The 50,058-nt window shown below is 50.6% G+C and carries 49 protein-coding genes and 4 riboswitches; of the genes, 41 read left to right on the top strand and 8 right to left on the bottom strand.

The features are described 5' to 3' along the window. The first annotated feature begins 164 nt into the window (after positions 1 to 164). Positions 165 to 692: a hypothetical protein gene (locus BLR65_RS31050; protein ID WP_245692989.1), complete on the top strand. Its 528-nt coding sequence runs from the start codon at positions 165 to 167 to the stop codon at positions 690 to 692. Here the strand turns inward: BLR65_RS31050 and BLR65_RS22570 are convergent. The 3 genes from BLR65_RS22570 to BLR65_RS22560 are packed head-to-tail and all read right to left on the bottom strand — an operon-like array spanning position 619 to position 3,090. Then, a complete protein-coding gene (locus BLR65_RS22570; RefSeq protein WP_093796429.1) occupies positions 619 to 2,025 on the bottom strand; it encodes a nucleoside recognition domain-containing protein in 1,407 nt (468 codons plus the stop codon). The two genes, BLR65_RS31050 and BLR65_RS22570, sit on opposite strands and share 74 nt — an antisense overlap. After that, complete coding sequence (locus BLR65_RS22565; RefSeq protein ID WP_093796428.1) at positions 2,022 to 2,816, bottom strand: FeoB small GTPase domain-containing protein; 795 nt, start codon at positions 2,814 to 2,816, stop codon at positions 2,022 to 2,024. The genes BLR65_RS22570 and BLR65_RS22565 overlap by 4 nt, the downstream gene beginning before the upstream one ends. Before the next feature lie 28 nt (positions 2,817 to 2,844). After that, positions 2,845 to 3,090, bottom strand: a complete 246-nt coding sequence (locus tag BLR65_RS22560) for a FeoA family protein (RefSeq protein ID WP_093796427.1) — start codon at positions 3,088 to 3,090, stop codon at positions 2,845 to 2,847. Between the two features lie 296 nt (positions 3,091 to 3,386). On the opposite strand from BLR65_RS22560, the gene BLR65_RS22555 reads away from it, so the two are divergent. The 4 genes from BLR65_RS22555 (at position 3,387) to BLR65_RS22540 (ending at position 4,680) form a co-directional block, all read left to right on the top strand. After that, complete coding sequence (locus BLR65_RS22555) at positions 3,387 to 3,554, top strand: hypothetical protein (RefSeq protein WP_245692988.1); 168 nt, start codon at positions 3,387 to 3,389, stop codon at positions 3,552 to 3,554. A gap of 14 nt (positions 3,555 to 3,568) precedes the next feature. Further along, a complete protein-coding gene (locus BLR65_RS22550) occupies positions 3,569 to 3,823 on the top strand; it encodes a spore coat protein (RefSeq protein ID WP_093796425.1) in 255 nt (84 codons plus the stop codon). 420 nt (positions 3,824 to 4,243) lie between these two features. Then, positions 4,244 to 4,438, top strand: coding sequence for a LexA family protein (locus BLR65_RS31870; protein WP_093796424.1), 195 nt, complete (start codon positions 4,244 to 4,246; stop codon positions 4,436 to 4,438). A gap of 2 nt (positions 4,439 to 4,440) precedes the next feature. Beyond that, a complete protein-coding gene (locus BLR65_RS22540) occupies positions 4,441 to 4,680 on the top strand; it encodes a hypothetical protein (protein WP_176772791.1) in 240 nt (79 codons plus the stop codon). Positions 4,681 to 4,990: 310 nt separating this feature from the next. On the opposite strand, the gene BLR65_RS22535 is transcribed toward BLR65_RS22540, so the two are convergent. Continuing rightward, entirely contained in the window at positions 4,991 to 5,485 is a 495-nt protein-coding gene (locus BLR65_RS22535; RefSeq protein ID WP_093796423.1) for a hypothetical protein, read from the bottom strand. A gap of 469 nt (positions 5,486 to 5,954) precedes the next feature. Between BLR65_RS22535 and BLR65_RS22530 the strand changes: the two genes are divergently transcribed. The 25 genes from BLR65_RS22530 (at position 5,955) to BLR65_RS22415 (ending at position 38,133) form a co-directional block, all read left to right on the top strand. Further along, positions 5,955 to 6,722, top strand: coding sequence for a hypothetical protein (locus tag BLR65_RS22530; RefSeq protein WP_093796422.1), 768 nt, complete (start codon positions 5,955 to 5,957; stop codon positions 6,720 to 6,722). A 211-nt stretch (positions 6,723 to 6,933) separates the two neighbouring features. Then, positions 6,934 to 8,901, top strand: a complete 1,968-nt coding sequence (locus BLR65_RS22525) for a methyl-accepting chemotaxis protein (protein WP_093796421.1) — start codon at positions 6,934 to 6,936, stop codon at positions 8,899 to 8,901. A 136-nt stretch (positions 8,902 to 9,037) separates the two neighbouring features. Continuing rightward, positions 9,038 to 9,219: riboswitch (cobalamin riboswitch) on the top strand. Between the two features lie 253 nt (positions 9,220 to 9,472). Next, a complete protein-coding gene (locus tag BLR65_RS22520) occupies positions 9,473 to 9,745 on the top strand; it encodes a hypothetical protein (protein WP_093796420.1) in 273 nt (90 codons plus the stop codon). Continuing rightward, positions 9,733 to 11,709 (top strand): TonB-dependent receptor, encoded by a 1,977-nt coding sequence (locus tag BLR65_RS22515; protein WP_093796419.1) that lies wholly within the window; start codon positions 9,733 to 9,735, stop codon positions 11,707 to 11,709. Before BLR65_RS22520 ends, BLR65_RS22515 begins: the two co-directional genes overlap by 13 nt. 13 nt (positions 11,710 to 11,722) lie before the next feature. Next, the gene (locus tag BLR65_RS30045; protein WP_169716702.1) at positions 11,723 to 13,966 is read left to right on the top strand and encodes an ABC transporter substrate-binding protein; all 2,244 of its coding nucleotides are present in this window, start codon (positions 11,723 to 11,725) and stop codon (positions 13,964 to 13,966) included. Next, a complete protein-coding gene (locus BLR65_RS22505) occupies positions 13,966 to 14,802 on the top strand; it encodes an ABC transporter permease (protein ID WP_093796418.1) in 837 nt (278 codons plus the stop codon). Before BLR65_RS30045 ends, BLR65_RS22505 begins: the two co-directional genes overlap by 1 nt. Positions 14,803 to 14,818: 16 nt before the next feature. After that, positions 14,819 to 15,763, top strand: coding sequence for an ABC transporter ATP-binding protein (locus BLR65_RS22500; protein ID WP_169716701.1), 945 nt, complete (start codon positions 14,819 to 14,821; stop codon positions 15,761 to 15,763). Then, positions 15,756 to 16,520: an ABC transporter ATP-binding protein gene (locus tag BLR65_RS22495; RefSeq protein WP_093796416.1), complete on the top strand. Its 765-nt coding sequence runs from the start codon at positions 15,756 to 15,758 to the stop codon at positions 16,518 to 16,520. Before BLR65_RS22500 ends, BLR65_RS22495 begins: the two co-directional genes overlap by 8 nt. Positions 16,521 to 16,698: 178 nt before the next feature. Beyond that, entirely contained in the window at positions 16,699 to 17,094 is a 396-nt protein-coding gene (locus BLR65_RS22490) for a sirohydrochlorin cobaltochelatase (protein ID WP_169716700.1), read from the top strand. 75 nt (positions 17,095 to 17,169) lie between these two features. Next, a complete protein-coding gene (locus tag BLR65_RS22485; protein ID WP_093796414.1) occupies positions 17,170 to 17,697 on the top strand; it encodes a hypothetical protein in 528 nt (175 codons plus the stop codon). Positions 17,698 to 17,979: 282 nt separating this feature from the next. Continuing rightward, positions 17,980 to 18,161: riboswitch (cobalamin riboswitch) on the top strand. 236 nt (positions 18,162 to 18,397) lie between these two features. Continuing rightward, the gene (locus tag BLR65_RS22480; RefSeq protein ID WP_169716699.1) at positions 18,398 to 23,542 is read left to right on the top strand and encodes a TonB-dependent receptor domain-containing protein; all 5,145 of its coding nucleotides are present in this window, start codon (positions 18,398 to 18,400) and stop codon (positions 23,540 to 23,542) included. 163 nt (positions 23,543 to 23,705) lie between these two features. After that, the gene (locus BLR65_RS22475) at positions 23,706 to 25,064 is read left to right on the top strand and encodes a hypothetical protein (RefSeq protein WP_093796412.1); all 1,359 of its coding nucleotides are present in this window, start codon (positions 23,706 to 23,708) and stop codon (positions 25,062 to 25,064) included. A gap of 126 nt (positions 25,065 to 25,190) precedes the next feature. Then, positions 25,191 to 26,030 carry a hypothetical protein gene (locus BLR65_RS22470; RefSeq protein ID WP_093796411.1) on the top strand — a complete coding sequence of 280 codons (840 nt, stop codon included), beginning with the start codon at positions 25,191 to 25,193 and terminating at the stop codon, positions 26,028 to 26,030. Between the two features lie 44 nt (positions 26,031 to 26,074). Continuing rightward, positions 26,075 to 27,040 carry a CHAT domain-containing protein gene (locus BLR65_RS22465; protein ID WP_093796410.1) on the top strand — a complete coding sequence of 322 codons (966 nt, stop codon included), beginning with the start codon at positions 26,075 to 26,077 and terminating at the stop codon, positions 27,038 to 27,040. Between the two features lie 29 nt (positions 27,041 to 27,069). Beyond that, a complete protein-coding gene (locus BLR65_RS22460) occupies positions 27,070 to 28,659 on the top strand; it encodes a hypothetical protein (protein WP_093796409.1) in 1,590 nt (529 codons plus the stop codon). A 288-nt stretch (positions 28,660 to 28,947) separates the two neighbouring features. After that, positions 28,948 to 29,129: riboswitch (cobalamin riboswitch) on the top strand. A gap of 240 nt (positions 29,130 to 29,369) precedes the next feature. Then, positions 29,370 to 29,834 (top strand): type III secretion system chaperone family protein, encoded by a 465-nt coding sequence (locus tag BLR65_RS22455; RefSeq protein WP_143122634.1) that lies wholly within the window; start codon positions 29,370 to 29,372, stop codon positions 29,832 to 29,834. 13 nt (positions 29,835 to 29,847) lie between these two features. Continuing rightward, positions 29,848 to 30,219 (top strand): hypothetical protein, encoded by a 372-nt coding sequence (locus BLR65_RS22450; protein WP_093796407.1) that lies wholly within the window; start codon positions 29,848 to 29,850, stop codon positions 30,217 to 30,219. A 42-nt stretch (positions 30,220 to 30,261) separates the two neighbouring features. Further along, positions 30,262 to 31,383, top strand: a complete 1,122-nt coding sequence (locus BLR65_RS22445; protein ID WP_093796406.1) for a hypothetical protein — start codon at positions 30,262 to 30,264, stop codon at positions 31,381 to 31,383. Between the two features lie 41 nt (positions 31,384 to 31,424). Next, on the top strand, positions 31,425 to 31,586 hold the full coding sequence (locus tag BLR65_RS30040) for a hypothetical protein (RefSeq protein WP_169716698.1): 162 nt from the start codon (positions 31,425 to 31,427) through the stop codon (positions 31,584 to 31,586). 171 nt (positions 31,587 to 31,757) lie between these two features. Then, positions 31,758 to 32,816: an HD domain-containing protein gene (locus BLR65_RS22440; protein ID WP_093796405.1), complete on the top strand. Its 1,059-nt coding sequence runs from the start codon at positions 31,758 to 31,760 to the stop codon at positions 32,814 to 32,816. Between the two features lie 254 nt (positions 32,817 to 33,070). Beyond that, positions 33,071 to 34,789 carry a glutamine--tRNA ligase/YqeY domain fusion protein gene (locus tag BLR65_RS22435; RefSeq protein WP_093796404.1) on the top strand — a complete coding sequence of 573 codons (1,719 nt, stop codon included), beginning with the start codon at positions 33,071 to 33,073 and terminating at the stop codon, positions 34,787 to 34,789. A gap of 96 nt (positions 34,790 to 34,885) precedes the next feature. Continuing rightward, positions 34,886 to 35,641 (top strand): YdcF family protein, encoded by a 756-nt coding sequence (locus BLR65_RS22430; protein WP_093796403.1) that lies wholly within the window; start codon positions 34,886 to 34,888, stop codon positions 35,639 to 35,641. Positions 35,642 to 35,670: 29 nt separating this feature from the next. Further along, positions 35,671 to 36,945, top strand: a complete 1,275-nt coding sequence (gene purD / locus BLR65_RS22425; protein WP_093796402.1) for a phosphoribosylamine--glycine ligase — start codon at positions 35,671 to 35,673, stop codon at positions 36,943 to 36,945. 55 nt (positions 36,946 to 37,000) lie between these two features. Beyond that, positions 37,001 to 37,519 carry a DUF456 domain-containing protein gene (locus BLR65_RS22420; protein ID WP_169716697.1) on the top strand — a complete coding sequence of 173 codons (519 nt, stop codon included), beginning with the start codon at positions 37,001 to 37,003 and terminating at the stop codon, positions 37,517 to 37,519. Between the two features lie 14 nt (positions 37,520 to 37,533). After that, positions 37,534 to 38,133: a TetR/AcrR family transcriptional regulator gene (locus BLR65_RS22415; protein WP_093796400.1), complete on the top strand. Its 600-nt coding sequence runs from the start codon at positions 37,534 to 37,536 to the stop codon at positions 38,131 to 38,133. Between the two features lie 85 nt (positions 38,134 to 38,218). Here BLR65_RS22415 and BLR65_RS22410 read toward each other — a convergent pair whose 3' ends face one another. Then, positions 38,219 to 39,040 (bottom strand): MetQ/NlpA family ABC transporter substrate-binding protein, encoded by an 822-nt coding sequence (locus BLR65_RS22410; protein WP_093796399.1) that lies wholly within the window; start codon positions 39,038 to 39,040, stop codon positions 38,219 to 38,221. Between the two features lie 126 nt (positions 39,041 to 39,166). After that, positions 39,167 to 39,269: riboswitch (SAM riboswitch) on the bottom strand. Between the two features lie 198 nt (positions 39,270 to 39,467). Here BLR65_RS22410 and BLR65_RS22405 point away from each other — a divergent pair. Genes BLR65_RS22405 through BLR65_RS22395 form a run of 3 tightly spaced genes read left to right on the top strand, consistent with a single transcriptional unit; the run spans position 39,468 to position 41,490 of the window. Beyond that, positions 39,468 to 39,776, top strand: coding sequence for a YerC/YecD family TrpR-related protein (locus BLR65_RS22405; protein WP_093796398.1), 309 nt, complete (start codon positions 39,468 to 39,470; stop codon positions 39,774 to 39,776). Positions 39,777 to 39,785: 9 nt separating this feature from the next. Then, positions 39,786 to 40,970, top strand: a complete 1,185-nt coding sequence (hisZ, locus tag BLR65_RS22400) for an ATP phosphoribosyltransferase regulatory subunit (protein ID WP_093796397.1) — start codon at positions 39,786 to 39,788, stop codon at positions 40,968 to 40,970. Continuing rightward, positions 40,963 to 41,490, top strand: coding sequence for an HDOD domain-containing protein (locus BLR65_RS22395; protein WP_093796396.1), 528 nt, complete (start codon positions 40,963 to 40,965; stop codon positions 41,488 to 41,490). Before hisZ ends, BLR65_RS22395 begins: the two co-directional genes overlap by 8 nt. Here the strand turns inward: BLR65_RS22395 and BLR65_RS22390 are convergent. Continuing rightward, positions 41,487 to 42,443 (bottom strand): D-2-hydroxyacid dehydrogenase, encoded by a 957-nt coding sequence (locus BLR65_RS22390; protein WP_093796395.1) that lies wholly within the window; start codon positions 42,441 to 42,443, stop codon positions 41,487 to 41,489. The genes BLR65_RS22395 and BLR65_RS22390 overlap by 4 nt on opposite strands. A 216-nt stretch (positions 42,444 to 42,659) precedes the next feature. On the opposite strand from BLR65_RS22390, the gene hisG reads away from it, so the two are divergent. The 8 genes from hisG to hisIE are packed head-to-tail and all read left to right on the top strand — an operon-like array spanning position 42,660 to position 49,099. After that, positions 42,660 to 43,319, top strand: coding sequence for an ATP phosphoribosyltransferase (gene hisG, locus BLR65_RS22385; RefSeq protein WP_093796394.1), 660 nt, complete (start codon positions 42,660 to 42,662; stop codon positions 43,317 to 43,319). Positions 43,320 to 43,321: 2 nt separating this feature from the next. After that, positions 43,322 to 44,662 (top strand): histidinol dehydrogenase, encoded by a 1,341-nt coding sequence (hisD, locus tag BLR65_RS22380; RefSeq protein WP_093796393.1) that lies wholly within the window; start codon positions 43,322 to 43,324, stop codon positions 44,660 to 44,662. 1 nt (position 44,663) lies between these two features. After that, positions 44,664 to 45,707 (top strand): histidinol-phosphate transaminase, encoded by a 1,044-nt coding sequence (gene hisC / locus BLR65_RS22375; protein WP_093796392.1) that lies wholly within the window; start codon positions 44,664 to 44,666, stop codon positions 45,705 to 45,707. Further along, positions 45,704 to 46,291: an imidazoleglycerol-phosphate dehydratase HisB gene (gene hisB / locus BLR65_RS22370; RefSeq protein WP_093796391.1), complete on the top strand. Its 588-nt coding sequence runs from the start codon at positions 45,704 to 45,706 to the stop codon at positions 46,289 to 46,291. The genes hisC and hisB overlap by 4 nt, the downstream gene beginning before the upstream one ends. A 25-nt stretch (positions 46,292 to 46,316) precedes the next feature. Next, entirely contained in the window at positions 46,317 to 46,949 is a 633-nt protein-coding gene (gene hisH / locus BLR65_RS22365; protein ID WP_093796390.1) for an imidazole glycerol phosphate synthase subunit HisH, read from the top strand. A gap of 4 nt (positions 46,950 to 46,953) precedes the next feature. Further along, on the top strand, positions 46,954 to 47,688 hold the full coding sequence (gene hisA / locus BLR65_RS22360) for a 1-(5-phosphoribosyl)-5-[(5-phosphoribosylamino)methylideneamino]imidazole-4-carboxamide isomerase (protein ID WP_093796389.1): 735 nt from the start codon (positions 46,954 to 46,956) through the stop codon (positions 47,686 to 47,688). A gap of 2 nt (positions 47,689 to 47,690) precedes the next feature. Continuing rightward, on the top strand, positions 47,691 to 48,449 hold the full coding sequence (gene hisF / locus BLR65_RS22355; RefSeq protein WP_093796388.1) for an imidazole glycerol phosphate synthase subunit HisF: 759 nt from the start codon (positions 47,691 to 47,693) through the stop codon (positions 48,447 to 48,449). Next, the gene (gene hisIE, locus BLR65_RS22350) at positions 48,446 to 49,099 is read left to right on the top strand and encodes a bifunctional phosphoribosyl-AMP cyclohydrolase/phosphoribosyl-ATP diphosphatase HisIE (RefSeq protein WP_176772790.1); all 654 of its coding nucleotides are present in this window, start codon (positions 48,446 to 48,448) and stop codon (positions 49,097 to 49,099) included. Before hisF ends, hisIE begins: the two co-directional genes overlap by 4 nt. 118 nt (positions 49,100 to 49,217) lie before the next feature. Here the strand turns inward: hisIE and BLR65_RS22345 are convergent, their stop codons facing one another. Both BLR65_RS22345 and BLR65_RS22340 read right to left on the bottom strand, forming a co-directional pair. Further along, on the bottom strand, positions 49,218 to 49,469 hold the full coding sequence (locus BLR65_RS22345) for a hypothetical protein (RefSeq protein WP_093796386.1): 252 nt from the start codon (positions 49,467 to 49,469) through the stop codon (positions 49,218 to 49,220). A 173-nt stretch (positions 49,470 to 49,642) separates the two neighbouring features. Then, positions 49,643 to 50,050 carry a F0F1 ATP synthase subunit epsilon gene (locus BLR65_RS22340; protein WP_245692990.1) on the bottom strand — a complete coding sequence of 136 codons (408 nt, stop codon included), beginning with the start codon at positions 50,048 to 50,050 and terminating at the stop codon, positions 49,643 to 49,645. Between the last annotated feature and the right edge of the window lie 8 nt (positions 50,051 to 50,058).

Raw genomic sequence — 50,058 nt, 5'->3', positions numbered from 1 at the left:
AACAATGCTTTTTCGGCATCAGAAAAGGTTTTTCGTTTATCAGGTTTCATTTTTTGCATCCCTCCTGAGACTATTATCTCAGGCTGGGGGCGCGTTCACTATGTGGCGATTGTTTGACGCTTACGTTCCTAATAAGAGACTAGGTATGTCATACACTTGGGAGAATGTGCGAATGGCCGGCCGGGATACTTCCCGGCCGGCCATTCGCATGTTTATTTGCCGGTTATTTTTTCAAAACATCAGCCGTAATATCCATGCCGCCGCAAACAACTTCATTTTTGCCGATGACAATGGACAGTCCTTTCGTTAACCGCCTTGGCGGCGATGAGCATCGCTTCGTTCGTAGCAGTGATATGGCCCTGATTGATCACGCTGCCGTCTTTCGCAAAGACGGTATTGCCGCTGAGAAAGTCGCTGTCAGAGAGGTTGAGGGTGGAGGCCACCTGGCCGCCGCCCACGTTCACCTGCGACCCGGGGGCGAAGAGGATGCCGTTGGGGTTGATGAGGTAGACCTTGCCGTTTTACAACCACCCAGACAGCGGAGACTGTCCGGTTTGATAAATAGAGTTAGCGGAATAGAGAACTATGTGGAATGTGTCCGGCAACTGCATAGTAACATTAGGCAAGCCCCAGGAGTCTTGCCGATTGCGCTACGACGAAACAAACGGCGAAAGCGATACCAGTCGGGATAAGGAAGGACAGGAAGGTCCATTTGACACTACCGGATTCTTTGTAGGCGGAGAGCAGGGTTGTAGTACAAGGCCAGTGCAGCAGGCAAAACAGCATGGTACAGACGGCGGTCAGCCAGGTCCAGTCATTATCAAGCAGTATCTGGCGGAGTTCATCGAAACTTTCAAACTCCATCATTTGGCCTGTGGCCAGATAGCTCATGAGGAGAATGGGCACGACGATTTCATTGGCCGGCAGGCCGAGAATGAACGCCAGGAGAATGAACCCGTCAATACCGATGGCGTAACCAAGCGGCTGCAGCCAACCGGCAAGATGGCCGATGATGCTCAATTCTCCTATGTAGATGTTCGCTAGTATCCAGGTAATCGCGCCGGCGGGAGCGGCCATGATGACGGCACGCTTCAGCACAAAGAGAGTACGGTCAATGATTGAGCGGTAAATGATCGCACCGACTTGCGGCGGGCGGTAGGGCGGCAGTTCTAATACCAGGGAGGAGGGCTCCCCTTTGAGAATGGTATGCGATAGTATCCAGGATACGGCAAATGTGGTCGCGATGCCGAGAAGTACTAAGCCGGTTATTGTTAACGCGGCGATTGCTGTTTCGTATTCCGAGGAGAACGCGCCGCCGAAAAAGATGGTAGCTACCGCAATGAGGGTGGGAAAACGTCCGTTACACGGCACGAAATTATTGGTCAGAATCGCAATGAGCCGTTCACGCGGCGAGTCAATGATCCGGCAGGATACAATGCCGGCGGCGTTACAACCAAAGCCCATGCACATGGTTAACGCTTGTTTGCCGCAAGCCTTGCATTTTTTAAAGAAATTATCCATATTAAAAGCAACTCTCGGCAGATAGCCTAGGTCTTCTAAGAGGGTAAACAAGGGAAAGAAAATGGCCATCGGCGGCAACATAACGGATACGACCCAGGCTAGACCCCGATAAAGCCCTAGGACGAGGACACCGTGGAGCCAATCTGGAGCTCCGGCAAGTTCAAACCATTCGGTAAGCTGATCCTGAAAGGCGAAGAAAGTGTCTGCAAGCATGCCGGAAGGCACATTCGCGCCTTCGATGGTAATCCAGAAAACAAGCCCTAACAGCGCCAGCATGATCGGGTAGCCGAAAAGACGGGATGTGAGGATGTCATCGAGTTTAGCATCCCAGGAGGACTTGTTTTCCTGTTTATGGGTGACTACTTTACGCGTTATCTGTTCGGCATTGGCGTAAATGTCGGATACAATCGTATCGCCAAGCGCGTTGCCGGTACGGAGGCGAAGTTTATCCGCTTCTGTGCAGATTTCCGCTAGCGTTGTCATGGGTTTGATATTTCCGTTCACAATGCTGCTGCCTCCTCCTGAAGCTTCCAATTTGGCTGAAAGTCTAAATACCGGTTGATGCTCTCAATGAATGCTTTATCTCCGTCCAGTAACCGGAGAGCAACCCAGCGGGGATTTAGTTTGTGATCAACAAGGCGCTGAATATTGGGTAAAAGCCCTTGCACTGCCTCTTCTATGGAGGGCGAATAAACAAGCTGCCGGGGATTACTCTTGCGTGCGCCGATGCTAACCTGATACAGGGTTTCCCGAAGGGTATTGAGGCCTTCCCCTTTTCGGGCAGCGGTAGCCACGACAGGTACGCCGAGTTCTTTTTCCAACACAGAAAAATTAATGGTAATATCTTTCTTTCTCGCTTCGTCCATAAGGTTTATACAAACAATAACGTTCGGGGTGATCTCCATCACCTGCAGGGCGAGGTTCAAATTACGTTCCAGACAGGTGGCATCTAAAACAACAATGGTAGCATTTGGCTCACCAAAGCAGATAAAATCGCGGGCGATCTGTTCTTCCACGGTGTGGGCTAGTATCGAATACGTTCCCGGCAAGTCGACCAATAGGAAGGGCTTTTGGCGATAGGTAAAAGTACCTTGGGCATTGTCTACTGTCTTGCCCGGCCAGTTGCCTGTGTGCTGGTGAAGACCTGTTAGCGCGTTAAAAACTGTACTTTTGCCAACATTGGGATTACCGGCCAAAGCAATGACGCATTGCTCAGACTCAGGGGCTATGCCGAAATGCTCGCGCAGCACCCGTCCGTGAGTTTCGCGGCGATGGGTTTCTTGACAACAGTCCATAATATATGAATCCTCCCACTATTTAAATTTATACGGGGTCGACTTTAATCAGACTCGCGTCATCGCTGCGTAGCGCGATGGTAGTGTCACGCACGCGAAACGCGATGGGGTCGCCTGCCGGACTTTTCCTAACGCATTGTACCTGAGTTTTCGGAAGAATGCCCAGGTACAGAATCCGTCTTCGGAGCAAGCCGGCAAGTTCTATGGTCGATATTCTGCAGGCTGTGCCTACAGTGATATCTGCCAAAGTTGATGCTTTTGCAGGGCTATACATACTGCTAACCTCCTTGTATTTGCCTTAGCTAAGTTTTTTCTTAAAAAAGGTTAGCGATAGCTAACACCGTGGATAAAGAAAGGTTAGCTATCGCTAACACACGGTCCGGTAAAAACGGTTAGCGTAAGCTAACACCAAATTTTCAATCGTCTGCTATAGGATATGGGAAAAAGAGAAAAGTGCTACTAGAAAAATTTAAAATTACCTCATTTTACCTGAATAATAAAGAATGTTTCAATCAATAATAATTATGTAATACATGGAAGGGAGTGTTATCTTTGGCGCAATTAAATCAAATGGAGCTTCAACATTTACGACACATGATTGGCGGTCATGAAACGGTGGCCAATAAACTGGAAGCGTACGCTCAGCAGTGTAATGATGCACAGCTCAAGCAAATGTTTCAAGAAGATGCAGCGGCAGCCAGAAGCTCAAAGCAGAAACTCATGTCATTTTTACAATAGGAGGAAAGCCAATCATGAATGAGAAAGATATGCTTAATGATTATTTAGCGATGATAAAAGGCAGTTTAGCGACCTATGCTAATGTAATTGCCGAAACAGGCAATTCTCAATTGCGTTCAACCTTTCAGCAAATGAGGAACCAGGATGAGCAGCGGCAGTATCAGATTGCCCAAACTGCACAGCAGAAGGGGTATTACAAGCCGGCTGCTCCTGCTACGCCAAACGATATTCAGCAAGTAAAATCTGAATTAATGAGTCCGTCAATGTAAGAATCATAAACAAGCAATTAACCCGTATCATGTGAGGTGCGGGTTAATTACTTTATAGTTCTTCTAAGATACGTCTATTTTCAATCACAATCGTTGAGGAACCCTCAGCATGAGAAAAAATAGGTATAATTTGTATTAAAAAATATAAATTGAATAATAAATAGGAAAAATATGCCAAAATAATGCATTTAACAAGGTCAGCCAAACAAATAATTAAGCCTCTTCTCAATCATAATAGAGGTATATTGCCGGGGATTTCCGGGCGGGTGGGAGGCGCCAAAGTGCCCAGTGACTGTGTTGCTGGGTGTTTTTTTATTTTCTGGTGTTCAGATAAGCTGTTTTTCCATTCATTTCCGCTTGTTAACTGCAAACATTTGTTCTATACTAAACACAAACAAATGTTCTGTAAGGGATGGTGTTATGACCAGTAAGGTACAGCTTCAAGTATACGAATATCTAACACGATGCGGAACTCAACCTACTATCAAAGAGATTTCTTTCGCTGCCGGTCGCAGTCAATCAACTATTCATCAAACGTTGGAACAGCTTAGGAAAAAAGGATTTGTAATTTGGGATACTGCTAGATCGCGAACTATTCAACTGGTGAGGCTATAGGTATGGAAAATAAATATAAAATATTCGTTACGATCACTGCCCAACACGATACTAAGGGCAGGATCAGGCCTTTGATTCTTCATTGGGAAGATGGCCGGAAGTTTGAAGTCGACAAAGTCCTGGATGTTCGCCAAGCAGCATCACAAAAAGCTGGCGGTCAAGGTGTGCGATACACATGCCGGATTGCAGGGAAGCAGGTTTATTTGTTTCATGACGATGGTAAGTGGTTTATTGAGAAGTAACTGTGACAGGCTTGGAAAATTGTGACTGATAGAGTGATAGCAGATGATCGCTGCTATAATAATGCTAATTCCAAGAATAAGTGGAGCAACTCGGTATAAAATCTGTAACGTAGCTAATGATTTTCCAATGGTGTTGAGGAAAGAAGGCCTCATATGAATTCCCCCTCAATATATATTTGAATTATTTTAACAAGTATTTATTTGAAAAATATTTCCTGTTATCTCATCTTTTCAAACATTTGTTTTGTAAGGAAGGTTAAGCGGTTTATAGAGAATAGTATTTCCTAAGAACAAAGAATTATTGTGACATTTAATTATATTTTATTAACTTATGTGATAGAGTATATTGGTAAGCTGTGATAATTATATCTCTGTTTAAAATTGCTTCAGATTCATTTCCGTAGTAGGCTCCGCCGGGCATATTACCACTGGTTTTATATAAGCATTTTTTTGGAGAATTTCCCCAAATCTCATCACTTTTAACCCAAATTGAGCCGTCTTTATTCCAATTATTACTATTTGGGTTAAAAAAATATTTAAAAATAAAAGTTTGTTTTTTAAAGGAAATTTTATTATTTAAAGTTTGGCTTCTTAATTTGTCTAAAGTAATCTCGTCTGGTATACAAATCAAGCTATATGTCATTTCAAAGAGAGAGTTTTTCACAGTTTTAGTTGTCACTTTTGCTTCTAGTGATTCTGTGCGAAGATATTTAGCAAAGCCATTTTCAGTAACAATATATATATCTTCCGCAAAACACACGTTGGTTAACATAGCAAAAATAATTGTAAGTAGAAACTTTTTCATATAACTGCCCTCCTTAATGTAACCTATTCATCATTAAAATGTAAAATCATTCCATTCCAAAAACTATCAAGCAGGAAATACTAGGTTTAGAAAAAATATGCCTTTTCGTATTCCAATATTTCCTTATTTCTATTACAACCTGGAACGAAACATACTGTGTATAAATATTATAAATTATGCGCATACTTAACATTACCCGACCTTGTCCATCAACGAAGAGTTATGGATATAAATAGGAAGTTGGAACTACTCACCCGGTAAAAACTTGAGTCATATGATATTATGAAATTAAATAATGTGGGTCGGAATTTAGTCAACCAACATTTTCCATGGTTCAAAAAGAGGTGTGGTATATGGGCAATGACTAAATTAATTCAAGAAAAGGCAGTTAGATATAGTCTAATTGCTTTTTCTTTTTTGTATACTTTAGTAATAACATAATGAGAGTATGTTCCAGGGAGATGATGAATTGTCTACACTTTTTAAAATACTCACTGGATCGTCTGCAATTATTGGAGTTTATACGTTCTTTAAAAATGAGATATTTTCGTTTTTACAACTAATAGCAGCTTTTATTCCGTATATCGTAGGTGGGTTTATAGGCTGTAGTATTACCATCTTATTAGTTGTTATCCTGATAAAAAACAAGGGGGAAAAAACGTATAGTCGAATGGGTTACAAAATACTCAAGGCCGAATATGTTTACACATTTGACGATAATGATTACAGGAGACAGTACCAAAAGATCAGCATAAAAATTAAAGCACTTAAATATGGAGTTTCAAAGTATTATGCGAGGTATTCCTGGACAGGAAAAGGGACTCAATTTACCCCAAAATTATTATCGTCAGGACAAACAATTGAAAATGTTCAAATCGGATCTCCTTGGTCTACATATGAAGTACATTTTAAGGAATTGGAAAAAGACGAAATAATTGACATACAAATTGCATTTGAATTTTATGATGCTGAAGATACATTCTTACCTTTACTTTACAGGAACATCTCTGAACAGATTGATAATTTATCACTGCGCGTTGTTTTTTCTAGAAAGCGTTTGCCAAAACCAAATAGTCCGAGAAAAGAAGTGGTAGATAACATAGCGCCAAAACCATGCACAGAGGAGCGTGCTATGTTACCTTTAGATGAATTCACTCATGAAGTTCGCTGGGATACACGCAACCCTAAACTTAATAAAATTTATCGAATTTGTTGGGAATGGCCTTCCGATAATTGATTGACGTTTGGTCGTAAAAAAAGAGTAGCCAATAAAGCTACTCTTTTTTTTGACGAAGGTAGATGGTTGATTTTACTTATTATTCATACTACAAAACAATACAAAAAACTACGTTAAATCTCAGTTAAGAATAGAGGCAGGTCAATTGCGGAAAATAATGGCAGGAGGTATAATTATACTGCAATTATGAAAATTTGGGGAGGTATGGCGTTTGATTGTTAGCAATAGTTTGCAAGTCAGGCTTATTGTCCTATTAGTGCTGTTTGCTTTTTTTCCCGCCTGTACTGCTGGAATTATTGGGGGATACATAAATTCTCAGTCGTTAAAAGAAACAACAATTTCGGCCAATCACAACACGGCTGAGCAGATTGGCAATGAAATATCACGCATGGTAGAGGACGCGCGGAGTGTTACGGAAATGTTGGCTGTGACACCTGTTGCCAAAACTATGGACCCCGTGACCGTTAAAGACATGATCGTAAGTGCTCAGCAAAAGGATCCGGTTTTTGAACTAATTTATGTTATGGATGCCACCGGGATGCAGATTGCCAGAACTTCCGGCAACCTGGCCAACCGTGCCGACCGGCCTTATTTCCAGGAAGCAATAAAAGGCAAAACTTTTTTTACCGATGTGTATATCTCTTCTTTTACCAATGCTCCCTGCGTCACCATTAGCACGCCGATAACAGACAATACCGGCCGGATTATTGGCGTTATGGCCGCCGATGTAAGTCTGAAAGCTGTATGGGATATTGTTGATGCCGCAAAAATTGGTAAAACAGGCTACGTGGATATTGTCGATCAAAAAGGAACCGTTATAGCTCATCCGGATAGGGAGCGTGTACTTAACAAAGAATCCTTTGCGAATTATAGTTATGTCGCCAGTGCGATAGCCGGTCAAAGCGGCGCCGAGGAGACAGTTTCCACCCGGGGCGATAAGACGCTTACTGTTTTTACGGTTATACCGGAAAACAAGTGGGGGGTTATTGTACATGAACCCATCAGTGAAGTCATGGCGGCAGTCCTGCATTCAGCCGTAGCAACCGGTGGAATTACGCTGGTGGCCGTACTGGTTGCACTTCTCTGCGCTTATTATGTCGCGCGCAGCCTTGTCAGACCGCTGGAAAAGCTGGTGGCTGCCGCCGAACAGGTGGCGGAAGGTGATTTGTCTCACAGTATTGCAGTTCAAGGTGTGGCTGAAATTGCTAAATTAACGCAGACTTTCAATTCCATGATAATCTCGCTGCGTGGTATTGTTACCAAGACAGCGGCAACAGCCGAAACAGTTGCCGCCTCTTCGGAGGAATTAGCTGCTTCTTCGGGGGAAGTCGGGAAAGCTGCCGAAGCAGTGGCGCTTACCATTCAGGGAGTTGCCGAAGGGGCTAATAAACAAGTCCATATGGCAGATGATTCGGCGCTGATTATTAAAGATATGGTCGAAGCTATAGCCAACACCGGCAAAGCGGCTCAGTCTGTGGCTGCCGCTTCTGAACAAAGTGAGAAGGCAGCTGAAACAGGTTCTGAGCAGATTGCCTTGGCGGTAACCAAAATGAAAGTGATTCAAAACAATGTGAGCCAGGCAACCGAGAAAATCCATGCTTTGGGTGACAAATCCCGCCAGATTGGGCAAATCGTGGATGTTATTACCGGCATAGCCGGACAAACGAATCTCTTGGCTTTAAATGCGGCTATCGAGGCGGCGCGCGCCGGTGAGCAGGGGCGGGGGTTTGCGGTTGTAGCCGATGAAGTTCGTAAGCTGGCCGAACAGTCTGAAACCGCCGCCCGCGAGATTGCCGGCATTATCGAGGCCATTCAGGCAGAGACAGTAGAAACCGTTAGTGCCATAGACCAAGGCAGCCAGGAGGTGGTCGCCGGTGTTCAGGTCGTGGAAAGTTCCGGCACTGCCTTTAAGGAAATATATGCAGCGGTCAAAAATGTTCGGAATGAAGTGGTGCAGATTGTCGCCTTGGCTGAAGAACAGCAAAAATGCAGCAATTTGGTAGAAAACACAGTTGCAGCTATTGCCGAAACTGCCGGTCGCAATGCTGACGGAGCCGAGCAGGTAGCTGCCGCCAGTCAGGAGCAAAACGCCAGTGTCCAGGAAATTACCGCAGCTTCGGCCGGCCTGGCCCAAATGGCAGTTGAACTTAAGCAGGTTGTGCAGGAATTTAAAGTGTAAGAGTAAAATTACCTTGCTTTATACCAACGGCGCAGCAAATCTTTCGGGTGTGCAAATATTACCAAAAAGAATTGACATAGTATGTCCCGAAGTGCTATTATTGAGTCCAGTAATAGAAAGCTAACTTTATGAACAACTGCATAACGTTGAGTCAGGTGCCCGTAAGGGCTTAATAGGGAAGACCGGTGTAACGCCGGCGCGGTCCCGCCACTGTAACAGGGAGCGAAACCAAAGTATGCCACTGAGACACGCGTCTTGGGAAGGTTTGGATGAGCGATGATCTGGAGCCAGGAGAACTGCCTGTCTGTCAGTCACCGTTTTTTACCCACGAGCGATGGGGAGGGGATTCGAGTACCTGAGTTGTGCTGTATTTCTTCCCGGCGTTTGTAGCGCCGGGATTTTTTATTAGGTATAGCTTTATTGCTTACGATGTCTCCTGTCCTATGGGCAGGGGATTTTGTTTTGCCAAATATGGCGATTAATAGCTAAACCGCGGAGGTGATCTTGCCAACCAGCAACATTTACGTGCCAGGAACAACAAGGAAATCAATACATACTATGAGGTGACGCTATGAAGAAAAAATCTCCCAGAGAAAACAAAAAGCGGCTACTGGCAGCGGCAATCGCCTGCGCAATCGCCGCAAGTTTTACATCCGCTTACGGTTCGGCGGAAGAAGCGGCGGATACGGCGGCGACCACGGAAACTGCTACGCCGGACGAAAAGGAACAGGTTCCTGCATATAAAATGGAAAAAGTTGTCGTTCAAGGCAAAAAGGACAAAAAAGACAGTTCTGCTGCGCCAGCTGACGGTTTACAGCCAAAAGCGGCAGCGTGGGTTTCTTAGGCGAAAAAAACACGCTGGATACCCCCTTTACCCAATTCACGTTAACGGCCAAAACCATAGAGGCTTTCGGCGCCGCCAGTCAGCCGCTCGACAGCATTCTGTCCAACAGCCCCTCGATTCAGGCGTCAGGCAGTGTGTTGCATAATGACTTTACATTCCGGGGCTTTCGCGCCAATGGCACAAGCTCCTATGTAAACGGCATACCCGGCATGTTTACGCAATTTAACGCGCCTACCTTTATGATCGACCATGTAGACCTTATTTCCGGACCGAACAGCGGTATAAGCGGCACCGGTGCCCAGTATGAGTCGGATTCTGCCGGCGGGCTAATCAACTTTGTATCCAAAAAAGCGCCGGACGAGCCCTTAACCCGCTATACGCAGACCTTTTCCGGCATGGGATCGTTCGGCGAATATTTCGACATTAGTAGGCGGTTTGGCAAAAACAACGCCTGGGGTGTGCGTATTAATACCGAACTGGTGAACGGCGAAACCTCCATTCACGGGGAAAATATAAAGGCGCAGGGGATTTTCGCCAACATTGACCACCGGGATGCGAACAGTACCACCAATATATTGACAGGCTACCGCCATATTGAAATTGAAGGCGGCATGCGTTGGTTCAAGCTGGGCTCCGCTGTCACCCGTCTGCCCAGTGCACCGGATTCAAGCGCCGATTACGGGTTTGACGGGATGGTGAAAGCGTCCAGAGGCTGGATTTTGGCCATAAATCATGAACAAAAAGTAAGCAAGGACTGGAGTGTCTTCTTTAACGGCGGTTTGAACCGCAATAATCTGACCAAAAATGTGAGCGGGGTAAATAGTGCTTTTACGCTTAAAAATAATGACGGTGATTACGATCTATATGTAAATAACGGCGGTACGCCCATGAATACCTACTATGCCCAGATAGGCACCCGCGGCAAAATTGCCGGTGGGGCAGTTACCCACAATGTGACCTTAGCAATGGATAAATCCTGGCGCAACCGCGAATCGGCAAAAACTACCAAGAATGAAACCATTGGCACAGGCAACCTTTACGACGGCTTTGTGCAGAATCGCCTGCCTAATGACGACTATACGACCGGTTTGGCGGAAAAGCAAAAACTCTGGGGCTGGTCGCTGGTCGACAATATTGAGTATCAAAAATGGCAACTCCTGTTAGGCGTACACAAGCATTTCGCCACTGTGAACTCATATACGCCGACTACCGGCAAGAAGACCGCCAGCGTCGACAGCGATGCCTTCTGCCCCACCTACGGTATCGTGTATAAACCGGCAGCCAATCTTTCCTTATATGCCAGTCATTCGGAAAACTTTAACAAAGGCGCTGTTGTAGGCAGCGGCTATACGAATGCCGGCGACATTCTGGCGCCGGCCAAAACCAAGCAAAACGAGATCGGGGTAAAATACGAACACGCCGGCATGCTCACGACACTCAGCTTTTTTGATATTGAACAGGCCAATAGCATTGATGTTGCCGACCCCGGCAACAGTAACAGATATTATCTGCTCCAGGACGGCAGAGAGCGCCATAAGGGCGTAGAACTGTCCGCCAGCGGCAGCCTGGGCCGCAAATGGAATGTACTGGGGGGTCTCACATTTCTGGATGCCACTCAGGAAAAAACCAAAGGCGGCCAATATGACGGCTACGACGTAAGCGGCCGGGCAAAATGGAATGCCGTAGCCGGCCTGGAGTATCAGGCCAATGACCGGCTCAGCATTATCGGCCGGGCCCGCTATACCGGCAAATCGACCATCAATTATGAAAAAATCACCGTCCCCGGCTATACGACATTTGATCTCGGCCTGAAATATAAAATGAAAATCGAGCGCACACCTGCCGTGCTTAGTCTGATGTGCTACAATCTGACCAATAAAGATTACTGGATGGCGGCCCGCGGCGATCAGGTATACGTATCTCTGCCGCGCACCATCGTCCTGTCTGCCCAGTTTGACCTGTAGAGGCCGGCAGGATATGCGGGTAATAAAAGCAAGCCTTATGGGAACATGCCACTTTTATATAAACGTTGTCTGCACTCTCGCGCTGCTCGGGCTGGCAGTCGTTTTAACCGGTTGTTCCGGCAATACGGAACAACCGCCCGGCCCGGATAAGGAGATCGTACTGGCTGCCGCCAGGGACCTGACTCCCGGCAGCAAGGACCCTTACTATACCAGCCTGATCCTGGAGGTTTGGGAGCCGCTGGTGGGGACCGGCGAGGACGGCAGGCCGGCTCCCAGACTGGCAAAGAGCTGGGAGCATTCCGGCGATTACCGGGAATGGGTTTTACAACTGGCGGCAGAAGTACGGTTCCATGACGGCACGCCTTTTGACGCGGCTGCCGTCGTGAAAAATTTTGAGCGTTACCGCGTCATATCACCCAGGGTATCCACTTTTTATACCTTTGATATCAACAAAATATACCCGGATTTACAACAAGTCGAAGCTGTGGACGAACATACCGTTCGTTTGACGTTTTCCCGGCCGTTTCCCACTTTGATTTACAGCATGACCAATTTTGGCAGCGCCATGTTCAGTCCCGCCTGTTTCGACAGCCGTACCGGCGATTTTATCACCGTTGCAGCCGGTACCGGTCCGTTTAAAATTGCCGGCCATGTTCCCAAACAGTATACCTTGCTGGCGCGCAATGACGAGTATTACGGCAGCAAAGCCAATGCCAAAACCATTCGCATAAAAAATATACCGGGTGCCGAAACACGGTATTCGGCATTAAAAACAGAAGAAATCATGGGGGTTTTGGACATAGGCTCGCTCCCTCCCGCCTTAACAAGCGAACTGATCAAAGACGGACGTTTTGCCGTGACAACCCAAAAATCTTCTATTACTCATTATTTGTTCTGCAACGGCGAAAAAACGCCTTTTAACGACCCCCGCATGCGTAAAGCCGTCAGCCTCATGGTCAACAGGAAAATACTGGTGAGAAACTTTTTTCATGGCTATGCCATACCCACCGGCAATTTCCTCAATAGCGCGTCGCCGTTCAGCAAGGAAATACGGCCGGAACGCAATCCCGGGCAGGCGAAAGCCCTGGCCGGGGACGTTTTGCAGGGGCAAACCGCCGATATCACCTTGCTGGTGCCGCAATACGGCATTGACCGGTATCCTTATAAAGAGATAGCCGAATTCCTGCAGGCCGAACTTAAAGAACTTGGCCTGCATGCCGGCATTGTCATTTTGGAATGGGCGGCCATCCAGGACGCCAGAGCAACCGGCAGGTTCGACATCATCCTCGGCACGCAGGGGCTGCCCAATTTTGAACCGGCTATATTATTTAAAAATTATATGAAAGCCACCGGCAGTGCCAATGTTCAGTATCGGCTGGGTTATCAAAATCAGGAAGCCGAGCAACTGCTTGCTCAACTGGATACTGCTTCTGAAACAGCGGACAGAGCAACCATTTATAACCGGCTGCAGGATATTGCGGCAGCATCGCCGCCCTGCATTCCTCTGTTTGAGGATATGAATCTCGCCGTTTATAATAAAAAGCTTCTTAACGGCAGCCTGGGCCTATCCTACCTGACGCAGCGCCCGGTTTTGGACGAACTGCTGCTGCGTCTGCCGGTGACGCTCGCTTTGGCCGTCTCTGCCTTGCTGCTGGTTGTGTTTACCGGCATCCCGCTGGGGCTGCTTATGGTTTATCACAGAGATAAAAAAACTGATTTTGTACTCCGGGGGGCCGCCCTCCTGGCTACCTCCATACCGTCGTTCTGGCTGTCTATCGCCGGTATGTGGCTTTTTGCGGAGAAACTGCAACTGCTGCCCACCAGCGGGTATGGTACCTTTACTCAGCTCATTCTGCCCGCCCTTGCCCTGGCGGCGGGAACAACCGGCACGGTAATGCGCCTGCAGCGCGCCGCCCTGCTGGATGTGCTGGAGCAGAATTTCATTCTTACCGCCAGAGCAAAAGGCTTGCCCTTTCCCGTCATTATCTGGCGGCACGGTCTCCCGAACGCCCTGATCCCGGTAATTACCCTGCTGGGAAATTACTTTGGCGCTGTTATCGGCGGTTCGGCAGTTATTGAGTCGGTCTTTTCCCTGCCGGGATTGGGCAGTTATGTGCTGGAAGCCGTCAGAGGCCGGGATTATCCGGCAATCCAGGGCTATGTGCTGTTCACCGGACTTATTTTTGTCGTATTTAATTTACTGGTTGATTTAGTCTATCTGGTGCTTAATCCCCAAATACGGCTGGGAGGGAAATAATGGCTGCTGTAAACCGTGTTCCTGTCATATATAAACTGGCTGCACTTATCCTGGCCCTGCTGGTGGGCTGCGCCATCTTCGCTCCCGTCATCGCTCCCTATGATCCCAATCAGGTTTTACCGGATGAAACACTGCAGGCCTGTTCCGGTACGCATTGGCTGGGAACGGACGCGCTGGGCCGGGATGTGTTCAGCCGTATCCTGTACGGCGCGCAGGTTTCCATCGGCTTTGCCGTGACTGCGGCCTTATGTACCATGCTGCTGGGAATCTCCCTGGGAATAATCGGCGGCTATTTTGGCGGAGCTGCCGATACCGTCATTCAACTGCTGGTGAATATATTCCAGGGATTGCCGGGCATGAGCCTGATGATCGCAATTGCCGGTGCCATGGGCCCCGGCACAGCCAGCCTGCTGCTGGCGATTACGCTGACCTCCTGGGCAGGCTTCTCCCGTATTGTGCGCGGCGAGGTTTTGAAGATCCGGGAGGAAAATTATATCGAGGCGGTACGCAGCCTCGGCGGCGGTACTTTCTACATTCTTCTGCACTATATCTTGCCAAATCTGTTCAATTCTCTGATTATCCTTTTTACCGTCCGGATCGGTACAGTAGTACTGTCCGTGGCTTCGCTGAGCTTTTTAGGGCTTGGCCTGCAGCCGCCGCAAGCTGATTGGGGAGTTATGATCCAGGATGCCAAAACCTATTTTCGCAGCTATCCCAATCTGCTGCTGGCTCCCGGTTTATGCATCATGGCTTTATGTGCCAGCATTCAGTTAGTCGGCGATGCCCTGCGCGACAGATTCAGTATCCGGAAAGGTTTGTACAAACAAGACTGGTAGAAAGGACTGTTATAAAGTGAATGACAATATCTGTATCAAAAATGTTACAGTCTCTTTTACTGCAAAAGCAGGGATCGTACAGGCGGTGAACCATATTGACGCGATCTTTAACAGCGGGGAAATCACCGGTATAATCGGGGAAACCGGCAGCGGTAAATCGGTTTTGGGATTGTCGGTGTTACGCCTGCTGGCGGAAAATAGCAGGGTAACCGGCAATATTATTTACCAAGACAGGGATATCTTGCAGTTGCCCGCCCAAGAACTCAATCAGCTCCGGGGCAAAACCATCGCTTTTATACCGCAAAACACCGATACCGCCTTTAATCCTGTTATGACCGTCGGCCGGCAAATCGGCGAAGGGGCTGCCTATCACCACAACATACCGCAAGCTGCCGCGCGCCGGCAGGCGATTGAGCAACTGCGCCGGTATGCTTTTCAGGAGCCGCAAACCGTGGCGGCACGCTACCCCTTTCAGCTAAGCGGCGGTATGCGGCAGCGGGCCCTTTGCGCCATGAGCACGGCACTGTCGCCAAAATGGCTGATTGCCGACGAACCGACTAAAGGCCTGGACGCCATAATTCGCCGGCAGGTATTTCAGCTATTTCATGACCTTAAGGCGAGCGCCGGGATCAGCGTCATGCTGATAACCCATGATTTAAGGCTGGCTGAAAAGCTGTGCGACGCAATTTTCGTGCTCTATGCCGGCACCGTGCTGGAACAGGGGACGGCCGGCGAAATTTTTGCCGGGCCGCTGCATCCTTATACCCGGGGGCTGATCAATGCGCAGCCGCATAAAACACTAACGCCGCTGCCGGGTATGCCTCCCAGCCTCATTGACTTGCCGGCAGGCTGCAAATTCCAGCCTCGCTGCTCCTGCCGGAAATCAATATGCCGCTTGCAGGAGCCGCCGCTGCAGGCGATAAATGGTCGGAGACAGGTGAGGTGTTGGCAATATGCTTGAAGTTATCCATCTGACCAAAACCTTTGCCGCCGGCTTATGGGGGCGTACCCGGACCACCGTGGTGGATGATGTTTCCTTTTCCGTGAAAGCCGGTACAACACTGGGGCTGGTGGGCAGGAGCGGGTCCGGTAAATCGACGCTTGCCCGCCTGGTTGTAAACCTCATACCCTGCGACACCGGCCGGATCATTTTTAACGGCGTAGAGATAAGCCGTTTTACAACCAGGCAGATGAAACCGCTGCGCAAAGACATGCAGATTCTGTTCCAAAATCCCGAGACTTCGCTGAATCCCCGCCTGAGCATCGGCGCCAGCCTGGCAGAACCCTACCGATTGCATGGCATATGTGATAAAGAGCATATTGCGGGACAAATCGAAATGTGGCTGCAGTTTGTCGGTCTGGACACCGGTATTTTGAGCAGGCAGCCCTATCAGTTAAGCGGCGGCCAATTGCAGCGTATCTGTATCGCCAGGGCCTTGCTGCTGCAGCCTGGATTTCTGGTGCTGGATGAACCTACATCCATGCTGGATGTGTCGGTTCAGGCCCAGGTTATTGAAGTGCTCAAAAATGCGCAGAAAACATACGGTATAGCCTATCTGTTCATATCGCATGACCTGGATTTGATCAAAGCTTGCAGTGATGAAATCGCTGTCATGCACCGGGGACGGATTATCGAGCAGCAGCCGGCCGCGGCCTTATACAGCCAGCCGCGGGAAGAGTATACAAAAAAACTGCTGGCGGCCTTCGTAAACTTTTAGTGGCATCAATCCCTCATGTGAGGGATTGATGGCTGCCCGGTGCCGGGAGCAAGGTCAACCCCGGCCTTGGGCGTAAGGATTGACCACCGTATTTTGGTATGTTAGGATAAAGTTGGCAATTGGATCACCGGGACGGCAGCTTTACCGTTTCCCTAATCATATGGGGAGGTTTGTTAACTTGGACAAGACAGAAAAAAGAGCTTTTTTAATGGTGGGCATAGGCACCGCCTACCAGGAAGCCCGTAGGCTGGTCACGGCCTGTATGGAAAATAAAATCCGGTCGGAGTATCCTCAGTATGAGATCCGGCAGGCCTTTGCTTCCCGCACCGTGATCGAAAAACTGGCGGAAATCGACGGCATTCAGGTCGACAGCGAACGACAGGCCTTGGAGCGCCTGCAGGCGGAAGGGTTTACCGAAGTGATCGTGCAGCCCTTCCAGATATTTGCCGGCGACGAATACGAACAAGTCAAAGCCATTGTCCAGGGGTACGGTGCGGCAAACGGCTTCGACAAGACCGAATTTCTGCCGTGTTTGACCTTCTGGATCAAGCAGGAATCCCGCACAATCAACTGAAGTTGTCCAAAACTGCCGCCGGTCAGCAGCGTAGCCTAGAGTGACGCCTTTCTCCAGCCCCGCGGCTGGGAACGCGTGATTGATGATTATTACTATGTTTCGGCCTATGCGGACCTGGGGCCCTTTTTCCCCCGCTATCACCGCGTCTTTGCAGAAAGAAGATATAACATCGCAATTCCCGGCTACGGACATTTGCGGTACAAAGGCGGAACCCCGGTTACCTTTAGCGAAACAGGCGATGTCCTTGCCGGAACAGTCGCCGGGCAGGCCACTGTCCGCCTGGTGGCAGGCAAATACGGTTTCCTGACCTTTAAAGAAAATACCGTCCTTGCCTTCTATGCTTTCGGTGCGGTCAGGTCCGGCGTATTGGACGCCGCTGCCAGCCTGCGGCCTGTAGGCTGGAAAACCAACCAGCCGGCAGGCGACGCCGCCGGTTTTGTGAAATTCAGCGCCAAACAAGCCATAGAATTTAATGAAACAGGGGAAGTCACAGCCGGGACCTTAAAGGAGACGCTCAAGTGGCGATCCACGACCGGAGAAAGCGTCGAATTTCCCGCTGACACGGCCGTACGTTTTTCGGAAGCAGGCGCGACGGCAGAATAAAAAAAATAATCCCTTTTTTGTCAATTTTAGCAAAAAATACCTCATATGAGGGATAGACGGCAAAACATTTTCGTAGTATGCTAAAGCCAATGAAGACATTCAATGCGCCAGCGTATCCTCTCTATAAATACATAATCTAGATGCTGCAAACGTCTTGTTCCTGTATACCAGGTATCTCCGGCAAAGAGCCGCTTGTTCCGCGGTGACAAGAGAAGGATTTGCAGGTATCAGTGCGTCCTCTCCTGTCAAGTGGGAGAGGATTTTTCTCTACCGGAACGCAACCACATAAGGCCAGAGACAGGTGCCCTACGGGGCTTAATAGGGAAGTTTGGTGCAAAGCCAACACGGTCCCGCCACTGTAACGGGGAGCAAGTCCGCGGATGTGCCACTGGGAGCAATCCTGGGAAGGCGCGGACAAGCCATGAGCCGCAAGTCAGGAGAACTGCCTGTCTGACAATCACCATTGTGTTGTGTCAACGTTAATTCTGTAAGTGATAACCGGCAGGATTAAGGTTAATACAGCGCGCGACCTGCGAGCGACGGGGGAGGAGATTACGGCATGTGACCGGATAAACAACCAGCCGGCCGCTGGCGTAACGAGCGCAACGACTCCCCGCAAGGGAGTTTTTTTATTGCGCTGGCCTAAGACCATTTACCAGCCGGGGTGGAACCGTTTCCGGCATCCAGGGATGGAAAGAACGTGCAAAGGAATGATCAAATTTTGAATCGTATTTACAAAGTCATCTGGAATCGCAGCCGCGCCTGCTGGCAGGTGGTGTCTGAACTGGCGAAAAACAATGGCAGGGTCAAATCCCACCGGTGCCGCAGCCGGCGGGAGAGGGAAACACTGGATAGCATGCTTGCCTGCCGGCAACTGGCCGCGGCCCTGGCTGTAACGCTCGCCTGCTCGCTGGGCCTGGCCGTCGCGCTGGCTGCCGCGGCGGAGACCAATGCCACCGGCAACTTGTATTACGGCGATCCCGGAGGTTACCCCGTCTTTGCCACGAAGGACACCTTGAATACCAATATGGGCGGTCAGTATCAGACTGTTTATAATTATGCCTCTTATTTGGGGACTTATAATTTTACTTTGGTCAAGGGGGCGAGCGGAACCGGCGCAAGCGAGTTAACCGTCGGGCAAGTCGTCCAGAGCGGCCCGGCCGGCAAAACCATTAGTGGCAAAGCCTATCCCGGCTGGGCAGCGATACTGGGCTACTCCAAAATTTGTTTAAAGCTTGCCGACGGCACCTATGCCGACGCCACTTCCTATGCTAATACGGGGGCAATACTTGACGCTATCAATACCGACTATTGGCTCAATCCCAAGTATGCGCAGGAGATCGCCGCGGCATTCAGCAGCGGGGACCTGAGCAAGCTGACGCATCTGCCGCTGTTTTACGGCTTGACAGCGGATGGCCAGTATGAACTGCTGGGTTCACGAACCATAGCAGGCAGTATGACTAACTCTATCACGCAGACCGGTACGTCCTCGTACGGCAGTGTGACCGTCAATGCCGGCGATACCTGGCGGCCGCTGGACCGGGTGAAATTGACCACGGTCGTATCCGGCCAGTATACACTGCACAACAGCGTACAGGTAGGCACTGACGGCACAATTACGAATGTGGGTTATTCCTCGCCGGATACGTTTGTAAACCTTACAACAGGGAAAACAATGCCCTTCGCTGCGGACAGAAAGGCGACGGCCGGTACAACCGTTGACATTAACAACGGCGAATCGCCTCTTACAGGTTCTTCCAGTACGACGTACATCAAGGTCGACAATCTTACCGTCGGCACAGGCGGCACCATCGACCTTGCGTATCTCAACACGTCAGGCAGCAATCCGCTGGTACTGCAAACAACCAGCTATAATAAGAACCGCACCATTTTGGCCGAAAACGCGTCGCTCGCTGACGGTACCGTTCTGCACTTTGGCTCCTATATCGGCGTTGATCTGGCCGGCCAGTCCAATAAGACAACAAGCCTCTATAAGTTCGGCGCCAGGGGCATGGACCAGCTTTTTGTCACCTATGCGACGACGCCGGACAGCAAGGCTAAGGTCTACCTGGAACTCGGCTATGTGGGCGGGCTGACCCAAGCCACGCAAGGGGTGGCGACGCGACAAACATCCGAATATCCGGTATTTTTCGGCATTCTGAACGGGGCGGAAAACTTTACGGTCGAGGGCCGGACCACACTGGCCGACGGCATCTTCAGCCAGTACCAGATTACGCCGGTAGTCAGCCGCTATGACAATTATTTCACCGACCCTGCCAACAGTTCCCTGAAGACCGGCACCGCCTGGTATCTCGACAGCTATAGCTGGATTAACCTCGGCACCGCCTCCGAGTCCGGCCGGTCGGCGGCCGACAACAGTGTAATTACGAATAACCTCTGGAAAAGCAATTATCTGAACATGTTCCGCCGGGTGGGCAGCCTCCACCGCCCGGGCTTTATCGGGGAGCGGGTCGCAATGCTGGGCGACAGCGCTCCGGCCGCGACCAATAGCACCCCGGCAGGCGGGACAGGCACACCGGCAACCGGCGCGGCAGCTTCCCGTACTCTGGGCATCGTTGCCTATCCAGTAAAGGAGGAAGATCAGAAGGAGAACGCCTGGGCCGAGGTCTGGCACGGCAAGTACCAAAGCAGCTCCGGCTACGGCCGCCGGGTTGACCAGAGCTACAACGGCCTGCAGGCCGGCTATGACAAGCTCTTGAACCACGACATTCACGGCGGCAAAGTTTATACCGGCTTTTTTCTGAGTAAGGTGGACGGCAAGTCTAATACCGCCAGCGGCGGCGGTGATCAGGACAGCCAGGGCCTGGGGCTGTACGCCTCCTGGGTGGGCCACAACGGCCATTACCTGGACGCGGCCGTTATGGCCTCCCGCCTCACGGACAAGTATCACCTGACCGGTAACACCGGCAGCGGCCTTGGCCGGATCAGCGGCGACTACAGCACCTGGGCCTGCGGCCTGGGCCTGCAGTACGGCTACCAGTCACCGGTAACCCAGCAGGGCTGGTACTGGGAGCCGTCGGCCGCCCTGTTCCTCGGCCGTACCAACGGCGTCAGCTACAGCCTTAGCAACGACCTGGGCATCAGCCGGGACAGCGCCGCCAGCGCTACCGGCCGTCTGGGCCTGAAAGTGGGCAAACAGCTTGCCGGCGGTAAAGGCAGCGTCTACGCCGGTGTGGCGGCGTTGCACGAATTCGCCGGCGGCACCGGTCTGCACGCCTTCTTCGGCAACCAGACCATGGCACTCGCTACGGCCAGCGGCCAGGATACCTGGTGGGAATGGAGCCTGGGCGGCAACTGGAAGCTTTCACCCACCGGCGTTTTTAATCTGGACCTCAATAAGACAACCGGCGGCGACGGCAGTGACTGGAAAGTAAGCGGCGGTCTCAACTGGACCTGGGGCGGCTTCTGGAGCGGCGGCCAGGCCGCGCCTAAAGATCAGGCGGTGGCAGCTGCCGCCGGCGGCGGACTCCGCGGCGAAGCCCCGCGCGGCAGCACCGCCCTGATCGTCGGCGAGGCGCCGACCGCGGCGGTACCGGCGCAGCCGGCTCCGGCGGCAACGGCCGCCCAGCCACCGGCCGGCAGCCCGGACAGCCAGGACACGACAGCCCCGCTGGCGGCTGACGGCCGGCAGCCTGCCGGGGAAACCCCGGCGGCTAGCACAGTTCCGTCTCAGCCGGCGGCAGACCGGCCGGCCGGTGCAGCGGCCGCTGTTGACAGCGGCGAATACACCTTCGCACCTGTAACCGTCGAAGCGGCCCGGCCCGCTTGGGAGAGCCAGCTCTCTCCCGGCCAGGTCAGCGTCGTCTACCCCGAGCACTTTGCCGGCGAGCAAAAGGATCTGCCGGACCTTCTCGACCGCGTGCCCGGACTGTTCGTGCAGCGCGTCAGCGGCGACGGCCACTATACCGTGGCCCGCGTGCGCGGCTCGACCGGCGCTCAGGTCGCCGTCTACGTCGACGGCGTCCTCATGAACCTCAACGGCGAAGCGGCCGTCAACCTCTCGACCATCCCGGTGGACAATGTCGAACGCATCGAGGTCTACCGCGGCTATGTGCCGGCGCGTTTCTCCGGTTCGCCGCTGGGCGGCGTCATCAATATCGTCACCAAGAAACCTAAGACCGTGGGCGGCACTATTACTCAGGGCATTAAATCCTATGGCGGCTACACCGGCACCTATCAGTTCACCGCCCCGGCCGGTAACGGCAGCCTGCTCTTCACCTGGCAGCGCGATATCTGGGGCGGCGATTTCCCCTTCACTGTCAGTCCGTCCAACAGGACGATAACCACTGAATACGGCGATGTCAACCGCCGTTCCAACGGTTACCAGAATGAGAACGGCATGGCCAAATGGCAGGATGACCATTGGACGGTCAAGGCCGCCTGGAAGGACCTGCACGAAGAATTGCCGCGCGCCGTTGACACCCTGCAGTCGACCGGCGAGCCGGGAATGGGCGGCAGTAGCGGCGGCTATACCGAATATTTCCACAAGGGCTACTATGACGCCGAACAGGATATCCGTCAGCGGGAATTCCAGATCGGCCGCCGCGATACGGCGGGCAGCCTCGACTGGGGCTGGAAGGCCTACTATCTGAACCAGAAAAAAGATTACCGCAACACCGGCATCTATAAATACGGCGCCGACACCGGCACGGATGTCGATAAAAAGTATGACTACATTCCCGGCTTCTTATGGACTAAGTTCGACTCGGACAAATGGGGCTTCAACCTCAACGGCTCGCTGAAAATGGGCGGCAGCCACCTGGTGGAAGTGAATTTCGACTACAGCAACGAAAGCCTGGACGCCGACGGCAGCCACTGGACCGACTGGAATCAGTCCGCCTGGGTTAAAAACTGGAACCGCCAGTATATCCACCACTACAAGATCCAGGAATACCATCTGACGCTGCAGGACAGCATCACCCTCAACCAGGCGGGCGACTTCAAGCTGACGCCGGTGCTCAGGGCCGACCGGGTGGTCATGTCCACCATGGCCGCAAATGACAAGAAGTGGCAATATTCCGGCGCGGCCGCCCTCCAGAAGCAGCTTGACGAACACTGGAGCGTCCGGACCAACTGGGGCACCTACAACCGCCATCCCAATTTCTATGAGCTGTTCGGCGACGGTGCCACCATCGCGCCCAACGAACAGGCGGCCAAGTTCTTCGACCTTGACGGCCAGGGCACCTGGGAGAGCGGCCACCAGTTCGACTTCAGCGTCAACTGGCAGGGCAAACTGGCCCGGGCCGACACCGGCACCAGCCTCACCTGGTTCCAGCGGCGCTCCCGGAACCAGTTCGCCCTCTGGCAGCCCAATGTGCCCAACGCGCCGGGCAGCTATTTCCCCATGGACGACGCCCGCGTCCACGGTCTTGAGCTGACCCACACTATGAAATGGCGGCGCGTCAGCCTTGACCTGAGCGGCACCTGGCAGAAGTCCGAGTACACGGACAACACCATGGGCGGCATTCTCAACGGCCGGAAGTCCGTTATCTCCTATACGCCGGAATGGGCCTGGAACGCCCGGCTGGATTATCTCTTCCCGGGCGACAAGCTGGATGCCTTCGCCGAGTATCACTACACCGGCAAGCAGTTCACCGGCACCAATACGGATAAGGACTATGACACGTACCTGGATGCCCTGGCTACCGTCAATCTGGGCGCCAAATATTCCTTCGGCAACGGCTGGAAACTGACGGCCGGTGTGGATGACATCTTCAACAAGGGCTATGAGGCAAGACAATTGAACAACGGCGCATATTCGAGCACGCGGGCCTACCCGCTGCCCGGCCGCATGTACTATGCGACCATGGAATACAAGTTTTAACCGGTGTCAAGCCTGCCTGGTTATGCCTGAGAGTTTTCGTTGCGGTACAAACAAGCAGGATTCACATAGACAACAGACAGAGGAGGTGATTCCGGTGCAGTAAACACGCGTTACCGCAAAAACCTAAAGAATACATTTAATATGAAACGGAGAGGTGATTTACATGTCCACATTGGCAGTAGGCGTAGTGAATTCTTCCTACAGTAAAGGGATTGCGAGCACGGTAACCTTCGGTTCGCCGGTAACCCGTCACCCTGGGGTAGTAACCGAGCTTCCGGCAGGCACTAATTTATCCAGCGACCCGCGCGTGCTGGCGTTTATGCATGGCACGAACGAACGGGCGATGATTGCCAGCTATACCTATGCTACACCGCCCAGCGTGGGGTCGGCAACCTTTGGCGTGTATGCGCCCACCACTACCGGCAGTTGGGGTTCCCCCATCGCCACCGCCACCACCAGCGGCGGCACCAACAACTGGGGTATCAGCAACCCCTGGGGCCTGGTCAGCATCGACAAATACCTCTATATTCAGGACTATGACTCCAACAATATCGCCATTGTCGATATGGCCAGCGGCTACACTCTGGCCGGCACCATCAGCAACGTCTTTACCGGCTACGACAGCGGCAAGACCCCGCACGGCAGCGGCATGGATGTGTACAGCTTCGATGACCCGGATACCTTAACAACCGTTTATGTACTAGCTGCCTTATACAATCAGTCGGATTCCTCGTATACCTATGGCAATTCCGGCCTTGTGCTGATCCGGGTGGACGGCACCACGGCCACCACCATCGGCACCATTATCACCTTAACTAAAAACGCTACTTCCGTAACGGTAGAAGCGGATTCTGCGAGCGGTAATTTCTACGCCTATGTCACCGCTATGGGCGGTATGCAAACCGCCGGCGGCAACGGCAGCGCTTCGACCGTGCAGGCCGTGACGCTCCCGAACACCGTTTCGGGGGGCATATATACGCCGACCCTGGCGTTGCTCAATACCGTTACCGCCATGACTTCCCCGTCTACCTTCGGCGATTTCAACGATATTGAGTTTTGGGATAGTAACGCCTATATTCTGGGGTCCAACTATGACAGCAGCTATTCCACGTATACCTACCGGCTGATCCGGGTAGCGGCGGCTTCGCTGCGCAGCGGCAGCTTCAGCGGCAGCAGCAATACAGGCGCGCTTACTTCCACTCCGGCCGGCGCTACTTGGCTGCTGGCCCCGGCGAACGACACCCTCTGGCTGGTGGACGGCAACTTCGTGCACAATGTGCCGGCAGGCACTTTGAGCAGCGGCTCGACACCGTTCGGCAGCGCTACTGCCGACGCCACCGACGGGACTTCCAGCGGAGTTGGCCTTGGCACCAGCGATGTCAATGGCAACCTGAACACGGCATCGGTCGTTATCGACCGGACGGCGACGAGAACCCGCAGCGGCAAGCCAGCGACTGCCGTCTCCCGCAGCAAGATGGCGCTTACCGCCGAAGAACTTAAACGCAGAACCGGCAAGAAATAAGGTTCTTTTATCCGGCAACAGGCAGAAATCCTGTGCGGCTCAGGCTGCGCAGGATTTTCCGCCCCGGGCCGTTTACCGCCTGACGGCAACCGGCTTGTTAGCCTGCAAGGGAGAGGAGGATTTGTGATGAAAACCAAGCAACGCTTATCATGGAAAGCAGATAACCATTCCGCGCCGCCGGCCCTGAGCCTTGCGCCGCTGTCCGCTTCGCCCGCCGTCCGGGAACTGGAAAAGCTGCTGCGGCGCGAGGCGGCGCCGTTGCGACCGGCCCTGCCGCCACCGGGGGCAGCTTCCGTCCGGCCAGTGAAACCGGGAGAAGGGCCGGACTTGCCGGCCATCGTCCGTTTTGCCCGCCGGCACAGCGAGCGCCTGCGCGTGGACAACCGGCCGCTGCCGGCCGGTCAACTGGTCAAAGCCTTCAATAAAATTGCCGGCGCTTTTCGCCGGGATGATTTGTTCCGGGGGCACGTCGGTTTCCCGGATTTGTATCAACGCGCCCTGCTGCAGCTCAGCCGCTGCGATCTGCAAGTAAACCTCGGCGCGGCCGCTCGCGGCGGCATGGCCGACCGGTCGCTGGCCGCCTTCTGGCGGAGCTATTTTCGCGTCAAGCCGGCAGTGGGCGCTATTGATTATTTGGCGACGGTGGAGACGGCGGCCGTGCTGGCGCTGTTCAGCGCCGACGCCGATCTGTTTACGGATGACGGCCCGGCTTGGCCGGCCGGGGACCGGGCGGGGCTGTTCGCCAAAGCCTGGGAATTCTTTGCCGTGAAGGGCTATCTTGCCTTTGCCGGGCAGGCGGGAGAGACATTTACCCTCAGTCCGTACGCTCTCACCCGTGTGCTGCGCCAGTTCTGCTGGTTTATCGACAATTTCCACCAGGTCAACCAGCAAGGGTATGCTTATACGCCGCCCCTGTCCTGCGAGGTGGTCAGTCAGGTGGATAATCCGGCCGACGTTACCGGGTAAGCGCCCTGTTTAGGCAAAACCAGACAATGAGGAGGGGAAAGCGTATGGTTTCGACCAATGATCTAAGAGCAAGTCTGCTGCGCAAGCAGGCGGAATTAACCCGGTTAAAAATCGACAAGACTCAGGCCCTGCAGCAAATCGCCGATCATAACCAGGTATTTAGCCGAACGGCGTCCGCCGGCCTCAGCTTGAAAGCAGCGGCCGGCGCGTCAGCGGGGCCGGCCGTGGAAACGGCCAAAAGCCAGATTAAGCGGGGCGCGCAAAAAGCCATTGACCTAATGGCGACCATCGCTGAGCTGGAGCAGGAAGTCGCTGAGCTGGAGCAGCGGCTGGCTGCCGCCGATCAACTGGCGCAGACCAAAAAGGCCCGTAAGCAGCCGCAGCGGGCCAAACCCATCGCGCAAAAAGCGGCTGAACAGGTAACCGTTCTGTTCCTGGCGGCCAATGCCCTGAAGGACGCTCCTTTGGAGCTTGACGCCGAAGCCCGCGATATCCAGGAAAACATCCGTAAATCCGCGCGCCGTGATGCCATTAACTTTGTCACCCGCTGGGCGACGCAACCGCTCGACATCCTGCAGGCTATCAACGAAACCAATCCGCAACTGGTGCATTTCAGCGGTCATGGTTCGGAAAATGACGAACTGGTGCTGCAGGGCGATGACGGCAAACCCAAAATGGTGCGCCTCGCCGCTATTGTGCAGGTCATGCTGAGCGCCTCCGATACCATCCGGCTAGTATTTTTCAATGTGTGTTTTTCGAATGAGGAAGCCGAAGCCGTCGTCAAGTACGTCGAAGCGGCCGTCGGTATGAACACCGCGGTCAGTGACGAGGCGGCCCGGGTGTTCGCCGCCCAGTTTTATTCGGCCCTCGGTTTCGGCAAATCTTTGCAAACCGCCTTTGAACAGGCTAAAGCCGCACTGATGCTCAACGGCATACCGGAAGAAAATACACCGAAGCTGTATGTCAAAGCAGGACTTGACCCGGCCCGGCTCGTATTTGTTAAGGAATAAACCAGCGAACTGGAGAGTGTGGAGCCAGCATGCAACAGCAACAGCAAATTTGCCTTGATCTGGTGCCGTTTATGGCCAGGGGCATCGCCCAAAACAAAGCCGCCCGGCAGGAACTGGATAAAATCTGCGCCGGCGGCGGCATTATGATCGACAGCGCCGTAACGCCCCGGCGGCGGGCTTACGGCAGCTATTTCCGGGAAAAAGACGTATTCACCGAACTCTATTGCCAAAAAGCCACAGACCTGATTGTTACTTCCTTTCAGGAAAATGAGAACGGCCGGAAAGCGGCGGCGGCTTTCGAACAACTGCTAAAAAAATGCTGGCGGGCGATTTACAACTATGTAAAAACAAGCGGCCGGGAAGTCCCGTTCGAGTCGTTCTGGCAGTTTTTAATGAAACAGGAACCCCGGCTGACGGCCCGTGAATTGCGCAATCTGCCCGCGCCGCCGGTGCTGCTTGACAAACACCGCCGCCCGCTTAAACCGCATATTAACAGCAAGGATATGCTGGACGGCGATTTTGCGATCTTTTGGTATTTGGTCAATGTTTTCGGAAAAACCCTCACAGAACAGGGCCCCCTGTTCCACTCTAATTTTCAGGCCCATCTCCGAGTCCAGGAAAAAATGACCGGGGACCGGCAAGCCCCTGTCCTGACGGACCGGCAAGCAGAACTGGCCGATATGTTGTGGCAGTCCATTGACCAGCGACTAAAGGGAATTCCGGCTAGTTTGGACGAGTATTTCCATACCCTGGAATATACCCGGACCGCCGGGTATCTGTTCAAGCGGGAAAACTTTGGCGGCCTGCCTTTCGACGCCATTGCACGGGCGCCGGTCAGCCGGCGGGAACTGAGGCGCGCCATCGAGACGATGGCTGCAGCGCTGTCAAATGAAACGCAGGCAACGGCTGAACTCAAACAGGCCGCTCTGGATTTTTTCACTCGCACGCTGCTGATCCGTGCCTGCGCTGCCGAGTATGATAAACTGCGGACCTTTGTGCTGAGAGAAAGCCGGCGCGAAGGAAAAACCGCAGCCAAGCGCCTGCAGGCCGACAAGCTGAAAGCTGAGTTGGCCCAGGCGCAGAAAGAAATTGCGACATGGAAAGAAAAGCTGGCGGAAAAGCAAGTCTTGTTGAACGAACTCCAGCTTAAAATAGATAAAACCGAAATGGCCCGGCAAAAAGAACGGGACCAGTGGGAGGCAAAATTAGACGAGTCCAGCCAGGCGCTGGACAAACTGCTTGCCTCCCCCAACCAGGAAAATGAAGCGGAAAGGGAAAGGGAGCTTAGCCCGGAAGCCGTTGAGGCTATTGCCCGGCTGAATGTCGTCATCATCGGCGGCAGAAGCGACTGGCAGCAGCGGCTGAAAGAAAAATATCCCCGGTTTGCCTTTATTTCGCCGGCAGAGGCAAAATACGACCTGGCTGTCCTGGCGGCCGCTGATGCCATCGTGATATGCTGGAAATGCCTGGGCCACAGCCTGTTTTACCGGACGGTAGGCTATGCCGGCAAATACCATAAGCCGATTGTATATTTCGGCAGCAGCAATGAGCAGCAGCTGCTGCGGCTGCTGCAGAGGAAATGCCTGCCGCCCGGAAAAGAAGAAAGGCACAGGGACTAAGGAGGGCTAAGTAATGGTTATTGACAAAATAAAAATACCTCACATGAGGTATAGACGGCAGCGCGGCTTCGTAGTACGCTATAACCAACGATACATTTGAATTGATCTAATCGTATTCTCGCAATAATACACCTGCATAATCAGATGCTGCAAATGTCCTGTTCGTGTATCAAAGTACCTCCGGCAAAGAGCTGCTTATTCCGCGGCGACAAGAGAGGGATTTGCAATCATCCGTGCGTCCTCTCCTGTGAAGCGGGAGGGGCTTTTTCGTATACCGGAACCGACAATCGCATAAGGCAAGAGACAGGTGCCCTACGGGGCTTAATAGGGAAGTTTGGTGCAAAGCCAACACGGTCCCGCCACTGTAACGGGGAGCAAGTCCGCGGATGTGCCACTGGGAGCAATCCTGGGAAGGCGCGGACAAGCCATGAGCCGCAAGTCAGGAGAACTGCCTGTCTGACAATCACCACTGTACGGTGCCAACGCTAATTCTGCAGGAGGAAGCTGCAGGCTTAGGACTTGGTACGGTACGCGACCTGCGAGCGACAGGAAGGCGATTACGGCAGTATTCGGAACCCGGTCCCGTCCTGACGTAACACTCCTGCAAGGGAGTTTTTTTATTGCCGCAGCCCGGGCTGCGGCAACCGGCCGCTGTTGCCGCGTGGAAGAGCAGGCGCAACAAATTTGAAGCGATAAGGAGAACCACAGTCATGCAAAACAGCAACATGAAAGCGGATAAGTTCCAGGAATTTTTGGACAGCCATCAGATTACCTGCTTTGGCCGGGAGGAAAAGAACGACGATCTGCACACCGTCATCTTTCGTACCAATCTGGGAGTTGGCGGCCAGCAACTGCCGGTGGTACTGGTCACCGACGACAGCCTGCACACCCTGCTTCAGGTGCGGGTCGTACCGGCTGCCGTCCAGGGTGTGAACAGTCAGACGGTGCTGTTCTATGTCAATGAACTGAACCGGACCTATAAGAGTTTCAAATACTTTATCAGCGAAGATAACGCGCTCATTCTGGACGTCTGCCTGACCGCCGCATCCGAACAGTGCGAGCCGCAACTGGTCAGCCTGGGGCTTGACATCATGCTCCGCCACCTGCAGGAGGAATACCCGGCGCTGATGCGGGTGATCTGGGCGGAGGCCCCACAGAATAAAAAACGCGGATAGGGGAGGAAAGACAGTGAAAAAAATTGTCTATATCGTAGTGGTTCTTTTTTGTTTGGGTACGGCAGGTTTAATTGTTGCTGCGGAGGAACAGCAAAAGGCACCGGCCGCCGCCACGTCAGCGGCCACCAACTTTCCTGCAGGCTATCCAACAGCCACAGAAAAGCTGCCGCCGGTTCCCGTGCCGCCGGCTTCTCTTGAGGACGCCAAAGCCACCGCCGCCTATATTGCCGCCGTGGACGCCTACTTAAAAGCCGCACAGCGCTATATTGACGCCGCCACCAACGACGCCAACCGGGTCATTGAGGAGCGCAACGCCGCCATTCAAAGTGCCAACCAGATTGTCGCCAATTATAACGCCTTTTTCAAGCTTGACAAGAAAAAGTAACAAGAGAAAACGAATTTGCCGTCAGGCAGAGGAGGAAATCGTATGAGCCTGATTGACTGGTTTGCCAAATTATTTGTGAAAGAAGCCAAACATTATGTTTTTGCGCCGGTAACGTCCGACGTGGAAAAGATCGAATTCCAGGAGGGACAGCATTATTTTCGCCTGCGCCTGGCGGAAATGTTCTTAAAAGACGATCGGAAACTTTTCCGCAAGGTTGTGCCGGTGGTTTCCTCGGTTGTCAGCCTGCAGTTCGGCGCTAATGCCGCCCAGCAGCTGCCTAATGTGGCCGGTCCGCTGGCCCTGAACCTGAATGAAAGCTCCCTGGGGAAGGGCGTGCAATTGAATTATTCGTTAACCAACCTGGTGCCGTATCGCGGCGGTACGGTTTCTATCGATGCCGCTTTGCTGGCCTATGTCAGCAAAGACTATTTTCAATCATTCATTACATTGGCCAACAGCGTTTCCGGGCTGCTGACCAGCGGTCAGTTGTCCGCTGCCCTCAAGGTGGTCGACAGTGCGGCCGACGCCCTGCAGGACCTCTTGGACAGCGGCGACAAAGATATCCGTCTGGTTTATCACAATGAATACGCCGGTACGGACAGTCTGGGCGGCGTGTCGCTGACCAGCGGCTATTTCGCCGTGATCGGCGCCGATGCCGGTACGTTCCATGCCGCTCAGTTGTTTGTCAAAAACTCACAGCTTTGTTGCGGCGACGATGCGGCAACGGCTCAGCCGCTTACCGGCTATGATTATATGCTGTTTAGCGTGGAGGCGGCGCTGTACCGGGATGATTTCCGCTATTTCGCCGAATACAACAGTCTGCTTTATACCGCCATCGAAAAGGGCATGACTAATAAAGCCGAGGGTGATGCCGTCATCCGGGCCGGTATGCTGGCGGTGTTCAAATCGGATGATTTGACCTATGTCGATAAAACCCGGGTGGCGGTCGCGCTCAAACAAGAGTATGAAGACCGGCTTGCCCTGCAGGGCAAGCCAACTAAAGGCGCGACCGGCACAAAACGGGAGTGGCTGAACGACCGGGTGCTGGCGATCAACCCGGAAAAGGTATGGCGGCAGATTGCACAGCTGCTTACTGCTAAGCAGCAAGAGGCCGACCTTACCGGCCGGATTCTGGACCTGATTGACCAGGGTAAAATCGCCTGACGGTCAGTTGCCGGGGAAGACCATGAAGGGGGATGGATAGAATGCTGGACTTTGCCATGGGGTATCTCATTCTTGTTGTGATCAGTTTTCCGATAGTCGTAGTTTTGCTTCGCCGGGCACCGGTTATGGAAGAGGAAGAGTGGCTGATAGGACGAACAAGCTCTGCCAAGGATTCCTCCAAAAAACAAGGAATGGAATTGTAAAACACTTTCGCCCAAGGCTCGGCGCTAGCCGGGTTTTCTAAGATTATTATTGCTGATAATAAGTAAGAAGGAAGAAGGCCTATACCCCCTAAAGGGGGAACAGGCGGCTTCTGCCTGCGTCCTGAAGGACTTGGCACAAGTCAAGTCTTTTCTTAAAAATTGAGGTGAGTTATGGAAGAAACAGCAAGAATCATTGCTTTAGCAGGTTTATTGCAGGATATCGGGACCATTTGCCGCCGGGCCGGTTGTCCCAATAAGCAAAGCCGGAATATGCTGGCTGCCTGTCTGCCGGCCGGGCAAGCCTACGAAGCTTTATTACAGTGCATAGGTTGCCATCATCAGGCGATTGGTGTAAAATACATCAGGCAAAACGATCATATCGCTTACTTGGTATATCGTGCGGCGGAAATTGCCGCCGGGCCCGACCGCCGCTCCGCTGCGGAAGAATCCGCATTTTCCCGGGGAGTAGCGTATAACAGCCAATATCCACAGTTGTGGACTACATTGCAAAATAGCCTGCAGCATACGGATTTTTTAACCTGCACGGTCAATCAGGTATTGACTATGCTGCAAGCGGTTGCTGCCGGCATTCCCTATAGTACTGCTGCCGGCAGTAAGGGGGATTTTTCCTTGTATGACCATTCCCGGCTCACAGCAGCCCTGGCGGTTTGCCTGTACCGTTATTTTCAGGCGGCTGGGATCAGCGATTATCGGTCTTGGTGCGCAGGACGCAATAAGATTCAATGCCGTACGGTCCCCACTTTTCTTCTGGCTGCTGGCGAACTGACCGGCAACCGGGACGGTTTATATGCGGTTAGCGGAATCAAGTCGGAGGACTGTCTGGAGAAATGGCTTAGTGTGTTCGAACTTAGCCGGGCGCATTTGCTTTCTGCCGACGGCGCTCGTTTTTCGATGTTGCTTCCCAATATACCGGAAGTGATCAGCTTCTTGGAAGCAGCCAACGGGGCCGGTAATGACTGGATGCTGACAAACTGTGGAACGTCAATGCATTTGACGCTGACCTGGCAGAAGGTTAGTGCTGATGCCCTGACGGAGTGTCAGCCGGCCGGCAAACCTTCACCTGTGTTGATACGGCAGGCTTCTATTGTAGAAGCCATGGTTGACGCTGCCGATTACCGCCAAAGTGAACTATATTTATGTCTGAGAAATAAAGACTCGAAACGCAGACTGAGGCAGCAAAGAGCACTGCAAGAGACAGGTGCCTTTTGAAGCGTAAGGTAGAATAGGTCCTGAATGAAACAAATAAAGTGCTGTATATAATATCCAATAAAGAGTTATGAGGGATTTAGTTTAAGTGAACGCCGGGCGCATCACTGACAATTTACTCTCAACTAGCTTTATTGGATTTTATATTTTGATATTTTTTAAAAAATTTGTCAGAAGTATGCTTACTTGCTTTTGGAAAGGACAGGAATGTTGTATAATGTAATGATATAAAGTGGACAACCTTAAGGAGGATTTGCATGAATACCGAAGAAATAGAAGCTAAAGAAAACGAGACTATCGCTAATCCTGCAACGCCTGCTAATTTCATTGAGATCATGATCAATGAAGATATAAAGACAGGAAAATACGACAAACGCGTCCATACGCGTTTTCCCCCAGAGCCTAACGGCTATCTGCATATTGGCCATGCAAAGTCAATTTGTTTAAATTTTGGCTTGGCACTTAAATATGGCGGCAAATGTAATTTGCGGTTTGATGATACGAATCCAACTAAAGAAGATGTCGAATATGTCGACTCTATTCAGGAAGATGTAAAATGGCTGGGATTTGATTGGGAGGACCGCAAATTTTACGCCTCCGATTATTTTGAGAAAATATATGAATTAACGGTTGAACTGATAAAAAAAGGCAAAGCCTATGTCTGTGATTTGACAGCGGAAGAAATTCGTCAATATCGTGGAACATTAACAGAGGCTGGTAAGGAGAGTCCGTATAGAAACCGCTCTGTTGAAGAAAACCTTGATTTATTTGAAAGAATGCGTACCGGTGAATTTCCCGAAGGCAGCCGGGTGTTACGGGCTAAGATCGATATGGCTTCGCCGAATCTTAATATGCGTGATCCTGTTATATACCGGATTGTGCATGGCAAACATCATCGCACCGGTGATGCCTGGTGTATTTATCCGATGTATGATTACGCTCACCCAATTTCTGATTCTATTGAGGGTATTACGCATTCCATATGTACGTTGGAATTTGAAGATCACCGGCCGCTCTATGACTGGACGCTGGCTACATTAGGCATCTATCAATCCCAACAGATCGAATTCGCCCGTTTAAACCTGACGAATACGATAATGAGTAAGCGTTATCTGCGCCGGTTAGTGGAAGAAGGCTATGTCAGCGGCTGGGATGATCCCCGGATGCCGACAATTTCCGGTTTAAGGCGAAGAGGGTTTACGCCTGAATCAATTCGTGATTTTTGTGATCGTATCGGTGTTGCCAAGAGCAACAGCCTTGTAGATGTTGCTTTGCTGGAGCATTGTATCCGGGAAGATCTTAATACCAAAGCTCCGCGGGTTATGGGGGTGCTTAAACCCCTAAAAGTGATTATTGATAATTATCCTCAGGACAAAGTGGAAGAGTTAGAAGCGGAAAACAATCCGGAGAATCCGGAGATGGGGTCAAGGACAATGCCGTTTTCCCGCGAAATCTATATTGAACAAGATGATTTTATGGAGGACCCGCCGAAAAAGTATTTCCGTTTATCGCCAGGTAAAGAGGTCCGCTTGAAACATGCCTATATCATAAAGTGTGAACAAGTCATTAAGGACGAACAAAGCGGTGAAATTGTAGAAGTGCATTGTTCCTATGATCCGGACACCAAGAGCGGTAGCGGCAATGCCAACCGTAAGGTTAAGGGCGTGTTGCATTGGGTTTCCGCTGCTCAGGCGGTCAAAGCCGAGGTGCGTCTTTACGACTATTTGCTCACTGACAATCAAGAGCAAGAAGAAGAAGCTGTCAAAGATTTTGTGGAAACACTTAACCCTGACTCCTTGGAAGTATTGTCAAATTGCCTGATTGAACCCAGCATCAAAACGGCTAAAATGGGAGACCGGTTCCAATTTATGCGGAACGGCTATTTTTGCCTTGACCGTGATTCCACACTGCAATTGCCGGTATTTAACCGTATTGTGTCTCTGAAAGACTCCTGGGCCAAGATAGGAAAGAAATAAAGGCAGAAGGACTTTTGCATGACGTACATGTCTGCAAAAGTCTTTCCGATTCTTTGCATTTTGGGTTTGCAAATCTAATGAAGCGGGTATTTATACGTGTTGGTTTTAATAAAATTTCTTTATATAACCTTTCTACTGCCGCCAGGATTGTTTATTGTTGCATTAACTGTCTGTTGCTTTTGGCTTTATAAACGGCGTCTGGAACGAGGCCTTGCATTACTGATAGCGGTAACGGCATTATTGTATTTTATTTCGATTCCCTTAGTCGGGGATTGGTTTATGCGTTCTTTGGAAAGTCGCTACCAGCCGCCCGCAACAGTTCAGGGAGATGTTATTGTTGTGCTGGGAGGCGGGGCAACCGCCGATACACCCAATGTTCATGGTCAGGGGCATCTTATGGGGTCTGCTGCCAACCGTCTGTTAACAGCAGCTCAGCTATATCATATAACCGATGCGCCGATTATCATTTCGGGCGGGCAGGTGTTTGCCAATTCCGGCAAAGAAGCTGAAATCGCACGCCTTATCCTGTTGGGGCTAGGTATTCCTGATCATAAAATAATTATGGAAGGGCAGAGTCTCAATACGACAGACAATGCTAAATTTTCCACGAAAATTATGGATGAATATGGTTTCAAAAATCCTATTTTAGTGACTTCGGCTTTTCATATGGAGCGAGCGGTGGGACAGTTTGCCAAATACAATACGGCAGTACTTCCCTATCCCACCGATTATCAGGCCAATACCCGTTTTATCTTTGAGTGGCACCAATTATGGCCCAGAGCAGATGCTTTTTATAATAGCCAATTGGCCATCAAAGAATATCTGGGATTAATGGCAATACGCTGGTTTTAACGTTGAATGCATAACAAAGGAGTGGTAATTTGAATATATTACTTATCGGTGGCGGTGGCCGCGAGCACGCTCTTGCCTGGAAAATAGCACAGAGCCCCCGGGTTGAAAAAATATATTGTGCGCCGGGAAATCCCGGGATTGCGGCTGTAGCTGAGTGTGTGGCGATTGCTATAACAGATAATGAGGCTTTGGGGAAGTTTGCCCTTGAACACAACATCGGTTTGACTGTAGTTGGCCCGGAAGTACCCCTGACCAACGGTCTGGCTGATCATTTTGCCTCTCTTAATTTAAAGGTTTTCGGACCATACCAGAAAGCTGCCCAGTTGGAAGGCTCGAAAGCTTTTGCTAAGAAGATTATGCATAAGTATCATATTCCAACTGCTGCTTCGGCTGCTTTCGACAATGCCGATAGTGCTATTGCCTATATAAAAAAACAAGGTGCACCGATTGTCGTAAAAGCTGACGGGCTGGCTGCCGGTAAAGGCGTTGTTGTCGCTATGACGGAAAGTGAAGCCATTGATGCCGTTATGATGATGATGCGGGATCAAGCCTTCGGCAGTGCCGGTAATTTGGTGGTTATCGAGGAATATTTGGAGGGGGAAGAGGCTTCCTTATTGGCATTTACCGACGGCAATACGGTAGTACCGATGATTGCAGCCCAAGATCACAAGCGGGTGTTTGACCATGACCGGGGCCCGAATACCGGTGGCATGGGGACTTATGCCCCCGCGCCGGTGGTTACGCCGGCTGTGCGGGAACAAGTACGGCGTGAGGTGCTTCAGCCGGTTGTTGACGCCATGCGCCAGGAAGGCATTTTATATCAAGGCTGTTTATATGCAGGGCTGATGATTACGCCGCAAGGCCCTAAAGTTATTGAATTTAATGCTCGTTTCGGTGATCCCGAGACACAGGTCGTTCTGCCGCTGCTGACCAGTGATTTGGTGGATATCATGGAAGCATGTGCGGACGGGAGATTGGCCGATATTGCCATTGAATGGGCTGATAAGGCCGCTGTCTGTGTTGTTTTGGCTGCTGGCGGTTATCCGGGCAGCTACCGTAAAGGGGATGAAATTACCGGCCTGGACCAGGCTGCGGCGCAGGGAGCCATGGTTTTTCATGCCGGGACCGGTAGTAAGAACGGCAAAATTGTTACGCAAGGCGGCCGGGTACTCGGGGTGACAGCCGTGGCTGATAATCTCCAGGAAGCTGTCGATAAAGTTTATCAGGCTGTGCCGACGATAAATTTTAATGGTATGCAGTACCGTAACGACATTGCTCATAGAGCGTTTAACCGGAAACTATGATAAGATCGTGCGTTCCTCTCAGTAATCAACGTATTCTCTTTTCGAGGTGTATGCTTTGGATGCAGGGCTGACAGCCGGTAATTTACTTGTTATATTAGTTGCCCTTGTTGGTGTTTTTTTGACGGTAATCGGTTTGCCGGGCAATTGGCTGATCTTTTTTACCGCTATAAGTTATGGCTTTTTCGATAGCTTTATCCATATAAACAGCACAGTGCTGTTTATCCTGCTGGGAGCAGTATTAACCGGAGAATTCATTGAATTTGTGGCCGGGTCGCTGGGAGCCAAAAAAGAAAATGCGTCGCGTAAGGCAATTTTTGCGGCGTTTATCGCCGGTATCATCGGCGGCATCCTTGGTACAGGGATCATGCCGGGTGTGGGCTCTATTCTTGGAGCGGTTGGCGGATCGTTTATCGCCGGGTATGTAGCTGAATATGCGGCTACAGGCAACAGGGAGAAGGCTGTCAGGGTAGCCCAAGGTATTGTTATTGGTCAGGCGGTGGGACTCATCGTAAAACTGGCTATAGCCATTGGAATGGTGGCGTTTATTATTTCCCGGTTAACGTGGACAGGGTGACAGGAGGAAGTGTAATGAAACGTCAGCAAATACTGGATGCCGCTTATACCATTTTTTCACGTAAGGGGTATCATCGCGCCACTGTTGATGAGATTATCGCCTTGGCTGATACCGGCAAAGGAACAGTATATAAGTATTTTGTAAATAAAGAGCAGCTCTTTTATACCCTTATCAAAGAGCGCAGCGCTCCTTTTGAAACTGAATTAACCCTTATTGCCAGCGTGGCAGAACCACCGTTAAAAAAAATAGAAAAAGCTGTTAAAGTGTTTCTGGAGTTTTATGTTTCCAATGCGGATTTGTGGCGGGTACTTATGCATGAAATGCGGGGTTTGGGTCATGAAGAGTCGTCAAATTTTACGGAAGCACAGCGCAAAAAATACCGGGAGAGGTTTGCTCGTACGATAGCAGTTTTGCAAAGCATTATTCAGGAGGGAATTGAACGAAAAGATATCCGGCCCTGTGACACTAATAAAGCCGCCCATGGTTTATTCAGTGTTATTGTTATGATGGTCTTTCAAGGCTTTGTCAGCGATAAAGAGGATGCTATTAAGAAGATGGCCGCAGGAATTACCGACATTTTTCTTTACGGCGTTGCCGAACATAAAAAAAAGTGAGTTAGGGATATCCCTGACTCACTTTTTTGCGCTATATATATTTCGCATTAAATAGCTTGCAAAACTTCCGTACGTTGCAGATAAGTTAGAACGCAGGTACAATCGCACCCTGATATTTTTCATTAATAAACTTCTTAACTTCTTCGGAAGTTAAGGCTTTTGTCAGCTTTTGGATTTCCGGACGATTCTCGTCACCTTTGCGAACAACTAAAATATTAACATAAGGAGAGTCTTTTTGTTCAATAAACAGGGCATCTTTACTCGGAACAAGCTTAGCTTCCAAGGCATAGTTGGTGTTAATAACGGCTAAAGTAAGATCATCCAGCGAGCGGGGAAGCTGCGGGGCTTCGAGCTCGCGAATTTTTAGATTTTTGGGGTTTTCGGTAATATCCTTTACTGTGGCATTAACACCGACATTATCTTTTAGTTTGATAACACCGGCCTTGGCTAACAGTGCCAGTGCGCGGCCGCCATTGGTGGGATCGTTGGGGATACCGACTTCAGCACCGTTTTGCAGGTCGTTTAGACTTTTAATTTTTTTGGAGTACACGCCCATCGGTTCAATATGAACAGCAGCGGTGTAAGTAAGGTCAAGCTTGCGTTCTTCGCTAAATTTGGTCAGGTAAGGGATATGCTGGAAAAAGTTTGCATCCAACTCTTTTTCGGCAACGGCGATATTGGGACGAACATAGTCATTCATCTCAACAATAACCAGGTTGACGCCTTCTTTTTCAAGCATTGGCTTGACAACATTGAGAATTTCGGCGTGCGGTACAGAGGTGGCACCTACTTTGATAGTCTTTTTTTCTGAGGCCGCAGGCGCCGGTGCGTTCTTGTTGCCGCAGCCGGCAATAAAACTGGAAAATGCTAATAATGCGATTATTGCCAACAAGGTAAACTTTTTCATAAATGATTCCTCCCAAAACACAATTTTAATAAAAATGTATCATGTATGCATCGAAATAGTTAAAATACCCCCCTTCCAGTCAAATAATAAGCCCCCTCGGCAGTCCGAAGAGGCTTGATGTACAGTTCTTCATCTGCCAGGATTACTCCTGTGGAATTGGCACCGTTCGCATGTGCGATGGTTGCCGCGGCGTCATTGGGCCAGTCCCTCAGCCAGCTCTTGATGAACAATATTAGATTTGTAATTTTTATATTAGCATGGCTAAGGATGGCTGTCAACAGAAAAAATGTGGTATTGACTGTAAAAAAGAGGGAAAGTTATACATATATTTTAATTAAATAAAGATGGAAAGAGATAAAGAAGGAAAATATAGGTCAATGTCGAATAACTGTATAAATCATTAAGTATTTACAGGGAGGCTAGTAGTATGTCGGTAAATCCTAAGTTAAAAGACAAGCTAACCGATCAACTATTTGAAGCCATTTTGTCGCTCAATACTGAAGAGGAATGTTACCAGTTTTTTGAAGACATATGCACGATCGGCGAATTAAAGTCGATGGCCCAGCGGCTGGAAGTGGCTCGGCTATTAAAAGCGGGAGTTATTTATGACGATATTGTTGCTGCTACCGGTGCCAGCACGGCAACAATCAGCAGGGTTAAGCGCTGTCTCTATTATGGTGCCGATGGCTATAAGATCGTATTATCTAATCTGGAAAAAAACGCAGATTCAAGATGAGGTGTATTTATGGATAAAAATAATTTTGTGCCGCAAATTCCTTACGGAACGCGGGATTTGCTACCACGGGAAGCCAATCAGAAACGGATTGTGGAAGGAGCGCTTGCCGGGTTATTTTCACGTTGGGGCTATGATGAAGTGGTAACGCCGACTTTTGAATATATGGAAACCATTACGCTAGGCACAGGCAATGCTATGCAGGAGCATGTATTCAAATTTTTTGATAAGAATAATCGTATTTTAGGCCTTAGACCGGATATGACAACACCGATAGCAAGAGTTGCTGCCACAAGACTGAAAGAAAGACCGCTGCCACTAAGATTATTTTATTTGACTAATGTATTTAGGCACGAGCAGGCTCAAGCCGGACGGCAGTGTGAGTTTTATCAGGCCGGGGTTGAACTATTAGGCGCGCCGGGACCTGTAGCTGATGCTGAGATAATTGCCCTGGCGGTCGAAGCCATGCTGGAAGCAGGATTGACTAATTTTCAGATTGGGTTAGGTCAGGTTTCCTTTATTAATGGCTTGATGGCAGAGAGTGGTTTAAGCCCGCAAGAGCAGCACCGGGTAAAATATGCAATGGTCACCCGTGATTTGGTAGGCCTGGGTGAGATTGTAGCGCAAAGCGGACTTAGCCAGGCAGCCGGGGAATTATTAAAGCAAATTCCCTTGTTGCACGGTCGGGAAGATATGCTTAACGATGCCTACCGGCTGGTTAATAATGAGCTTAGCCGGGCGGCGCTTGATAACCTGGCCGACATTCATAAACTCTTACAAGGCTATGGGGTTGAACGGTATGTTAATTTTGATTTGGGGATAATTCGCGATTTTGATTATTATACAGGCATGGTTTTTGAAGCCTATACCCCGGGTTTGGGCTTCCCTTTGTGCGGCGGCGGCCGCTATGATACCATGCTGGCTTCTTTTGGCGTTGCCAATCCGGCTACCGGTTTTGCGCTGGGAATTGAGCGGTTGCTGCTGGCCATGGAGCGCCAGGGCATTGGTGTCAATGTACGTGTTAAAGATGTATACATTGCCTGGGCTGAGGGTAAGCTCGCCGAAGCGATTCGTGTGGCAAAGGAATGCCGCAAAGCGGGGCGGCGGGCGGAACTTGCGCTGGCAAGCTCCGCCAAAGCGGCAGCAGAGACCGCTATCCGCGAAGAAGGCTATGAGGAACTGATTTATATTGAATAAACGGGTAAAGCAGGTTGTTGCAGCGCTTACGGCAAAAGTTAACAGGCCAGACAGAAGGTTTGTCGAAAAGCATTTGAATGAGGCCCAGGCGGCCTTCTTTTGGCGGATGAATCTGCCTGACCAGCGTCATGCTTTGAACGTAGCCTATACCGCCCGGAAACTTGCCACAGTCCAGGAAACGATTAATCAAGAACTCTTGATTAAGTGTGCGCTTTTGCACGATGTTGGCAAGATAAAAGGAGACGTTAGTACTGCTGATAAGATCATTACTGTAATTTTGGATAAATTTGTGCCGGCATGGGCAAAGTCATGGGGGCGAATGGGACGGGGCGGAAAAATAGACAATCTCCGTCATGCCGTTTATATTTACTATAACCACGCTGCCCGCGGGGCGGCTATGCTTAAAGCAGCCGGCTTGCCTGAACAACTAATTGAAATTGTAGCAAGACATCATGAGGCTCCGGCAGAGGGTGAACCACCGGAGCTTACATTACTTAGAATAGCTGATAATTTAAACTAATAGCCTTTTGTTTTGTCAACAATATTGATCATTTCCCGTCCCTGGATAAAGCGGATGAGATTATCGGCAAATAATTTAACAGCCCGGTCAAGGTAGGCCGGGGAAAGGGCGGCAACATGGGGTGTGATGATTACATTAGGCATGCCCCATAGAGGGCTGGATTCCGGCAACGGCTCCTGGGAAAAAACGTCCAGTCCTGCCCCGGCAATTAATTTCTGTTCTAATGCTGTAATTAAGTCGGCCTCATTAACAATAGCCCCCCGGGCAATATTAAAGAAATAAGCAGAAGGCTTCATGGCTTTAAACTGCGTTAGCCCGATCAGGTTTTGGGTGCTTTCCGTTAAGGGCAGAGCTACAGTGACAAAATCAGCTTGTGCCAGCATTTCCAGAAGGCTTTCAGGGTCTGAAGGATATAGTTTGTCTACGAACAGCTCAGTTGTTAATTCCTGTTTGCTGGCAAGAACATTCATTCCTAAAGCCTTCGCCTTCTTGGCAATTTCGCGCCCAATTGACCCTAAGCCGATAATCGCTAAGGTATGTTCATGCAATTCAATGGTTGGCACTCGTTTCCAAAGCTTAGCGTCCTGCTGGCGAATACTGAGGGTAAGCCCACGGCTAAAGGCCAGAATCATGGCCAATACGTGTTCAGAAACGGCAATGCCGTGAATACCCTTGGAATTGGTAAGAACGGTGTCAGCTGCCTGGATCTCGGGAAAAATTAATTTTTCAACCCCGGCACTTAACGAATGAATCCATTCTAAGTGGGGCGCAGCCTGATATAAATCCCGGGTTTCCGCCCAACCCCAAGTTGCTAGTATATGACAAACAGGCATATGTTCAAGTGCATTTTGTTGATCACTTACAATTATATTTACATTAGGCTCAGCGGCCTTAATCATTTCCTTATGTCGGTCAGCCAGCGGGTTGAGCACAACAATGTTAAGAACAGCCATAATGAACCTCCTTATTAAGGTTATTATCTTGCCAAATACTTCTACATATGCAGAAAGATTTCCTACCTGAGAGTAAAAATATGATGGTAGCTGACAAAAGTCTGTTAGGCAGTAAAAGGAATTTTTTAAATTCATGTATTGACGTCGTTTAAATAGAGTGATAATATATCAATATATTAACGCTTTAATTAATTAAAGGAAGACAGGAGACATGTCATGACCTCAAATGATATGGAATATGTAACAATTGCTCTGCCTAAAGGCAAGCTTTTCGATCTTTCGGCCAATATGTTGGCTAAAATTGGTTATCAGGCCGAAGGCCTCAGTGAGAATTCACGGAAACTGGTTATTGCCAATGAGACCGAGAAGATACGTTTTATTATTACCAAAACGGCGGATTTGCCTACCTATGTGGAGTATGGCGCGGCCGATATCGGCATTATTGGCAAGGATGTACTTTTGGAGGAAAACAAGGATGTCTATGAGTTGTTAGATTTAAAATTTGGCTTTTGCCGGATGATGGTTGCTGTTCCTCAGGCGCTAAAGCAGGAAAAATTGAGTGATTACGCTAATATGCGGGTGGCGACAAAGTATCCGCGGATTGCCGAAAGCTTTTTTCATAGCATTGGGATACAAATGGAAATTATTAAATTGAACGGTTCCATTGAACTTGCGCCCATGGTGGGTTTGGCAGAAATTATTGTTGATTTGGTAGAAACCGGTCGCACACTTAGAGAAAACAATCTGGTGGAGGTTGCGCAAATTCATCCGGCAACAGCCAGATTTATTGCCAACCGGGTAAGCTTTAAGATGAAATTTGACCGTATCAATAAGATGGTTGAAGGATTGAAAGCGCTAATGGAAAGTGAGGGGTAACTATGAAGCGGATTCACAGCTGCTTTTTTAATAAGGAAGAAATGGCCGAAATACTGGAAAAACCGGCCTTTGATAAGGTAATATTAGGTGCCGGCGGGCGAGCCAAGGTGAAGGAGACTTTTGGTGAGGAACTGTCGGTTCAGCAGGTAGTGGAGCGTATTGTTGAAGATGTACGCCGTCAGGGGAATGAGGCGGTATTACAATATACCCGGTCAATTGACGGGGCTGAATTTACCGCTGAGACGCTGGAAGTTACCCCGGCTGAAATGGAGAGCGCCATCGCCGCGGCCGACAGGGAAGTATTGGACGCTCTGGCAGCAGCGGTGGCTAATGTTAAGCGTTTTCACGCCGAGCAACTACCGAAATCATGGTTTACCGAGCGGGAACAAGGGGCGATTTTGGGACAGAAATGCACGCCGCTTGACCGGGTAGGCATTTACGTTCCCGGCGGTACGGCCGCCTATCCGTCATCAGTGATTATGAATGCCGTACCGGCGGCAGTGGCCGGGGTAAAGGAAATTATCATGGTGGTGCCGCCTAGCCGGGAAGGAACGGTAAACCCCTATGTCCTGGCGGCGGCGAAATTATCCGGGGTTACGAGGATTTTCAAGGTAGGCGGTGCGCAAGCCGTGGCCGCTCTGGCATTTGGAACGGAAACGATTCCGAAAGTGGACAAGATTACCGGCCCGGGCAATATTTTTGTTACCTTAGCGAAAAAGGCCGTCTATGGCCACGCTGATATTGATATGTTGGCAGGCCCCAGTGAAATTCTTATTGTAGCCGATCATACGGCTGATCCTCAGTATGTGGCGGCCGATATGCTCAGTCAAGCCGAGCATGATGTGCTGGCTTCCAGTATTCTTATTACCGATAGTGCCGAATTGGCCGCCAAGGTGGAAAAAGAAGTTGCCAGTCAACTGGCTACGCTAGCGCGTAAGGATATTGCCGCTCAGTCGATTGAGGACAATGGTCTGATTATTATTACCAGAGATATTGGGGAAGCCATTGAGTTGGCTAATCTATCGGCGCCGGAGCACCTGGAACTGCTAACCGCCGAACCGTTCAAATTATTACCTTATGTACGGCATGCCGGTGCGATCTTTATGGGACAATATTCCCCCGAGCCGCTTGGCGATTATTTTGCCGGTCCCAACCATGTATTGCCAACCGGCGGGACGGCCCGCTTTTATTCTGTGCTTAATGTCGAAACGTTTATGAAAAAAACCAGTATTATTGCCTATACGCAGGAAGCCCTGGCGGCTGTCAGCGGACAGATTATCAAACTGGCCGAGGCCGAAGGCTTGACGGCCCATGCTAATGCTGTAAAGATGAGGGGGAATTAGGATGTTTGCACCTCGCTGCGGACTGGAGAGCTTAAAGCCCTATTCTGTTGAGGAAATTCAGTGGCCTGTCAGGCTTGACGCTAACGAGAATCCAACCGATTTGCCACCGGCGATAAAAACTAAAGTTATGGAAAAATTAGCAGTGCTGCCTTTTAACCGGTATCCCGAAATGAGTGCGATATCCCTGAAATCAACGCTTGCTGCCGGGTTTGGCTTAAAAGCGGCCAATGTACTCGTTGGCAATGGCTCCAGTGAAATTCTGGAAGCTCTTTGCCATGCCTTCGGCGGGGCGGGCCGCAGTATTGTTTATCCCAGTCCGTCTTTCTCTATGTATGGCATTTATGCCAAACTGGCTGACAGTCAGTCTGTTCCGGTGGCACTTAACGCTGATTATACACTGGATGCCGATAAACTGCTGGCGGCAGCTAAAGAGGCAGCGGCCGTCGTGATTCTTCTGTGTAATCCCAATAATCCGACAGGTATGGTTATGCCGCTTGAACAGATTGAATATATCGTGGCCGGTACCAACAGTTTGGTCGTTGTCGATGAGGCCTATCATGAATTTTATGGAAAAACAGCAGTGAATTTGTTACGTAAATATCAGAATGTCGCAATTGCCCGCACTTTTTCCAAAGCCTACAGTTTGGCAGCCGCCCGGGTAGGGTACTTGTTAACCAATGAGGAGATTGCCCGCACGATCGGCAAGGTGTTGCTTCCCTATAGTGTGAATGCTTTGACGCTGGCAACCGCTGAGATCGTATATGGCCTGCGGCAGGAATTTGCCGGCGGCCTGGCGGTAAACAGCCGCGAGCGGGAGCGAATGGCTGCTGTCCTTAGCGCCCTTGACGGTGTGACTGTTTACCCTTCGCAAACGAATTTCCTGCTCGTCAAGAGTGAAAACATCGCTGCTATGGTTGCGAAACTGAGCGCACGGGGTATTGGCATCCGTGATTTCAGTACGGCGCCCGGGCTGACCAACTGTATCCGGATCAGCGTGGGCACACCGGAGGAAAATAAGGCCGTACTGGAGGCTGTTACCGCATGAGCCGCACTGCCAGTTTGGAACGGATTACCGGCGAAACAGCCATAAAAGTATCCTGGACTCTTGACGGCAGTGGCCAGTCCCAGATTGCCACCGGCATTGGTTTTTTTGACCATATGCTGATCCTGTTGGCCAAGCATGGTCTGTTTGACCTTACGGTGGAAGCAAAAGGCGATCTTTTTGTTGATGGACACCACACGGTAGAGGATACCGGCATTGTTATGGGGCAGGCCCTGGCCGGGGCCCTTGGCGACAAGGCCGGCATCAAGCGCTACGGTACGGCTTTTGTGCCAATGGATGAAGCACTGGCCATGGTTTCGCTTGATATTAGCGGCAGGCCCTATTTGGTTTTTGATGCAGCCTTGCCGGGTGAACAGGTCGGCCAGTTTGACAGTGAGCTTACCGAAGAATTTTTACGGGCACTTAGTATCCATGCCGGCCTGACTTTGCATGTCCGGCTGTTGTCCGGCAAGAATACCCATCATATGATCGAAGCCATTTTTAAAGCATTGGGCCGGGCGCTGGCTGAAGCTACCCGCCGCGATGAAAGGATAAAAGGCGTGATGTCTACTAAAGGGATGCTATGACAGAGCGAATAAAGGAGGCTAAGCAATGGCACGGGAAACGTTGGCAATTATTGATTATGGCATGGGCAACCTGCATAGTGTGTCGAAGGCCTTAGCCAAGTTAAACGCCGAAACTGCGGGTAACTATGATATTGTTGTTACCAGTGATCCGGCGGTTATCGGCAATGCCGCCAAGGTAGTGCTGCCCGGGGTGGGGGCTTTCGGCGATTGTATGGCTAACCTGGAAAACTACGGGCTTGTTCCCATTATTAAAGAAGTGGCCGGGCAGGGAACTCCCTTTCTCGGCATCTGTCTGGGATTGCAACTGTTGTTTGACGGCAGTGAAGAGGATCCCGGCATACAGGGACTGGGGATTTTGTCAGGAATGGTGCGGAAAATCATTGCCCCTGAACTGAAAATTCCGCATATGGGCTGGAACAGTCTGGAGTTTAAAACCCCCAGCCTGCTTTTTGGCGGATTACCCGCAGCCCCCTATGTTTATTTTGTTCATAGTTATCATGCCGTGCCGGATAAGCCGGAAGTGATCACCGCTGTGACCGAATACGGCAGCGCGGTAACGGCGGCCGTAGGCTGCGGCAATGTGCAGGCTGTGCAGTTTCACCCTGAAAAGTCAAGCGCAGCGGGGTTGGCTATTTTAGCTAACTTTTTAAGGAGTTGAAATGATGATTATATTTCCGGCAATCGATATTAGAGGCGGCCGCTGTGTCCGCCTGACAAAAGGACGTTTTGACCAAGAGACCGTGTTTGCGGACAATCCTGTTGATATGGCGCTTAAATGGGTTGCCGTCGGGGCCGAATATTTGCATATTGTCGATCTTGATGGCGCGGTAGCCGGAAAGTCAGTTAATCTTGCCGTAGTCCGTGCGATCGCGCAAGCGGTAAACATCCCACTGCAGTTGGGCGGCGGCATTCGGACGCTGGAAAATATTGAGCAAGTGCTGCAAGCCGGTGTTGCCCGGGTGATATTAGGGTCTGTTGCTGTCCGCAAGCCGGAGCTTGTGCGGGAAGCATGCCGACGTTTTGGCAGCCGGATTGTTGTCGGCATTGATGCCCGCGACGGACAGGCGGCTGTCGACGGCTGGGAGGTTTCCGGCGGCGTGGGGGCGGAAGAACTGGCCAAAAGGATGGCCGGGGCCGGTGTAGAGAGGATTATTTATACGGATATCTCCCGGGACGGTACGCTGCAGGGGGTCAATGTAGCGGCAACCGCAGCGCTGGCTAAGGCGGCGGGGATTCCGGTGATTGCTTCCGGCGGGGTGAAAAGTCTTGACGATATTACAGCGCTGAAAGCCGCCAACGCCGCAGGCGGTATCGAAGGTGTTATCGTTGGTAAAGCCATCTATACCGGTGCGGTTGATGTAGCGGCAGCCATTCGCCTGGCAAAGGAGGGCGCTTAAAGATGTATACCAAACGGATTATTCCCTGCCTGGATGTCAAAGACGGACGGGTAGTAAAAGGTACAAATTTTGTGGGCTTGCGCGATGCGGGCGATCCGGTGGAACTGGCCAAGGTATATGATGTGAAACTGGCTGATGAACTCGTGTTTTTAGACATTACCGCTTCTTCTGACGAGCGAAAGACGATGGTAGACGTAGTGGAACGGGTAGCCTCCGAGGTGTTTATTCCCTTCACTGTGGGCGGGGGTATCCGTACGGTAGAGGATATCAGGACAATGCTCAAAGCCGGTGCGGATAAGGTTTCCCTCAACACGGCAGCTGTGAAAAATCCTGAACTTTTGGCCGAAGGGGCTAAACGGTTCGGGCGTCAGTGCATTGTTTTGGCTGTTGACGCCAGGCAGTCCGGACAGGCTGCCTGGGAAGTATACATTAACGGCGGGCGCACACCGACAGGCATTGATGTCTTGGAATGGGTTAAACGGGCCACCGATCTGGGGGCCGGCGAAATTCTGCTGACAAGTATGGATAAAGACGGCACCAAGGACGGTTATGACATTCCGCTCACCAGGGCTGTGTCTGAGACAGTGGATGTACCGGTGATTGCTTCCGGCGGCGCCGGTGAAATGGAACATTTTTACGAAGTATTAACTGCCGGCAAAGCGGATGCGGTTTTGGCAGCATCTGTTTTTCACTATGGACAGTTTAGCGTCGGTCAGGTTAAGGAATATCTTAAATCCCGTGGGGTAGAGGTGAGATTATGAATAGCGAACAGATAAAATTTGATGAAAATGGCTTAGTGCCGGCGATTATTCAGGATGAAGCTTCCGGCACGGTGCTGATGCTGGCTTATATGAATGCCGAGTCGTTAGCCAAAACACTGGAAACCGGTGCGACCTGGTTTTATAGCCGCAGCCGCCGTACACTCTGGCGCAAAGGGGAAACATCCGGTCATGTGCAGGCTGTGAAAGAAATGTATTATGACTGTGACGCAGACACAATTTTAGTCAAAGTGAATCAAACCGGCGCGGCTTGCCATGAAGGCACATTTTCTTGTTTTAGCCGCAGGTTGGATGCAGCCGCGGAACAGGCGGAAAAACTGGTTGATCCGGATAAAGTATATAAAGAGCCGTTGGCCGGCGTCCTTTATGAACTCTATGACGTCATTAACGACCGTAAATATCATCCGAAAGAGGGATCCTATACCAATTATCTGTTTGAAAAGGGCCAGGACAAGATTTTGAAAAAAGTGGGCGAGGAAGCCGCCGAGACAATCATTGCGTCTAAAAATAATGATAAAGCTGAGATTCTCTATGAAATGGCTGATCTTTGGTATCACTGCCTGGTGCTGCTGGCCAATCACAGTATTACGCCGAGCGAGCTTTTTGAGGAACTGAAAAAGCGCAGAAAATAAAAAATAAGACGCTATCTCCGATCGACGGGAGATAGCGTTCTGTTCATATTATAGCTACTATGACAATAAAATAATGCATTTGCTGTTTAGTCTGAAACAGTCAGGATGAGCCCGGGACTTAGGCATCCGTTTCCATTCTCCGGCGATAGTCGGGATTGAGCATAAGCAAAAACCCGAACCCCAGGATAATGGCTAAGGTAACAAATAAGCCATAACTGGACCATAAATAGCCGAGAGAACCAAATACCGCGACAGAAGAAATAATCGTTATTGTTATAAAGAGTGCGCTGATTAGGAAAATACTTAGGGCATTAAAACCGAAGTTACAGGCTGCCGAAATTAAAAGAATGGGCATTAGAACGAGAGCCATTCTATACACCTCTCTTTTATAGAATATTTTCCTTTGTACTAATATATGATATTCGTCAGAAAATTTAAAATTCCTGCCGATTTAGTCAGAAAATTTTAAAAATAATAAGGGGCAGCGAATTCACTCGGCATTAATCATGTAAAAAGTCCGCAGACATTATGCCTGCGGACTTTTTACATGATTAAATTCGTTTTAGACTGAACAACCTTAAGACGCATCATAGCCCGTTTCAGAGCTACTTCCGCCCGCCGGACATCGGTGTCGGGCAAAGGACTCCGCAAGCGGTTCTCAGCCCGTTCTTTGGCGGACTCAGCGCGTTCAATATCGATTTCTGCCGGTAGTTCAGCGCAGCTTGCCAGGATGGTTATTTTTTGCGGCCGCACTTCAATAAAGCCGCCGCACAGGGCAAACTGCTGCTCACCCTCGTCGGTTTGAATCCTGAGGGGCCAGATGTCAAGTCCGGCGATGAGCGGGGCATGCCCTGGCAGGATGCCCAGGTCGCCGTCGGTCGCTCTGGCTATGACCATGTTGACGTCGGCGGAATAGACCATCCGGTCAGGAGTAACAATATCCAGCCGAATTGTAGTGG

The sequence above is a fragment of the Sporomusa acidovorans genome (genome assembly GCF_900101845.1).
GTDB classification, from domain to species: Bacteria; Bacillota; Negativicutes; order Sporomusales; family Sporomusaceae; genus Sporomusa; species Sporomusa acidovorans.
The sequence above is the reverse complement of the archived record's forward strand: the minus strand, read 5'-3'. Positions and strand labels throughout refer to the sequence as shown.

Excerpts from the sequence above, each read along its gene's own strand:
- BLR65_RS22520 (WP_093796420.1), top strand. The coding sequence starts at position 9,473 with ATGAAGAAAAAATCTCCCAGAGAAAACAAAAAGCGGCTACTGGCAGCG.
- BLR65_RS30045 (WP_169716702.1), top strand. The coding sequence starts at position 11,723 with ATGCGGGTAATAAAAGCAAGCCTTATGGGAACATGCCACTTTTATATA.
- BLR65_RS22440 (WP_093796405.1), top strand. The coding sequence starts at position 31,758 with ATGGAAGAAACAGCAAGAATCATTGCTTTAGCAGGTTTATTGCAGGAT.
- hisG (WP_093796394.1), top strand. The coding sequence starts at position 42,660 with ATGACCTCAAATGATATGGAATATGTAACAATTGCTCTGCCTAAAGGC.
- hisB (WP_093796391.1), top strand. The coding sequence starts at position 45,704 with ATGAGCCGCACTGCCAGTTTGGAACGGATTACCGGCGAAACAGCCATA.
- BLR65_RS22475 (WP_093796412.1), top strand. The coding sequence starts at position 23,706 with ATGTCCACATTGGCAGTAGGCGTAGTGAATTCTTCCTACAGTAAAGGG.
- BLR65_RS22505 (WP_093796418.1), top strand. The coding sequence starts at position 13,966 with ATGGCTGCTGTAAACCGTGTTCCTGTCATATATAAACTGGCTGCACTT.
- BLR65_RS31050 (WP_245692989.1), top strand. The coding sequence starts at position 165 with ATGTGCGAATGGCCGGCCGGGATACTTCCCGGCCGGCCATTCGCATGT.
- hisIE (WP_176772790.1), top strand. The coding sequence starts at position 48,446 with ATGAATAGCGAACAGATAAAATTTGATGAAAATGGCTTAGTGCCGGCG.
- BLR65_RS31870 (WP_093796424.1), top strand. The coding sequence starts at position 4,244 with ATGACCAGTAAGGTACAGCTTCAAGTATACGAATATCTAACACGATGC.
- BLR65_RS22415 (WP_093796400.1), top strand. The coding sequence starts at position 37,534 with ATGAAACGTCAGCAAATACTGGATGCCGCTTATACCATTTTTTCACGT.
- hisC (WP_093796392.1), top strand. The coding sequence starts at position 44,664 with ATGTTTGCACCTCGCTGCGGACTGGAGAGCTTAAAGCCCTATTCTGTT.
- BLR65_RS30040 (WP_169716698.1), top strand. The coding sequence starts at position 31,425 with ATGCTGGACTTTGCCATGGGGTATCTCATTCTTGTTGTGATCAGTTTT.
- BLR65_RS22550 (WP_093796425.1), top strand. The coding sequence starts at position 3,569 with ATGAATGAGAAAGATATGCTTAATGATTATTTAGCGATGATAAAAGGC.
- BLR65_RS22555 (WP_245692988.1), top strand. The coding sequence starts at position 3,387 with ATGGAGCTTCAACATTTACGACACATGATTGGCGGTCATGAAACGGTG.
- BLR65_RS22455 (WP_143122634.1), top strand. The coding sequence starts at position 29,370 with ATGCAAAACAGCAACATGAAAGCGGATAAGTTCCAGGAATTTTTGGAC.
- BLR65_RS22460 (WP_093796409.1), top strand. The coding sequence starts at position 27,070 with ATGCAACAGCAACAGCAAATTTGCCTTGATCTGGTGCCGTTTATGGCC.
- hisF (WP_093796388.1), top strand. The coding sequence starts at position 47,691 with ATGTATACCAAACGGATTATTCCCTGCCTGGATGTCAAAGACGGACGG.
- hisH (WP_093796390.1), top strand. The coding sequence starts at position 46,317 with ATGGCACGGGAAACGTTGGCAATTATTGATTATGGCATGGGCAACCTG.
- BLR65_RS22345 (WP_093796386.1), bottom strand. The coding sequence starts at position 49,469 with ATGGCTCTCGTTCTAATGCCCATTCTTTTAATTTCGGCAGCCTGTAAC.
- BLR65_RS22535 (WP_093796423.1), bottom strand. The coding sequence starts at position 5,485 with ATGAAAAAGTTTCTACTTACAATTATTTTTGCTATGTTAACCAACGTG.
- BLR65_RS22410 (WP_093796399.1), bottom strand. The coding sequence starts at position 39,040 with ATGAAAAAGTTTACCTTGTTGGCAATAATCGCATTATTAGCATTTTCC.
- BLR65_RS22465 (WP_093796410.1), top strand. The coding sequence starts at position 26,075 with ATGGTTTCGACCAATGATCTAAGAGCAAGTCTGCTGCGCAAGCAGGCG.
- hisD (WP_093796393.1), top strand. The coding sequence starts at position 43,322 with ATGAAGCGGATTCACAGCTGCTTTTTTAATAAGGAAGAAATGGCCGAA.
- BLR65_RS22565 (WP_093796428.1), bottom strand. The coding sequence starts at position 2,816 with ATGGACTGTTGTCAAGAAACCCATCGCCGCGAAACTCACGGACGGGTG.
- BLR65_RS22390 (WP_093796395.1), bottom strand. The coding sequence starts at position 42,443 with ATGGCTGTTCTTAACATTGTTGTGCTCAACCCGCTGGCTGACCGACAT.
- hisZ (WP_093796397.1), top strand. The coding sequence starts at position 39,786 with ATGGATAAAAATAATTTTGTGCCGCAAATTCCTTACGGAACGCGGGAT.
- BLR65_RS22405 (WP_093796398.1), top strand. The coding sequence starts at position 39,468 with ATGTCGGTAAATCCTAAGTTAAAAGACAAGCTAACCGATCAACTATTT.
- BLR65_RS22540 (WP_176772791.1), top strand. The coding sequence starts at position 4,441 with ATGGAAAATAAATATAAAATATTCGTTACGATCACTGCCCAACACGAT.
- BLR65_RS22560 (WP_093796427.1), bottom strand. The coding sequence starts at position 3,090 with ATGTATAGCCCTGCAAAAGCATCAACTTTGGCAGATATCACTGTAGGC.
- BLR65_RS22495 (WP_093796416.1), top strand. The coding sequence starts at position 15,756 with ATGCTTGAAGTTATCCATCTGACCAAAACCTTTGCCGCCGGCTTATGG.
- BLR65_RS22435 (WP_093796404.1), top strand. The coding sequence starts at position 33,071 with ATGAATACCGAAGAAATAGAAGCTAAAGAAAACGAGACTATCGCTAAT.
- BLR65_RS22470 (WP_093796411.1), top strand. The coding sequence starts at position 25,191 with ATGAAAACCAAGCAACGCTTATCATGGAAAGCAGATAACCATTCCGCG.
- hisA (WP_093796389.1), top strand. The coding sequence starts at position 46,954 with ATGATTATATTTCCGGCAATCGATATTAGAGGCGGCCGCTGTGTCCGC.
- BLR65_RS22445 (WP_093796406.1), top strand. The coding sequence starts at position 30,262 with ATGAGCCTGATTGACTGGTTTGCCAAATTATTTGTGAAAGAAGCCAAA.